This window comes from Undibacterium sp. CY21W (genome assembly GCF_014284265.1).
GTDB lineage: Bacteria > Pseudomonadota > Gammaproteobacteria > Burkholderiales > Burkholderiaceae_D > Undibacterium > Undibacterium aquatile.
In genome coordinates this window covers 1-57,671 of sequence record NZ_JACOGE010000009.1, presented here as the reverse complement: position 1 = coordinate 57,671, position 57,671 = coordinate 1, and the positions used below count along the sequence as shown (strand labels likewise).

The 57,671-nt window shown below is 50.9% G+C and carries 46 protein-coding genes (1 of these 46 running past the window's edge); 21 read left to right on the top strand and 25 right to left on the bottom strand.

Annotation, left to right across the window (positions count from 1 at the left end):
- Both H8K29_RS17135 and H8K29_RS17130 read left to right on the top strand, forming a co-directional pair.
- Window positions 1–650 carry the 3' portion of a GSU2403 family nucleotidyltransferase fold protein gene (locus H8K29_RS17135; RefSeq protein ID WP_186898560.1) on the top strand. It extends 298 nt beyond the left edge of the window, so 650 of the gene's 948 nt are visible here — the last part of the coding sequence; its start codon lies off the left edge, out of view; it ends in the stop codon at window positions 648–650.
- A 729-nt stretch (window positions 651–1,379) separates the two neighbouring features.
- On the top strand, window positions 1,380–1,880 hold the full coding sequence (locus H8K29_RS17130) for a hypothetical protein (protein WP_186898559.1): 501 nt from the start codon (window positions 1,380–1,382) through the stop codon (window positions 1,878–1,880).
- A gap of 426 nt (window positions 1,881–2,306) precedes the next feature.
- Here the strand turns inward: H8K29_RS17130 and H8K29_RS17125 are convergent, their stop codons facing one another.
- Window positions 2,307–5,717, bottom strand: a complete 3,411-nt coding sequence (locus H8K29_RS17125; RefSeq protein WP_186898558.1) for a S41 family peptidase — start codon at window positions 5,715–5,717, stop codon at window positions 2,307–2,309.
- Window positions 5,718–5,976: 259 nt separating this feature from the next.
- Here H8K29_RS17125 and H8K29_RS17120 point away from each other — a divergent pair, with 259 nt between their 5' ends.
- Window positions 5,977–7,755: a glycoside hydrolase family 44 protein gene (locus tag H8K29_RS17120; RefSeq protein WP_186898557.1), complete on the top strand. Its 1,779-nt coding sequence runs from the start codon at window positions 5,977–5,979 to the stop codon at window positions 7,753–7,755.
- Window positions 7,756–7,994: 239 nt separating this feature from the next.
- On the opposite strand, the gene H8K29_RS17115 is transcribed toward H8K29_RS17120, so the two are convergent.
- Both H8K29_RS17115 and H8K29_RS17110 read right to left on the bottom strand, forming a co-directional pair.
- Entirely contained in the window at window positions 7,995–9,185 is a 1,191-nt protein-coding gene (locus H8K29_RS17115) for an acetylornithine transaminase (protein ID WP_186898556.1), read from the bottom strand.
- Between the two features lie 387 nt (window positions 9,186–9,572).
- Entirely contained in the window at window positions 9,573–10,598 is a 1,026-nt protein-coding gene (locus tag H8K29_RS17110) for a CDP-6-deoxy-delta-3,4-glucoseen reductase (protein WP_186898555.1), read from the bottom strand.
- 12 nt (window positions 10,599–10,610) lie between these two features.
- On the opposite strand from H8K29_RS17110, the gene H8K29_RS17105 reads away from it, so the two are divergent.
- On the top strand, window positions 10,611–11,498 hold the full coding sequence (locus tag H8K29_RS17105) for an SDR family oxidoreductase (RefSeq protein ID WP_186898554.1): 888 nt from the start codon (window positions 10,611–10,613) through the stop codon (window positions 11,496–11,498).
- Window positions 11,499–11,509: 11 nt separating this feature from the next.
- Here the strand turns inward: H8K29_RS17105 and H8K29_RS17100 are convergent, their stop codons facing one another.
- From H8K29_RS17100 to H8K29_RS17090, 3 genes are all read right to left on the bottom strand, one after another.
- A complete protein-coding gene (locus tag H8K29_RS17100; protein WP_186898553.1) occupies window positions 11,510–13,291 on the bottom strand; it encodes a GspE/PulE family protein in 1,782 nt (593 codons plus the stop codon).
- 128 nt (window positions 13,292–13,419) lie between these two features.
- Window positions 13,420–14,238 (bottom strand): methyltransferase domain-containing protein, encoded by an 819-nt coding sequence (locus tag H8K29_RS17095; RefSeq protein WP_186898552.1) that lies wholly within the window; start codon window positions 14,236–14,238, stop codon window positions 13,420–13,422.
- Window positions 14,239–14,339: 101 nt separating this feature from the next.
- Window positions 14,340–14,813 (bottom strand): DNA-deoxyinosine glycosylase, encoded by a 474-nt coding sequence (locus H8K29_RS17090; RefSeq protein ID WP_186898614.1) that lies wholly within the window; start codon window positions 14,811–14,813, stop codon window positions 14,340–14,342.
- Window positions 14,814–15,073: 260 nt separating this feature from the next.
- Here H8K29_RS17090 and H8K29_RS17085 point away from each other — a divergent pair, with 260 nt between their 5' ends.
- Complete coding sequence (locus tag H8K29_RS17085) at window positions 15,074–15,523, top strand: glycine zipper 2TM domain-containing protein (RefSeq protein WP_186885934.1); 450 nt, start codon at window positions 15,074–15,076, stop codon at window positions 15,521–15,523.
- Between the two features lie 254 nt (window positions 15,524–15,777).
- Window positions 15,778–16,284, top strand: coding sequence for a DUF3016 domain-containing protein (locus H8K29_RS17080; RefSeq protein WP_186898551.1), 507 nt, complete (start codon window positions 15,778–15,780; stop codon window positions 16,282–16,284).
- A 151-nt stretch (window positions 16,285–16,435) separates the two neighbouring features.
- On the opposite strand, the gene H8K29_RS17075 is transcribed toward H8K29_RS17080, so the two are convergent.
- The 6 genes from H8K29_RS17075 to htpG form a co-directional block, all read right to left on the bottom strand.
- Window positions 16,436–16,753: a DUF2149 domain-containing protein gene (locus H8K29_RS17075; protein WP_200182040.1), complete on the bottom strand. Its 318-nt coding sequence runs from the start codon at window positions 16,751–16,753 to the stop codon at window positions 16,436–16,438.
- Window positions 16,754–16,755: 2 nt separating this feature from the next.
- A complete protein-coding gene (locus H8K29_RS17070; RefSeq protein WP_223827085.1) occupies window positions 16,756–17,247 on the bottom strand; it encodes a MotA/TolQ/ExbB proton channel family protein in 492 nt (163 codons plus the stop codon).
- Window positions 17,247–18,248 carry a ChaN family lipoprotein gene (locus tag H8K29_RS17065; protein WP_186898549.1) on the bottom strand — a complete coding sequence of 334 codons (1,002 nt, stop codon included), beginning with the start codon at window positions 18,246–18,248 and terminating at the stop codon, window positions 17,247–17,249. The genes H8K29_RS17070 and H8K29_RS17065 overlap by 1 nt, the downstream gene beginning before the upstream one ends.
- A complete protein-coding gene (gene cobN / locus H8K29_RS17060) occupies window positions 18,215–22,297 on the bottom strand; it encodes a cobaltochelatase subunit CobN (protein WP_186898548.1) in 4,083 nt (1,360 codons plus the stop codon). Before cobN ends, H8K29_RS17065 begins: the two co-directional genes overlap by 34 nt.
- Before the next feature lie 30 nt (window positions 22,298–22,327).
- Entirely contained in the window at window positions 22,328–24,559 is a 2,232-nt protein-coding gene (locus H8K29_RS17055) for a TonB-dependent hemoglobin/transferrin/lactoferrin family receptor (RefSeq protein ID WP_186898547.1), read from the bottom strand.
- Window positions 24,560–24,868: 309 nt separating this feature from the next.
- A complete protein-coding gene (gene htpG / locus H8K29_RS17050; protein WP_186898546.1) occupies window positions 24,869–26,776 on the bottom strand; it encodes a molecular chaperone HtpG in 1,908 nt (635 codons plus the stop codon).
- Between the two features lie 222 nt (window positions 26,777–26,998).
- On the opposite strand from htpG, the gene H8K29_RS17045 reads away from it, so the two are divergent.
- From H8K29_RS17045 to H8K29_RS17035, 3 genes are all read left to right on the top strand, one after another.
- Window positions 26,999–27,760 (top strand): ABC transporter substrate-binding protein, encoded by a 762-nt coding sequence (locus tag H8K29_RS17045; protein ID WP_186898545.1) that lies wholly within the window; start codon window positions 26,999–27,001, stop codon window positions 27,758–27,760.
- A gap of 400 nt (window positions 27,761–28,160) precedes the next feature.
- The gene (locus tag H8K29_RS17040) at window positions 28,161–30,377 is read left to right on the top strand and encodes a TonB-dependent siderophore receptor (RefSeq protein ID WP_255423431.1); all 2,217 of its coding nucleotides are present in this window, start codon (window positions 28,161–28,163) and stop codon (window positions 30,375–30,377) included.
- Between the two features lie 294 nt (window positions 30,378–30,671).
- On the top strand, window positions 30,672–31,877 hold the full coding sequence (locus H8K29_RS17035) for a S9 family peptidase (RefSeq protein ID WP_186898544.1): 1,206 nt from the start codon (window positions 30,672–30,674) through the stop codon (window positions 31,875–31,877).
- A 160-nt stretch (window positions 31,878–32,037) separates the two neighbouring features.
- Here H8K29_RS17035 and cysS read toward each other — a convergent pair whose 3' ends face one another.
- Window positions 32,038–33,411 carry a cysteine--tRNA ligase gene (cysS, locus tag H8K29_RS17030; RefSeq protein ID WP_186898543.1) on the bottom strand — a complete coding sequence of 458 codons (1,374 nt, stop codon included), beginning with the start codon at window positions 33,409–33,411 and terminating at the stop codon, window positions 32,038–32,040.
- A gap of 319 nt (window positions 33,412–33,730) precedes the next feature.
- On the bottom strand, window positions 33,731–35,152 hold the full coding sequence (locus tag H8K29_RS17025; protein ID WP_186898542.1) for a PLP-dependent aminotransferase family protein: 1,422 nt from the start codon (window positions 35,150–35,152) through the stop codon (window positions 33,731–33,733).
- 178 nt (window positions 35,153–35,330) lie between these two features.
- Here H8K29_RS17025 and H8K29_RS17020 point away from each other — a divergent pair, with 178 nt between their 5' ends.
- From H8K29_RS17020 to H8K29_RS17005, 4 genes are all read left to right on the top strand, one after another.
- Entirely contained in the window at window positions 35,331–35,654 is a 324-nt protein-coding gene (locus tag H8K29_RS17020; RefSeq protein ID WP_186898541.1) for a DUF2917 domain-containing protein, read from the top strand.
- 230 nt (window positions 35,655–35,884) lie between these two features.
- Entirely contained in the window at window positions 35,885–36,481 is a 597-nt protein-coding gene (locus H8K29_RS17015; RefSeq protein ID WP_186898540.1) for a LysE family translocator, read from the top strand.
- Window positions 36,482–36,713: 232 nt separating this feature from the next.
- On the top strand, window positions 36,714–37,181 hold the full coding sequence (locus H8K29_RS17010) for a RidA family protein (RefSeq protein WP_186898539.1): 468 nt from the start codon (window positions 36,714–36,716) through the stop codon (window positions 37,179–37,181).
- Between the two features lie 172 nt (window positions 37,182–37,353).
- Window positions 37,354–38,547, top strand: coding sequence for a PLP-dependent aminotransferase family protein (locus H8K29_RS17005; protein WP_186898538.1), 1,194 nt, complete (start codon window positions 37,354–37,356; stop codon window positions 38,545–38,547).
- An 83-nt stretch (window positions 38,548–38,630) separates the two neighbouring features.
- On the opposite strand, the gene H8K29_RS17000 is transcribed toward H8K29_RS17005, so the two are convergent.
- The gene (locus tag H8K29_RS17000; protein WP_186898537.1) at window positions 38,631–39,167 is read right to left on the bottom strand and encodes a hypothetical protein; all 537 of its coding nucleotides are present in this window, start codon (window positions 39,165–39,167) and stop codon (window positions 38,631–38,633) included.
- Window positions 39,168–39,647: 480 nt separating this feature from the next.
- On the opposite strand from H8K29_RS17000, the gene H8K29_RS16995 reads away from it, so the two are divergent.
- The 6 genes from H8K29_RS16995 to H8K29_RS16970 all read left to right on the top strand — a co-directional run bounded on the left by H8K29_RS16995 (window position 39,648) and on the right by H8K29_RS16970 (window position 45,516).
- Entirely contained in the window at window positions 39,648–40,271 is a 624-nt protein-coding gene (locus tag H8K29_RS16995) for a glycine zipper 2TM domain-containing protein (RefSeq protein ID WP_186885917.1), read from the top strand.
- A 168-nt stretch (window positions 40,272–40,439) separates the two neighbouring features.
- Window positions 40,440–41,261, top strand: a complete 822-nt coding sequence (locus H8K29_RS16990) for an ABC transporter substrate-binding protein (RefSeq protein WP_186898536.1) — start codon at window positions 40,440–40,442, stop codon at window positions 41,259–41,261.
- 24 nt (window positions 41,262–41,285) lie between these two features.
- Window positions 41,286–43,262 carry an ATP-binding protein gene (locus H8K29_RS16985; RefSeq protein WP_186898535.1) on the top strand — a complete coding sequence of 659 codons (1,977 nt, stop codon included), beginning with the start codon at window positions 41,286–41,288 and terminating at the stop codon, window positions 43,260–43,262.
- A 64-nt stretch (window positions 43,263–43,326) separates the two neighbouring features.
- Window positions 43,327–44,049: a pseudouridine synthase gene (locus H8K29_RS16980; RefSeq protein WP_186898534.1), complete on the top strand. Its 723-nt coding sequence runs from the start codon at window positions 43,327–43,329 to the stop codon at window positions 44,047–44,049.
- A gap of 128 nt (window positions 44,050–44,177) precedes the next feature.
- Window positions 44,178–44,798 carry a ParA family protein gene (locus tag H8K29_RS16975; RefSeq protein WP_186898533.1) on the top strand — a complete coding sequence of 207 codons (621 nt, stop codon included), beginning with the start codon at window positions 44,178–44,180 and terminating at the stop codon, window positions 44,796–44,798.
- 118 nt (window positions 44,799–44,916) lie between these two features.
- Window positions 44,917–45,516 carry a lysophospholipid acyltransferase family protein gene (locus H8K29_RS16970; protein ID WP_186898532.1) on the top strand — a complete coding sequence of 200 codons (600 nt, stop codon included), beginning with the start codon at window positions 44,917–44,919 and terminating at the stop codon, window positions 45,514–45,516.
- A 64-nt stretch (window positions 45,517–45,580) separates the two neighbouring features.
- Here the strand turns inward: H8K29_RS16970 and H8K29_RS16965 are convergent, their stop codons facing one another.
- A complete protein-coding gene (locus tag H8K29_RS16965) occupies window positions 45,581–46,666 on the bottom strand; it encodes an acyltransferase family protein (RefSeq protein WP_186898531.1) in 1,086 nt (361 codons plus the stop codon).
- A gap of 199 nt (window positions 46,667–46,865) precedes the next feature.
- Between H8K29_RS16965 and fliL the strand changes: the two genes are divergently transcribed.
- On the top strand, window positions 46,866–47,486 hold the full coding sequence (fliL, locus tag H8K29_RS16960) for a flagellar basal body-associated protein FliL (RefSeq protein ID WP_186898530.1): 621 nt from the start codon (window positions 46,866–46,868) through the stop codon (window positions 47,484–47,486).
- 76 nt (window positions 47,487–47,562) lie between these two features.
- Here the strand turns inward: fliL and H8K29_RS16955 are convergent, their stop codons facing one another.
- The 9 genes from H8K29_RS16955 to H8K29_RS16915 form a co-directional block, all read right to left on the bottom strand.
- A complete protein-coding gene (locus H8K29_RS16955) occupies window positions 47,563–48,291 on the bottom strand; it encodes an EF-hand domain-containing protein (protein ID WP_186898529.1) in 729 nt (242 codons plus the stop codon).
- 185 nt (window positions 48,292–48,476) lie between these two features.
- Window positions 48,477–49,574, bottom strand: a complete 1,098-nt coding sequence (locus H8K29_RS16950) for an ATP-binding protein (RefSeq protein WP_186898528.1) — start codon at window positions 49,572–49,574, stop codon at window positions 48,477–48,479.
- Between the two features lie 29 nt (window positions 49,575–49,603).
- Window positions 49,604–50,323 carry a response regulator gene (locus tag H8K29_RS16945; RefSeq protein WP_186885907.1) on the bottom strand — a complete coding sequence of 240 codons (720 nt, stop codon included), beginning with the start codon at window positions 50,321–50,323 and terminating at the stop codon, window positions 49,604–49,606.
- A gap of 1 nt (window position 50,324) precedes the next feature.
- Window positions 50,325–50,810, bottom strand: coding sequence for a CinA family protein (locus H8K29_RS16940; RefSeq protein WP_186898527.1), 486 nt, complete (start codon window positions 50,808–50,810; stop codon window positions 50,325–50,327).
- Window positions 50,811–50,964: 154 nt separating this feature from the next.
- On the bottom strand, window positions 50,965–51,489 hold the full coding sequence (locus tag H8K29_RS16935) for a phosphatidylglycerophosphatase A (protein WP_255423430.1): 525 nt from the start codon (window positions 51,487–51,489) through the stop codon (window positions 50,965–50,967).
- Window positions 51,486–52,454: a thiamine-phosphate kinase gene (gene thiL, locus H8K29_RS16930; protein ID WP_186898526.1), complete on the bottom strand. Its 969-nt coding sequence runs from the start codon at window positions 52,452–52,454 to the stop codon at window positions 51,486–51,488. Before thiL ends, H8K29_RS16935 begins: the two co-directional genes overlap by 4 nt.
- A gap of 374 nt (window positions 52,455–52,828) precedes the next feature.
- On the bottom strand, window positions 52,829–54,031 hold the full coding sequence (locus H8K29_RS16925) for an FAD-dependent oxidoreductase (RefSeq protein WP_186898525.1): 1,203 nt from the start codon (window positions 54,029–54,031) through the stop codon (window positions 52,829–52,831).
- A 1-nt stretch (window position 54,032) separates the two neighbouring features.
- Window positions 54,033–54,197: a rubredoxin gene (locus H8K29_RS16920; protein ID WP_186898524.1), complete on the bottom strand. Its 165-nt coding sequence runs from the start codon at window positions 54,195–54,197 to the stop codon at window positions 54,033–54,035.
- Window positions 54,198–54,289: 92 nt separating this feature from the next.
- Window positions 54,290–54,772, bottom strand: a complete 483-nt coding sequence (locus tag H8K29_RS16915) for a rubrerythrin family protein (protein ID WP_186898523.1) — start codon at window positions 54,770–54,772, stop codon at window positions 54,290–54,292.
- Window positions 54,773–55,046: 274 nt separating this feature from the next.
- Here H8K29_RS16915 and H8K29_RS16910 point away from each other — a divergent pair, with 274 nt between their 5' ends.
- On the top strand, window positions 55,047–57,359 hold the full coding sequence (locus tag H8K29_RS16910) for an NADP-dependent malic enzyme (RefSeq protein WP_186885901.1): 2,313 nt from the start codon (window positions 55,047–55,049) through the stop codon (window positions 57,357–57,359).
- Window positions 57,360–57,671: the final 312 nt, after the last annotated feature.

Here is a 57,671-nt window from a genome sequence, read left to right as displayed (position 1 = left end):
ATAAGGCTTTGCGAGTCGGAAGGGTTCCAAACATCGTTGTTGAATTGCTGCAAGAACTCGACAATGCCGGTCTATCGGAACACTTTACCGTCGTCGGAACACATGCACTCTATGCCTACGAGACTGCGGCCGGTGTACGGATACTCCCAGCAGCGTTGGCAACGCAAGACGTCGATTTGCTATGGGATGCAAGAAAGAGAGTGCGATTCTTGGCGGAGATGGAGAAACTCCAGGTCTCGATACTTGACATTCTACGTAAGGTCGACCGCACCTTCGAGCGCAAAGAGGGCGCACTTGAAACAGCAGTGAATGATAAAGGCTTTGAGGTCGACTTCTTACGTCGACCTAATCAAGAAGGGGATGCGCATCCATTTCAGCTTTCAAACGACGAAAACGACCTTTGGGTCATACAAGCGCTCCGTGCTGATGTGTTGACCCAATCTCCAAAATTTGAACGAGTGGTTTTCGCTGCAAACGGAGCGATGGCGACAATGAAAACGATCGACCCTCAAGTTTTTGTGGAATTCAAGAATTGGTTGGCGACCGAAGCGCCAAACCGGGATACCTTGAAGCGGAGGCGCGATGCGCAACAGGCACGTATTGTTCAAGACCTCATTGAAGAGGGGTTATTGGTACCTGCAAAGCGTTGACCTGAGCGTCTCCTGAAATTTAATTCCCCAAAGGCAGAGCCGCAACAGGTTCCGTTTTTTTATGCCTGTAATGCCAGTAATGCCAGTAATGCGCAAAAATGGCTGCTGGAGCACAAAATATACTCCCGGGAGTATATTTTAAAGCCCTTTATTTCTAATGAGATAAAGGCATTTTTGCCACATACTCCCCTTAAAATGCCAATTTAAGAGAAAAATACAGTCAGTCTAGGATGCGTCATACGCACCATATCAGGTAATGTTGATGTTCGTTGGCTGGCAGTAAGCACTCTCCGCATAAGATGCGTCATCATCATGTGCGTCGTCGCCAGATTTCAGGCTGAGAGGCGACTGAACAGGTGAGTGCATTTGATTGATGTGACTGGTGCGTATGACGCACCCTACGGAGTACGCACGCTACGCTTGCTGTATTCCAGCGAGCCCAATGCGTTTGGATAAACCAGAAAAGACACCATTGATATCCAAGCTCCAGTCGAACCTGCAACCATTATCAAACTTTAACCAACCAAAACTGATCGTTCTACCATCTACTACAATCTTGTAGACAGAGGTAAAGTTGGACCAAGTTTTACTTGATCCTTTATCATAGCGGAGCGATCGTATAAAAAATACTTGAAAGTTAGATACAAATGATTAGATTTGCTCTTCTGCTCTTCTGCTCTTCTGCTCTTTGCTGCCACAATGCAACCAGTTTTCGCACAGACCAGCTTCATGGGTATCCCACTGGACTCGCCATTTCCAGGGGAGATAACGGAATGCCCGAAGATGGTCGGTTTCCATATGGTGGATAGAAATCGCCTCAAAGAAGTTGGAACATGCTATTTCATGGAGAACGTGGATAAACCGAACAACTTCACCATTTCGAATGGTCCAGACCTCGGCATTGGTCACGTGATGACGATTGAGACTTATGAAGAAATGCCCATCTTTTTCAAATTTAGCTTTAACAAGGCAAAGTATGATCAAGCAGTAGATATCTTCGTCACGCGCTACGGCAAGCCACAGAAAGTCTATCGCGAGACAGTTCGGACCCTTGCTGGCGCAGCTTTTGACTCAAGGACGAATATTTGGGATGGTGCAAAGCTGAGCATCCAACTGGATGAAATAGGTAAAAATGTTCAATGGGCTGATGCAACAATCATCAACGTCCCTGTGTTCAATGGCATGAAGAAGAAAAAGGAAGAGGCAAAAGCGGCAGCTGAAAAACTATAAGATGGCAGAAATTAATGTGCGTCAAAACAGTCTATTGGGCTATCGATGAAGAAGGGGTTTGGTAGATGGGAGTTGTTCATGATTTTAGAGTCGCTTGGACTCGTCGACGTCCAAATTTTCTATACGCATACTAGCTGCAATTGTGTGGAGGGTATTTCAGCAAGCGTAGGATGCGTCATACGCACCAATCAGGTAACGTTGATGTTCGTCGGCTGGCAGTAAGCCGCCCCGCATAAGATGCGTCATCATCATGTGCGACGTCGCCAGATTTCAGACTGAGTGGCGAATGAACAGGTGAGTGCATTTGATTGATGAAGGGGGGGCGTATGACGCACCCTACTGGGTACGCACGCTACGCTTGCTGCAACCTCAAAAAAAGCCCGGTCATTAACCTGACCGGGCTTGATGCTTTGAATGACAGCGGGTTTACTTCAGCGGTGGAATCGCTTGCGGCACCAGTTTTTTGACGGGTTGTTCGCGCAGTTTATCGGTCAGCATTTGCAAGGCTTTTTCGAGTTGCTGATCTTGTCCGTTGAAGGTTGCATGCGGCATGTTGTCGACTTCCACATCCGGCGTGACGCCGACGCCTTCAACCAGCCATTGCCCATCCATGCCGAACTGTGCATTTTCTGCGGCGCGTATCATGCCGTTATCCGCCAGGCTGTTGCCATCGGACAGCCAGACACCGGCACCAGCCGTGCGTTTGCCAACCAGTGGCCCGAGTTTCAGCGCTTTCACACCTGCTGCGAAAGTCTCGCCGTCAGAGTAGGTCAGCTCATCCACCAGCACCACCAGATGACCACGGAAAGTCTGTTGCATATTGGTGTAAGGCTGGTTGTTGCCGCGCGACCAGAACGCCCAGGTTTTACGCAATAATTTTTCTATGATCCAGCTGTCGATATTGCCACCGCGATTACGGCGCACGTCGATGATCAAGCCGTCACGATTGAAATTGCTGTAGAACTCGCGTGCAAACGCATTGATGTCTTGCGCACCCATGGCCCGCAGATGCAGGTAACCTATCTTACCTTTCGACGCTTCATAAACGCGTGCGCTGCGGCTTTGTTCCCAATCGCTGTAACGCAGATTCGCATGTTTCGTCATGCTGACAGGCGTGACGATAACATTGTGCGCCGCCTGATTTGCACGTTTTACCTGCAGCAAGACTTGCTTGTCGGCCTGATTCAGCAGCAGATCGGCAATATCACGCGCTTCCATGACCGGCTTGCCGTTGACGCTCAGAATGACATCGCCTTCTTTGACATCGACATCGGGTTGCGCCAGAGGGCTGCGCTCTGTTGGTAACTCTGGTTCGCTGCGATAAATATGCTCGATCTTGTAACCGTCTTTGCTGCGCGCTAACACTGCGCCCAGCGTTGCCGGTGCACCTTCGGCAGCAGCTTTGCGTATATCACCGGGACGGAATTGCGAATGCAGCGCACCGACTTCGCTGACCATTTGCGCCAGCACATCATTCAATTCATTGCGGTCAGTGACACGCTCGACCAAAGGCGCATATTTGTCGCGCATTTTTTTCCAGTCCACGCCACGCATGTTGTCATCGTACAGAAAATCTCTGTGCATACGCCAGGCATCACCGAACATCTGGCGCCATTCCTGACGCGGGTCGGAAGTGAAGCTCCAGTCATTGATGCTGACTTTCGCCTTGCTGATATCGTTGGGTGCTTTCGCACCCGCTTCGACGATCACAAAATCACTGGCACCGTTACTGGTAGCGGTTTTGTAATACACATGTTTTTTGTCGGCGGATAAATCAAACTGACGGATTCCGCTGACGAATACTTCTGGTTGCACCGGGTTTTTGCTGATGGCGAGTGTCTTCAGAGTGCCGCGTCCTTCGTGGCCTTCTGATTCAACGAAATACAGACGCTTATCGTCAATCGCTAAGCCGCCGTAATTACCGGCAGCCAGCGGCACCTGATACAAGCGTTCGCTGAGCCCCGCATATTCTATGGCGGGTAAAGCTGCTTTGCTGGCTTTGGTGTCGGCTGATTTGGCATCCGTATCCGGTGATTTCTCTGCCGTTTTTTCGTTTGCTTTTTCAGCGTTTTTTTCTGCTGGTTTTGCGTCGGCTTTGTTGTTGGGCTTGCTTAACTCATCGTCCGCTTTAAACGGGAAGCGATTTTTTGCCTGCAAGGCGAGGGCGTAAATGCCGGTGCGCTTGTCAAAGCTGGGGCCAAGATTGCGGTCACCCCAGGGTGAACGATTGCCGACCTCGAAGTGGCGTTCAGATAAGAAATACAGCCACTTGCCGTCGGTGGAAAATACCGGCGTATGCGATTCATAGCGGTCGCCTGTGACGAAGTGCAGTTGTTTGCTGGCGAATGAATACAAACCGATTTGTTCGCGACCGCTGCTGCTATCCGGGCGGACTATCGCCAGCGTTTTACTGTCCGGTGCCCAGACGATATCGCCGTAGCGATCAAAGGCTGCTTTGCTGCCATCATCAATGATGGTGTTGGCTTTCGTTGCCAGATCCAGCAGCCAGACACGGCCACGTTTATCGGTATGCGCGAGTGATTTTCCATCCGGTGACGGATAGATATTGAGCCTGTGTACATCGCCATTGTGGGTCAGCATTTCTGCCTTACCTATGCCGTTGGCAGGATATTTCCAGATTTCATTTTCACCGGAGCTGTCGACAATCACATACACGCTTTGGTCATCGTGCGAGAACACGGCAGCGCGGGCGCGGGCATTCTCGGGAATCGCTAAATCGACACGACGTTGGCGGTCAGTGCCAGCAATGCTGACATGGCCGCGTGCAGTGAAAATCAGACGCTCGCTTTTGCTGGCGATTTCGGTATCGCTCAGATATTCCAGCGGTGTGCGGATCAGGCGTTTTCTTTGCTGATCAAAATCCGATGTCAGATCGATCGCCAGTGTGCTGTCGGCTTTGCTGGCAAGGTTCAACACATGCAGATCGGCGCCGAGCTGATAGACGATGTTGCCGTCACCGATGGCGGCGTTTCTGACATCCCATTCTTTATGCGTCGTCAGTTGTTGTGGATTACTGCCGTCGGCGTTGGCTGTCCAGATATTGAATGCGCCGTCGCGGTCACTGATGAAATACAGGCGACCCTGATACCACATCGGCCGCTTGTTATTGCTGCTGTCGCTGGCAAACAGATTGACGGCTTCGGCTTTGCTTTGCAAGTCATAGCGCCACAATTGTGCGGTCGCGCCGCCACGGTAATGTTTGGCATTGTCATTGGTCATTTGCAGACCGAAACGCGTGAAGTACAGATAACGGCCACTGTCATCGAGTGCCGCTTCATTCGCATCAGCAACCGGGAACACGCGGCGCAATTGTGTTTTCGGATCAATCGCTGCAATGACTCTGTGCGCGTTTGGCCCGGTGCTGTTGAGTGTGCTGACTAATACCTCGCCCTGTGCCGTCCAGCCGAGCACATTCACGACATCATTTTCAAATGTCAGACGCTGTGGCAAACCACCGTTGACCGGCATGACATAGGCTTCAGTTGCCCCTTCGTAGGCGGCGGAAAACGCCAGCCATAGCCCATCACGTGAAATCGCCGGCAGGGTTTCTGCGGCCGGATGCGTGGTCAGCCGTTGCGCCTGTCCGCCGCGCAGGCCGACTTTCCATAAGTCGCCTTCTGCAGTAAAGACGACGGTATCTGCGCGTATGCCGGGAAAACGGTAATACGCCGGTGCAGCCGTCGCCGCCGGCAGAATACTGACTAGCGTCAGTCCAAGCGCGAGACTGAGAGCGAGGTTGAGAGGCTGCCGTTTGCTCAATTTGCGCGGCAGAACAGACGAAGGTAAGTAGCGGGTGACACCAGCGGGTAGTTTCATGTGAAAGATCTTTAACTTAATTGATTGAAATTATTTATTGAAATTACTTATTGCAAAGAAAGCTGGTAAGAAAAACAAATCTCCTCTTTTTTCCTACAAAAAATCATAAAAAGTGTTACCGAAGTGTAAGTTTTGTTGATGTCGGGCAACTATCCATTTATAACATCGGCAGAGCAACATTTGTTTCCTTACACGTTGGCCGATCTGCCTTACGTGACCATCAACGCGCAATTAGTTTAGTTATCCGGCGGAGAGAGCCATGAGACCAGTCAACTTCATCAAAGTTCTTGCAATCCTCAGTATTTCGACAGAAATGTCATTAGCGATGGCGCAGAACGTCACTTTCAGCATTAACACTCAGGCCGAACGCAAAACCATCAGCTCGCTGATTTACGGCTTCAATGCCTACGCCGACGGTTCTGGCCGTACTGGCTGGGATGCGCATGGCGGCAAAGCGAATCTGGATAGTCTGAATCTGACTTCGCGTCGCCTCGGTGGCAATAATATGACCAGCTATAACTGGGAAAACGGTGTCAGCAATTCCGGCGCCGACTGGTGCCATTCGTCAAATGCCGGTGTGACATACGCGACTGGTGCGGGTGAGCCTTCCACCACCAACGGTCTGGCGTATTACGCACCGGGGGCCGGGATTAAAGCATTCCACGATCAGTCGCTGGCGCTGGGCACGTTCTCTTTGCTGCAATTGCCTGCTGCGGGCAAGCTGCCGAAAGACATCGTCAATCTGTACCCGCCATCGACCTGCAAAGGTTATGACTTATGGCAAAGCACCGCCGGGCCATCGAATGTCGATGTCAGCCGCTGGCTTGATATTGTGAATGACAAACCTGCGGCAGCAGGCAGCCTGAGTCTGGCACCATCGCTGAGCGACAATGTGGTGTATATCGACGAAGAGCTAAATTTCCTCGTCAAAAAATATGGCAAGGCATCTTCCACCAAAGGTGTCAAAGGCTATGAGCTGGATAATGAGCCCGATCTGTGGCATGTGTGGCCATCCAGCCAGGGCGCTGGCACGCACGAAAATCTGTATCCGAAGCTGACCACGATCAGCGATGTCATGCAAAAGAATCTGGCACTGGCCAAAACGGTGAAGCGCATGGATAGTTCCGCGCAAACCTTTGGCCCGGCACTGAGCGGTTATCTCGGTTTATTCAGTTTGTGGGCAGTCTGGGATGGTTCGCAATCGCATCAGCCAGCGGACTGGAATCAGTATTATGCGGAGCCGTATCTCAGCAAAAATACCGGTGACCGCTATCGCTACAACGGCATGACGTTTGCCAACGTGTATCTGGATACGATGCGCAAAGCGTCGGCATCGGCGGGCAAGCGTTTGCTGGATGCTTTCTCGTTTCATTACTATTCACAGGCGTCGTATGATCCGGCCAATCGCGTGCAGGCAGCGCGCAGTCTGTGGGATAGCAGCTACGTCGAACCAAGCTGGATCACGCAAGGCGGCAACGGCTTTACCGATGGTCGCGGCCTGGAAATTCTGCCCAAGCTCAAGCAGTCGATTGCCGATTTTTATCCCGGCACCAAACTCGCCGTGACCGAATATGATTTTGGTGGCAGAGATGATGTGAGTGGTGCGATTGCGCAGGCCGATGCGCTCGGCGCTTTTGGTCAGCAGGGCGTGCATCTGGCAACGTATTTCGGTGATGTCGAAGCCTATATCGCCGCCGGATTTAAAATTTTCCGCAATTACGATGGCAATAAATCGGTGTTTCCCGAAGTCTCAGTCAAAGCGGTCTCGACGAATAACGGCAACGGCACCGTGTATGCGGCAGTCAGTGCCGCCGCGCCGGATACCGTGCATCTGATTGCGATCAACCGCCTCAGCACACCGCTGAATGCCAGTTTGCAAATCGCCCATCCGGTGGCGCTGAACTCTGTGCAGGCGTGGGGTGTGGATGCGAGCAGTCAGGCCGTGACCATGCGTGCGGGTCTGAGTGCGATCAAGCAAAATCAGTTCAGTTACACCTTGCCAGCGTGGTCGGTCATGCACTTTGTGGTGAAGCCATAATCTGACAAATTATCGCTGGCACTGAAAAATTGCCGGAAAGTGCAGGAAAATGCGCAAATAATACTCCCCGGGAGTATGTTGTAAGCCCCTTTGTTTATGCTGAGATAAAGGCGAAAACAATAAAAACAGGGGGGAGTATGCTGAAATTCGTCAAAATACAGGCAAACAATAAGGAAACAGACGTTAAAAAAAGCAGCCGTGGCTGCTTTTTTTATAGGCAGAACTTTGACGTTCAGCGCTTATTTTTTGATTTGCTTCAGCACTTCGCGCAACATCGCCAGCATCTGATCGAGTTCTTCTTTCGTCACGTTCAGCGCAGGCATGAAACGCAGCAGATCAGGGCGCGGTGAATTCAGCAACAAACCGACTGGTTCCATATTCCGCGCCGTTTCAACGATTTGTGCGCCGATGTTGTCGCCGAGTTTCAGCGCGCGCAGCAAGCCTTCACCGCGTTCGCCTTGCAGGCCGAATTCATCCGACAGTTTCACTAATTCTGCGCTCAGATATGCGGCTTTTTCTTTGACCTCATCGAGGAAGCCCGGCTTGGTCAATTCCTTCAGCACGGCGATACCAACGGCCGTCATCAATGGCGCGCCGTTGTAGGTACCGCCCTGATCGCCCGGCACGAAGCAGGCTACCGCTTCGCGGCACAGCAAGGCGCCGAGCGGCACGCCGCCACCGATGCCTTTCGCCAGCGTCATGATGTCAGGCTCGATACCGGACAATTGATAGCCGAACAATTCACCAGTACGCCCCATGCCGGTCTGTACTTCGTCAACGATCAGCAGGATGCCGTGTTTTTGCGTCAGTGCGCGCAGTTGCTGCATAAATTCGCGCGTGGCCGGCAACACGCCGCCTTCGCCTTGTACCGGTTCCAGCATCACTGCAACGGTTTTGTCGCTGATCAGTTTTTCAACCGAAGCGATATCGTTCAGATCTGCTTTCGGGAACCCGGTGACTTGCGGTGCAAATATTTTGTCCCAGCCCGGTTTGCCGGAGGCTGACATGGTTGCCAGCGTGCGGCCGTGGAAACTGTGATCAAAGGTGATGATTTCAAATGCGCCGTTCTTATTCAACTGTCCCCATTTGCGCGCCAGTTTGATTGCGCCTTCATTCGCTTCGGCACCGCTGTTCGTAAAGAACACGCGGTCAAAACAGGATTGCTCGGTCAGACGCGAAGCCAGTTCTATCATCGGCGCGTTGTAGAAAGCAGGAGATGGATTCAGCAGCTTTTTCGACTGCGCGACCAGCGCATCGTGGATTACAGCCGGGCTGTGGCCGAGGCAATTGACCGCCCAGCCTTGCAGGTAATCGAGATAGCGTTTGCCATTGTTATCCGTCAGCCACATGCCGCTGCCTTCCGTAAAGACGATTTCCGGGCGCGGTGTGATGTACATCAGAGCGTTAACGTTGTACTGGCTGAATTCCATTTCAAGACTCCTAAAGTCGACAAAGCAGGGGTAAAAAAAGAGTAGTAGAGACTAATATCGGGTGCTGAATAACAAAAAAGCCACAGGAGTTGCCTGTGGCTTGATACTTGTGGTGCCGCTCATCTACCGCGCACGCTCACTCGTACATAGTCCCAGGCCCGAAGAACGAGCTGCGACGTCGTGCGATATTTGGTGAGGACATGTCGGTAAAAATTTTCATAAAGCGGATAGTAGGACTTTTTGCGCACTGCGTCAAAATAAATTTATGCAGTGCGCTGAAAAAAAACGGGATGCTCAACTCACGCGCGCGCAGACGATGAGCAATTGATTAACAGCGCACAAGCACTTCGTTTTTCGCATGCATGAACATGCTCTGTCCTTTCCATGTTAATTCACCAGATCGGCTTCGGATGTGAACGAATCGGCGTAGAACTCATCCGCCGGTAACTGGCATTGCGCGACAAAATCGCGTTTGGCGGAATCCACCATCACCGGTGCACCGCAGGCATACACCTGATAGCCGGATAAATCAGTATGATCGGCCATCACCGCCTGATGAACGAAGCCAGTGCGACCCTGCCACTGATCTTCGGCCTGTGCATCGGAAATCACCGGGACATAACGGAAGCCGGGTAATTGCGTTGCCCATTCCTGGCATAACTTATCCATGTAGAGATCTGCCGGACGACGGCCACCCCAGTACAGCGCGACAGGGCGCGTGGATTTGGTGTGGATCAATTGTTCGACCAGTGCTTTGATCGGCGCAAAGCCGGTACCGGAGGCGAGCAGAATAATCGGTTTGTCGCTGTCTTCACGCAGATAAAACGTACCTTGCGGACCTTCAAAACGCAGAATGTCACGCTCTTTCAAGGTCGAGAAAACCTGATCGGTAAATAAGCCGCCCGGCATGTGGCGGATATGCAGGGTAATGTGTTCCGCATCGTGCGGCGCATTGGCCATACTGTAGCTGCGGCGTTTGCCATCGCGCAGTAAAAATTCTATGTACTGACCAGCGCGGTAATTCAGTTTTTCATTGGCTGGCAATTGCAAGGCAAGCAGCATCACGTCATCGGATAATTTTTCCAGTTTCGCGATGCGGGTCGGCATTTTTTTGACCGGATATTCATCGTTGGCGACCAGTTCACGCGCTTCTATGGTCAGATCGCTTTGTGGTTTTGCGCAGCAGAACAGCGACATGCCTTGTGCTGCTTCGTCCGCAGTCAGCGCGCGTTGCTGATGATTGCCATGCACGACAGTGCCGTCAGTGACTTTGCCTTTGCAGGAACCGCAGGCTCCATTTTTACAACCGTAAGGCAGAATGACGCCCGCGCGCAAAGCGGCGGATAATACGGTTTCATCTGCATCGCAGCTAAATTGACGACCGCTGGGGGTCACGGTTACTTGAAAAGTCATACAATCCTGAGCATGAAAAAACAGTTAAAAAAAATAGCTAAGCCGCGCTTACTGATTATTGGTTGTGGCGATGTCGGTATGCGTCTGCTGCCATTATTGCGCGCGCATTTCCGTATTTTCGCTGTCACCAGTCAGCCTGCGCGTTGCGCAGAGCTGCGTGCAGCGGGGGCGGTACCGGTGGTCGCTGATCTGGATCAGCCGCATACTCTGGCGCGCTTGTCCGGGCTGGCGCAGCGTATCGTGCATCTGGCTCCACCGCGATCTGACGGCATTACAGATATCCGCAGCCAGAATTTGAGCGCCATTTTACCCGACAAGAGCCGTCTTGTTTATGTCAGCACGACCGGCGTGTATGGCGATTGCGCTGGCGCAAAGTTTGATGAAACACGCACGGTCAACCCTCAAAATGCGCGTGCCATGCGACGCGTGGCGGCAGAACAGTGCCTGCGACGCTGGGCGAAACGCAGCCAGTCCACCTTAACCATTCTGCGGGTGCCGGGGATTTATGCGGCGGATCGCTTGCCGGTGGAACGTCTGCAAAAAGGCACGCCAGCATTGATCGCCAGCGATGATGTTTACACGAATCATATTCATGCTGACGATCTGGCGCGGCTGATCCGGCTGGCCTTATTCCGTGGTTTGCCGCAGCGCGTGTATCACGCGGTGGACGACAGCGATATCCGGATGGGGGATTATTTTGATCTGGTGGCTGACGCGTTTCAGTTGCCGCGCCCGCCACGTCTGCCTCGTGCTGAATTACAGAAACAAGTATCGCCCATGCTGCTGTCATTCATGTCGGAATCCCGCCGCCTCGAGAATCAGCGTATTAAACATGAGCTGGGCGCACGCTTGCTGTATCCGCGGGTGCGCGATGGCATTTTTGCCGCAGTCAACAGTTGACGAGAATAGTTTTATATCAGCGATGAGGTGACTTTCAGAATTTCATCGGCGGTCGTCAGACCTTCGACAATTTTGTAAGCACCGGCAATGCGCAAGGGCTTCATCTCATCCTTGATACTCTGCGCACGTAAGGCATGAATATCGGCGTTTTCCGTGATCAGCTTACTGAATGGCAAAGTCACGGTCAGCAACTCATATAGGCCGGTACGCCCCAGAAAACCGGTCTGGCGGCATTCCGGGCAGCCGACAGGGCGATAGACTGTCTGTGGTTTTGGGATGCCCCAGTCTTCGACCAGCGTTTCCCAGATGGCATCCTGAATTTCGCCATCAGCGACTTTGCAATGGACGCACAAGGTACGCACCAGACGTTGCGCCAGAATGCCGATTATCGTTGCCTCCAGCAGATAATACGGAACACCGAGTTCCAGCAGCCGCATGATCGCGGATGGCGCATCATTGGTGTGCAGCGTCGACAGCACCAGATGGCCGGTCAGTGCAGCCTGCACCGCCATTTCTGCGGTTTCCAAGTCGCGTATCTCACCGACCATAATGATGTCAGGATCTTGCCGCATCAGTGCGCGTATGCCATCGGCGAAGTTCAGATCTATCGATGATTGCACCTGCATCTGATTAAACGAAGCTTCCACCATTTCTATCGGATCTTCGACAGTACAGACATTCACATCTGACGTTGCCAGCGCTTTCAGTGTGGTGTACAGCGTCGTGGTTTTTCCTGAACCGGTCGGCCCGGTGACGAGAATGATGCCGTGTGGCTTTTTGGTCAGATTGTCCCAGCGTTTCGCGTCGTTCAATGGGAAACCTAATTCCGGCAGCGTCTTGACCACGACATCCGGGTCAAAAATACGCATCACCATTTTTTCACCGAACACGGTCGGTAGCGTTGATAAACGCAACTCGACTTCCTGCCCATCGGCGGTACGGGTTTTAATACGACCATCTTGCGGGCGCCGCTTTTCAATCACGTCGATACGACCAAGCAATTTGATCCGCGCGATCATCGCGATCATCACTGTGGCCGGCACCTGATACACCTGATGCAGCACGCCATCAATACGGAAGCGGATCACCGCCATATCACGCTTCGGTTCGAGATGTATATCCGAGGCACGCTGATCAAACGCAAATTGCCATAACCAGTCTACAATATTGATGATGTGCTGATCATTCGCATCGACTTGTTTATTCGACTTACCAAGTTCAACCAGTTGCTCGAAGTTTTGTCGCAAACCCAGGTCGTTACTGCTGGATTTACGCGCATCTTTAATCGATTTCGCCAGCGAAAAAAACTGCACGATGTATTGTGAAATTTCCAGTGGATTCGCGAGTACCAGACGTATTTCTTTACGCGAAATGCGCGCGATTTCATCTTGCCATTCCGAGTTATACGGATCAGTCGTGGCAACAACGACCGTGTTGGCATTCGATTCGACAGGCAAAATATTAAAGCGTGTCGCATACGTCGATGACATCACATCTGAGACGGTGGTGAAATCAATTTTTAAAGGATCTATCCGGTAAAACGGCAGGTGCACTTTTGCCGCTGCCCATTCGGTCAGCCAGTCCAGCGTCAGCAGTGCATGCGGTGTCTTTGCTGAAAGCAGTTTACATTGCGCGGTTGCCGTCAACGGGTGCATGGTGGATGGCCCGTTTTTCAGGATACCTTGCGCCTCATTGTATTTTGCTTTGGCCTCGTCTTTGAGGATCAGGCCATCAGCCATCAACCAGGTGAAAATTTGTTGCAGATCTAAGCGGCGCGGGGCTTTTTGGTTCATTTTCTCTGGCTGACGTTGTAGTTGTAGTGGGCGAATAGCGGATGAACGTTAACTGTTTTTTTTAGCTGCTTTGTTATCTGCTTTTATCTTAAAAATCTTGCCTGAAATGACTCGTCTGTAATGTGAAATTATTCCGGATCACTCGCTGCTTTGAGACCGTTAACCCAGGATTTCGTCGGCAACTTGGTCGCCGCCTTGATCTCATTGGCCCGTTCATATAATGCAGCAAAATCAAATTGTTGTTTGTGTTTGAAAGCGATCGCAACGACGTTGCCATCATGCACTTCCGGCAGGCATAAGACTTCGGCAAAAGCAAAGCGCAGGGCTTTCAGATTGCGCGCATAACTTGGGTGGTCGCCGAATAAATTGACGGTCAGTATGCCGTTGTCTTTGAGGCAGGCAGCGCATGACTGATAAAACTCTGCCGTATCCAGTACAGGTCCTTTGGCGGTCGCATCGTACAGATCCACCTGCAGCGCGTCGACGGTATCGAGATTGTTTTCATCGTTAACAAAATCGAGCGCATCCATTTCTATGACATTCAATCTGTCGTCATTGGCAGGCAATTTGAACATGCTCTCGCAAATCGCGATGACAGAAGGGTTCAGCTCAACGGCGGTAACACGTGCGCTCTCGAACTGACGATAACTGAATTTAGTCAGCGCACCAGTTCCCAGACCAAGCTGAACGATGTGTTGCGGTTCAGGTATGAACAACATCCAGATCATCATTTGTTGCGCGTATTCGAGCTCGATCGCATCCGGTTTGCGCAAGCGCATTGCGCCTTGTACCCATTCGGTACCGAAATGTAAAAAACGCACACCGTCGAGTTCTGACAAAGTCACAGGCGCGAATTTAGGTTTGCGTGGAGATTTTTTAACGGCCGCAGCCTTGGGGCCGGAGCGATGATTGGCTTCGGCTTCGATGGATTTACGTTTGATTAGCATAGCGCTATTTTACCTTTTGCTTTTGTATCTAAAACAGAATTCATGTAAAAGTTTGTCGCTCAATGTGACAGCAACGATAAATAAAATCGGGCGACATCGATTCAGTTGAGAATCTGTTGCCATTCGTGTGATTTTTCTGCAAACGAGCGCATCGCATTGGCCGGCGAAGAAGAGGGTAGCACCAGCGTCTGATAGCCTTGCGCCTGAAACCAGCTTTGTATTTTTGCTGCCGTTTTGCCATTAAAACAAACCCGTCTGAGCTGCGGATAGTCGCGCCGCAATGTGGCAAAATCATTTAACTGCCCTTCGCGTATTGCTGCATCCAGGCTGCCCTGACGCACGCAATGACGGAAAATATCCCACAATCCTATCCCATGTGCTAACAGCAGTTCCAGTTTTTGCGGGTACTCACAAACGACCAGATCTTGTTGCAACACTACCGATAACAATCGCCAGAACTGATTGTGGCGAAACGCATAATATTGTTGGGCATCTAGCGAGGCTTGCCCCGGAAAACTCCCCAGAATCAGGGTGTGGGTTGCCTCATCGATAACTGGGGGAAATCCCGATAAAATTATTTGACTCATTTGTTGTTTTGTTCGTTCTTGCAGTAACAAGCGCTGAAATTCGTGCTTTTGCTGCTTATTTTTAGTGATCTTCGCTCTGTTTGTGCTTCGGTCAGCAAACATTATGATGCATGGCTATACTATTGTGTATGCCACTCGGTACCACAGACACAAACGCCGCCAGAGAAACTTTTCATCTGTCGTGCAGTCTGAACATTACCGAGTGTGATCATAGTTGTATTGATGTTTCGATGAATAAGGAGATCGCAATGAAAAAAGTCTTGATACTGACTGCTGTGGCGCTGCTGAGCGCTTGTGCGCAACCGAATAACTCCGGCAGCGTCTATCGCGCCAGCCAGACGCAGAATGAGCAAAGTGTACGCATGGGTTATGTGGAATCGGTACGCGAAGTGACCATCGATAAAGGGCAGACCGGTGTCGGCACGGCAGCGGGCGCGGCGCTTGGCGGCATTGCTGCCGGTTCCAGTATCGGCGGCGGTAACGGCTCGATAGCGGCTGGTATAGTCGGCGCGGTAGCGGGCGGTCTGATCGGTCAGAAAATCGAGCAGAGCAATAGCCAGAAGCGCGGCCTCGAAATTACGGTCAGGCTTGACAGCGGCGAGTTCAGAGCTATTACGCAAGACGCCGACGAGCTGTTCCGCGTCGGCGAAAGAGTGCGCCTGCTGTCGAATGGACGCACGACGCGTGTGACGCATTGATCCGTGTAGAGAATGTCTAGCTGAAACGTCGAAAACAGCTGAGAAATCAGCTCGCACAGCAGCTCGCAAAACAGCCAGATTCGCTGGCTGTTTTGCATTAGCAGTGCACAAAGAACACATGCATCCTTTGACTTCCGCTGTTGCAGAGGAATGGGAAAAGTGTATATTTTGTACATGGCGACGCATTTCACCGGCGAACGCTGAATAAAGCGAAGATGACGATCTGCTGCTTGATTTGATTCAGGAGAAAAGTGATGAAAAAGATTAGTCTGGCTCTGCTTATAGCGAGCGCATTGACATCCCCTGTGTATGCGGGCGAAGTCAGTATCACCTGGCAAACGCCGGAAAAATATACGGATATACGCCCATCCAGCGAAACCCGCGAGGCATTTCAGGAACGCGTGGCGAAAGAGCTGGGTGAGGTTTTTGTCGATCTGGCGAAAAAATTACCGGATGACGTGAAGTGGGCTATTACGGTCACCGATGTCGATCTCGCTGGTGATGTCCACCCGATGATGCGTGGTACTGCGAATGATATTCGTATCATCAAAGAAATTTATTGGCCGCGCATGTCGCTCAGTTATCGCATGACCGATGGTAAGGGCGCGACAATAGCGGAAGGGCAGGAAGACATCAAAGACATGAATTTTATGATGGGAATGCATATTCCATCCGGCCACACCAGCTTTGAATATGAAGAAAAAATGCTGCAGGACTGGTTCAGAAAACAGCAGCGGGATAAGAAATTTCCGACGAAGTGATCATTGATTTTTTTCTGCAAAAAGGGAAGTGTTTCACTGAAAACACTTCCCTTTTTTTATACATGAATTACTTTTTCAATGCCAAAGTGCAATAGACCATTTGTTATTGAAATAGTGTGATTTTGGTTTCGCTGCCGGATATCTATTGGTTTTATTGTTTGTCTTCCGGAATATAAACGATAGAGCCGTCTTTCATGCGGTAGGCGGTGCCTGCTTTGGCTCCTTCGCCCTGGCCGATAGCGCCGCTGGATTTATAGTGTTCTATTGTTTTGCCTTTTTTAATCATCATTTCCATGTTTGGCTTTCCTGGATCCGTGATGATAGTGACATCCTGTTTGCTGAATGCGTTTAACAGCGGATTCTGCGCGACTGTAATAAGTAGTGCAGCAATAATGACCAGAAATATATCGATAATATTGACCACGGAGAGAATAGGATCATCGCTCTCAGGTTCATGTAATAGCTTCAGGCTCATGCTGTTTTCTCTTTTTGAATTTCCACGATTTCTTCTGCCAGCCAACGACGTTGAACGTTAGCAATCCAGTAGGTGATGCTGGCGGCGATCAGTGCGATGATCACGACGGAAAAAGCCACCGTGAGATTGCCCGATACTTTCGCCAGATTGCCGTCAGTTAATGATTTTAGTGCCGGTCCCATAGGAATCATCGTGCCAATGAGTCCCAGCATAGGCGCGATGCGACTGGCGATGCGGGCAGGCTCCAGTAATTTGTGTGCAAGCAAATCAAGTTCGTCTGATGTGGTCTCCGCATTCTTGCGAACATGCTGCAGCAACGGAAACCCCGCCAGATGTTGCGAGCGGCGACGACGTTGCAGTGCTTGCAGTATGAATGAGCCTAATGCATAAAATGAATATGCAAACATCGCAGCGACCAGTACGAGTACAGGGAATAAGAACAACTGTCCGATCTGATACATCAGTAGTTCAAGAGTGGAGGTTGGCATTATTGTTTTTCCTTTTTTGGAGATGGTATGGATGAGGATGTCTCTGGCGTGCTTGTTACCGCAGCTCCGGAGACAACGCCGCCTATCGGCATGGCGCAGGGATCTTCGCGTTTTGTGCGTGGAGTAAACCAGACCAGATCAAAACCTGTTGTGTCGTAATCCTGCGGCGAATATTGGCCATCATTGATTTCGACATAGGCGATGGTAAGGGTACTGGCATTGTTTTTCATGTAGCGGGGAACGGCGAGATCACGCCGCACATGTCCGGAGCCTGTGATCAGTACGACAGGGCCTGCGCTTGCTTCAATCGCGGTTGCCATACGCGCGTCGCGTGCCCGTTGAGCGGTGACTATCGCGGCAAGTTGCGCTGGTGCCGGGCGTTGACCGCAATGTCCTTGTACGATTTCATTTTCTAATGCAGCGATCTGGGATGTATCTGCCTTCGGTAAGTCTGGCGTCATCGTGCCCATAGCAATGGAGCGTGCATCTTTGCGCGACAAATTTGCGGCGATAAACGACCAGTCATGTGTTGCTGCGAAGGTGATCAGACTTTTGTACATAGGCCATTGCCATCCTTGTCGATTGAGCATGCCAGCGTCAGCCAGCTGTTCTGCATCTTTTACGCCTGCTTTAACGGCTGCGCTCAGCGCTGACTGATATTCGGAATCGAATTGTTCCATCGCCAGCGTCAGAGGTACTTTCCCCTGATGGCGTTGCTGAAGTGCTTGCAGGGCTTGCAGTTGCAATTGATGATGAAAAGTGCTGTCGTGTTTTTCACCCAGAAGTACATAACGGCTGGATGCTGCTGCATTGTAAGCGGCGTCCTCGCTGAAAAAGCTATTTGAACGTGTATCCCAGATATGTCCCTCCAGCGGATGTGTTGTTTGAGCCATCGCGGCCAGGCTCATCGTACTCAACAGCGTAGCCGCGACGAATGAGGTCCAATGATATCGGTTTGTGTATTTTTTCATGACGATGTTGACTTTCTCCATTGGCGCCATGCGCCGATCAAAGGAAATAAAATGAGAAGAGCGATGGCCGCAATCATTAACTGCCCCAGCGTTTCAACAACCTTCTGCGAAACGGATTCCAGTTTCATTCCGCTGATTGTTTGTGTTGTTGCTGCAGGTTTTGTCTCTGTATCTGGCTTGGGTTTTGTGATGGTTTGGGTCGCACGCGGCGTTTTGGCTGCATTCGCTGCCGCTGTTTCCTGATGATTAGTTTTCGCTGATGCCGGTGCATCAAGCCCAAGGCCGCTGAGTCCGGCATAGGCTGCCAGTTTCGCATTGTCAGTTTTAACGTCGTAGGTCTGAGCTAGCTCGCGATAGCGTTGCTTTAACTCACTGACTGTGGCGGCATCTGCCTGCCAGTAACCGCCTCGTGCTGCTTCCAGCATGCGTGCTATGGTCTGCGCGAGTGCATGGGGGTTCTCACGTTCGAACCAGTCTTTTAAACCAAGCTGATGCTTGTCACGTACATAGACATCGACAAATTCCTGCCATTGATCATCCCGCACAATTTCCCGCGCGACAGAAGTCCAACCGGCAAAATTATTCATGCTATCAAGTACCTGCAAGGTGCCTGCATATCCTTCTGCCATGAGTCCTTTGATATATCCGGGATGGAAGTTACGCGTTGCCAGTTCTTTCGCCAGAAACTGCGCAGCGCCTTCAATTTTGCCGCTACCGGACTCGCGTAAGTTGGAAATGTACAGCTCAGGTGCACGTCCATCGAGATGACGCACAGCCAGCGCAATACCACCAAGATATTGAAATGGATCGTCTGTCGTTAACATGCCATACAGATTGGATGTTCTGGAGAGAATCGCGCCTTCTGTGCCTTTTAAGTGAGTGGCGTAGAGATTGCCGGGCTTTCCATTACTCAATTCTGTTGCGCTTTTTCCCCAATCAGCTTCATCGGGGCCATACGCATATTGCATACGGTTTAAGTAAAGTTGCGCCAGTTTTTTGTCGCCTTCCGCTTTGCTGTCCCAGGTATCGGTTGCCAGCGCTGCGTCGTCAAGACCTGTACCGTACTTGCCGGATTCAGAAGCAAAAATTCGGGTTTTGCTGGCCTTGTCTGCCGCGGCCGTTGCCCATCCTTGCTTGACTAATTGCTCGTTGATATTACGGGCGTTGATTGCCACCGGATTATCTGCCTCATTGGCTTCCGCAGCGAGTTTTGCGGCTTTGGCGAGAATTTTCATCGTGTTAGGAAAATGATCGCGATACAGCCCCGTCGCTGACAGCACAACATCGACCCTCGGACGTTTCAATTCCGCACGTGACACCAGTTTTACGTCAACAACGCGACCGCCCTGATCCCATACCGGCTCAACTCCAAGTCCCCACAATGCCTGTGCTTCTAGCATGCCCTGATGGCGCATTGTTTCTACCGACCATAATGAAAAAGTCAGCTTTTTCGGGGCGTGTCCCGATTGCCGGATATGGGTCGTAATTAAGTTCTCCATCGTTTCCTTACCGGCTTCCCACGCTGCTTTAGTTGGGATGCGAGATGGATCAAATGGATACAGATTACGTCCGGTTGGTAAGGATTCGGGATTTTTGATCGGGTCTCCACCATACGATGTCGGAATGTAGCGGCCATCAAGCGCCGCGAGTAATCCGGCGGTCTCACTGGTTGCCGCAAGATCGTTGTACCACTGCCGACCTTTTTCTATTGCTTCACGTAGTTTCGGTGACAGCTTGTCATCCGGTTTGCCGTCGATAATATGCTGCTTCAGTAACTGATAGGCAGATGAACTGCTGAGTTTCCGGTAGTCGTTGACCAATGTTTCGTCAATATCGTCGCCCGGAGCGGCGGCTGCTTCCCAAAAAGATTTCCCCAGCATCAGCATGACTGTGCCTAGCCGCCATTCCTCTGCAGCGCCTTTGCCAAATGTATGCAACCCCATTGGTTGAGCGGTACGCGCCAGTTCGTGCAAATGGTCATGTAACACATTGATGAAACCGGCGAAATTGTTGCTGATCTGCTGCACATCCCAATTCATATCTTTGTCGAGACGTTCTTTTTTTACCAGTGAAATCAGTTCAGCCTGTTGTTTCTGTTTGACCATTCCTTCATCTTGTGCGAGCCACGCATGCAGTAAATCATGAATATGTGTCAGCGTTTCGTGCAGACCTGCCGGCGCAAATGGTGGCGTCTGATGTGAGATGGTCACGGCTCTTCCGCGGCGCTTTGTTTGCAACGCTTCACCGATGTTATCAACGATGTAGGGATAAATCACCGGTACATCACCGATCGCTAACTGAGGGTAGTCATATACAGAGAGACCGCGTTCTTTCCCTGGCAGCCACTCTTGTGTGCCGTGAGTTCCGTAGTGAATTAAGGCATGCGCGCCAAATTGCTGACGCATCCAAAGATAACTCGCCAGATAAAATGGCGGTGGTGCGACAACATTAGAGTGATACAGCAGTTTCTCTTTATCACTGCCACGTTCGCTGCGTGGTGCTTGTGGCATCAGGATGACATTACCGATTTGCAGACGCGGAATGGCGAAATATTTCCGACCCTGACGTTCCACGACCATAGTCGATTTTTCGGGGGCTCCCCAGTCTTTCAAGATCCCGGCACTGACTTCTGCGGGCAGGCTATTGATCCACTCCCGATAATTTTCTAACGGCATCAGGTCGGCCAGACCGTCATCAATCAAGGCGTTCAGTTCACGATTATCCGCAGGCGGGCGATAGAACGGTGCCAGCAAACGTTGTAATTGTCGTGTCAGTTCTCTGTCGCTAGGAGTATCTGTTTTATAGCCCGCGAGTTTGAGTGCCGTCAGCGTTGCGTCGAGACTCTTAGGCAAATTCAGATAAGACGCCGACAGATTTTTTTCGCCAGGCGGGTAATTCCAAAAGAAGATCGCAATTTTTTTATCGGCGTGCCGCATGTTTTTCAGCTTGGCGAGATTAATCGCCTTAGCCACGACAGCGGACGTTTGTTCTGCGATAGGAACAATCTGATCATTTTTTTTATCGGTAGCGGCAGCGATCTGTATATCGCTGACGCCCGCATACTCTGCCTGCGCCATGTAGAAGGGAACATCCATCAGGGCGATACCATGCGGATCTTTTTTCCAGTCAGCGATATCTCCTTTTCGGTAAGGCATCGCTTGTATGACGGGAATTCCCAGGGTTTCGAATTCTTGTTTTCGCCCTTCCGGATTGAGCATGATTTGCGTATTGATCAGCACATCTGCAATCGGCTTACCGCCGGGAGCAATCATGCTGCCGATGGCATCGGCATCCATCACCGGGCTGTAAAACGCAATCGGTATCGCGCCTGCCGCCTCAATGCGGTAGATCATATCGTTGACGAAGGCGGTTTGTTCCGCAACGACATATTGCTGATGCATAGCAATCGCGATTACAGGACGATGCTGCGTGGGATCGACTTGCTTCCACTTCAGGTAGGCCGCAGCATTGGCAAATACTAGTCCGGGCGCACGAGGATGGTAGATGGCTGACTTTGGAAACAGAATTGGTTCTGCGATCTGTTTCCATGAACGCCCTGCAAGGTATGCAGAGAGTGTTTCAAAAAAATGTTGATAATTAGGCGTACTGCCGTTGACATAGTAAGTGTTGAGACGTTTAGCAAGAGGTTCAGGTAAATTTTTCCAGACTGGCTCGCTGGTGTGCAGCCAGAGCGACGGTTTTTTTAAGCCGGATAAGGCATGGTGCAGTTGTGCCTGAATAGCTTCGCGGATGTGATCACGCGGGGCGTCAAACATAACGATGTCGTAGCCGTTGAATATACTCGCATCCGTGCTGGCAGGAAGTTTCTCACTGTAGCGGGTATCGATCTTGACGCCATGCGCACTGGCTAACTCTGCGAGCATGCGGAATTTTCCCGGCGGAACCGGGCTGCTGGTGATGATCAGTACATTGGCTGCCTGCGCTGTTGTGCAGAGCAGGCAGGCTGAAGAAATCAATATAACAAGTAAGCCATACAATCGCTGTACCCACGATGTTTTGCGTTGATATAAATTGGGTTTAAAAAAACGTTGAAAAAAGCTGGGTGTGGCAGATGTCATGGCGAACTTGTCAGAATGCATTAGTGAAAATCAGAACTGGTATCGGTAGCTGACGCTGAAATTACGCCCAGCCTGACTATATGCATCCAGCGAAGCACTGTTAGCGCTGACGCCGCGAACATCCGCCCACAGGAAATATTTCTGGTTCAAGAGATTAAAAACACCCGCGTTGATACTTGAGTTTTTATCGATGTTGTACCAGACCATTAAATCCAGAACCTGATAACTGCCGGGGGAAAACGACGATGCGCCATACGGATTCCGTTTCTTGCGCTCGGCAGCACTCAGATTTGCCTGTGCACCGTAACGCTCTTCGTTGTAACGCAAGGACAGCACAAGTTTATCGGGGTCAATGGTTTCCAGCGGCGTGCTTTTACCGTTGGAATTCTGATCGCCGCGTGCATGTGCGTAGCTTGCACTCAGCATCCAGTTTGGCGAGAAGTTCCATTCGCCGCGGGCTTCGAAACCATTAATTTTTACGTCAGATAAATTCACAGACTGAAATACCGTCGGGCTCGCTAATGTACCTGCACCGCCGACTTGCACATTACTGGCGATGAAGTTTTTGTATTTGCCATGAAATATGCTGGCGCTGTAACTGAACTCTTGCGTACGCCCACGCAGACCAAACTCCAGCGAGTCGCTGATTTCTGGTTTCAGGTCGGCGTTACCGATGGCGGTGTATGGCGGATTTGCTGTGAGATTGGTGACGCCGCCATTGACCTGGCCAGGCGTTGGTGCACGAAACCCATGCGCATACTGCGCAAAGGCGTTCAGTACCGGTGAAAATTTCCAGATAACCCCCAGTTTCGGTGATAGCTCATTACCTGAAAGTGTGGCGGGGGCAATTGAATTGTTGACCGCATACAAAGCATCAGGCTTTGGCGTCAATTTAAAACTGTCATAACGCAGACCCGGTATGATCGCCAGATTGTCTATGCTGATTTCGTCCTGAATAAATGCACCCAGCAAACGATAGTCTGTATCCGGGAAACTTTTATTGACCTTGAACCCTGCCGTACCGGTGAGCGAAACACCGTCGCGCATGTTATTGCCTTCTTTCAGCGACTCGACTTTCGTCAGCGACGCATCAACCCCGTAAATCAGACGATGTGCGACAGCGTTGCCGAAGTTGCTTTCCAGTTGCAGATTACCGCCAGCGACTTTCTCTCCGTACTCGGTATCACGAGTCCTGCTGTTCCACCCGCTCGTACTGCTTCTCGCTTCATAACCCCATTGATGATTCTTGGAATGCTGACCATAAATGCTCGCGCTGGCGCTCTGGAACAAGCTGTTATCGGTATTGGTGTAGTCGTAATCGAGTTTAAGCAACTGGCGAGTGATATTTTCTCGGGTTTTCACATCATTCAATCCCGCCGCCGCAAAGGAGTCGCCGAAAAAACTCAATGGTGTGGTGGAGTTTTCTCTGTCCAGGTTTTCTGCTGTTAATTTAAAACGATTATTGCGATCTTTTTTGATCACCATTTTTGCCAACACATAATCAGAACTGGTGTCTGCTGGGTTCGCAGTTGTGCGGTTGATATTCGCACTATCGTTTGACCCACCTGTTTTTGTTTCATGCCCGCGCCGCAAGCTTGCCAATACCATTGCTTCGACAGTGTCGCCACGAATGGCAAAACTGGGAACCAGCGACCAACTGCGATCGACTGAGTTATAACCACTCTTCAATGCAAACTGCGTAGGCTTTCCGAGTGTCAGTAAATCTGCCGGGTCCTTCGTCAGAAAACTGACTGCACCAGCGAGACCATCACTACCAAACTGAGTGGAAGACGGGCCGCGCAGGATTTCAACACGCTTATATGCCTCCACGTCAATGTAGTCACCACGTCCGGCAGCGTAGGGTCCCGATGAGTAGGTGGATGGCAAGCGAACACCATCCACTTGCAGGCGCACCTGATCGCCCTCCAGACCACGGATATTGACACCTTCATTCCCGGCTCTGCCTGTGGCACTGAAGACGCCGGATGCGCGATTTGGCAATACCCGTACTGAGACGCCGTTTTCATACCGCATCATCTCTTGCAGATTGACTGGCATTTCGCGTTCCACTTGTTTTTGCGTAACGCTGCTGATGGTGGCAGCAACATCGTCGGCACTTTGCTCAATACGCGTCGCCGAAACAACGATTTCTTTTAACTGAGTTTCTGCTGTTTGCGCATGTAATGCAGGCGAGAAAAATAATGGGAAAGGAAGGGCAGCAATCGCGGCGCAGAGCGGGCGAAGGCGTGGTTTTTTATGCACGGTGTATCTCCTGGCAGTGATGATAAAAAATGTGCTGACCGGCTGCCTGAGATGAAAAGTGTGGGATACGCCGGAATATTTGCAAATGCAAATGCAGATGATAATGATTCGCATTTGAATAGTAAAGGATTATTTATGAATCTGATGTATTTGCTGCCAGAACTAAGTGTTACTTCCCTATTGCACAAACAGCCACCAGCAGATTGTTTTTGCTGTACTTGTCGTTGATATCGGCAAAAAAAAATCCCGCTCATTTGACTGAGCGGGATTTTTGTTTTTCAGCGACAGTCTGATGTCGCTGTATTTTTCTTACTTACTCAACAGCATTTCATTCAGACGTTTCACAAAGCTGCTAGGGTCGGCCAGGTTGCCGCCTTCTGCCAGCAAGGCCTGGTCGAACAAGATGTGTGACCAGTCTGCGAATTTGGCTTCTTCGTATTTCAGCTTTTGCACCAGCGGGTGATCCGGGTTCACTTCCAGAATCGGCTTCGATTCTGGCGCTGCCTGACCGGCTGCTTTCAGCATACGGGCGAGGTTGCCGGAGAGGTCATGCTCATCGGCAACCAGACAAGCTGGTGAATCTGTCAGGCGGAAAGTGACGCGCACATCTTTGGCTTTATCCGTCAGTGCCGCTTTCATTTTTTCGACCAGATCTTTGAACTCGGTTTCGGTTTCTTCGTGTTGCTTTTTCTCTGCTTCATCTTCGAGTGTGCCGAGATCAAGTCCGCCTTTGGCAACGGATGCCAGTTCCTTGCCTTCAAATTCAGTCAGGAACGACAACATCCATTCATCGACGCGATCGGTCAGCAGTAATACTTCCACGCCTTTTTTGCGGAAGATTTCCAGATGCGGGCTGTTTTTCGCAGTCGCATAGCTTTCTGCGGTCACATAGTAAATCTTGTCCTGACCTTCTTTGGCACGCGACAGGTAATCAGCCAGTGAAACGTTTTGTGCATCGCTGTCGTTATGTGTGGACGCGAAGCGCAGCAGTTTGGCGATGCGGTCTTTGTTGGTCGCATCTTCGCCTATACCTTCTTTCAATACCTGGCCAAATTCTTTCCAGAATGTGGCGTACTTGTCTTTCTTCTCTTGTGCGTCATCACCGTCAGCATTGGCGAGGTCTTCCAGCATGCCGAGCACGCGCTTGGTCGAACCATCGCGGATCGCTTTGATATCGCGGCTTTCCTGCAAAATTTCACGCGATACATTCAGTGGCAAATCGTTGGAGTCGATCACCCCTTTGACGAAGCGCAGATAGACTGGCATCAGTTGCTCGGCATCGTCCATGATGAAGACGCGTTTCACATACAGCTTGATGCCGCCGCGCTTGTTGCGATCCCACAGATCGAACGGCGCACGCGCCGGAATATACAGCAATTGCGTGTAGTCGCTACGACCTTCGACGCGGTTATGTGTATGCGTCAGCGGTGAACCGAAATCATGCGAAATATGTTTGTAGAATTCGTCGTATTGTTCCGGCGTGATGTCGGATTTGCTGCGCGCCCACAATGCGCTGGCCTGATTCACTGTTTCCAGTTCGTCGGTCAGTACCTGTTCTTTTTTCTCTTCATCCCATTCTTCTTTCTGCATTTTGATCGGCAGAGAGATATGGTCTGAGTAAGTGCGGATAACGGATTTCAGTTTCCATGCCGACAGGAACTCATCTTCGCCTTCGCGTAAGTGCAGAATGATGTCGGTACCACGGTTGGCTTTGGCGATGTCTTCGACACTGAAATCACCTTCACCGGCAGATTCCCAGCGCACGCCTTCGCTGGCTGGCAAGCCTGCACGGCGCGATTCAACGGTGATGCGGTCGGCGATGATGAAGCCGGAATAAAAGCCAACGCCGAACTGGCCGATCATGGCAGCGTCTTTTTGCTGATCGCCAGAGAGTTTGCCGAAAAATTCTTTGGTGCCGGATTTGGCAATCGTGCCCAGATGCGCAATCGCATCTTCTTTGCTCATACCGATACCGTTATCGGAAATCGTGATTGTGCGGGCCGCTTTGTCGAAACTGACTTTGATACTCAGTTCAGGATCATTTTCAAATAAGGCGGCGTTATTGATCGCTTCAAAACGTAATTTGTCGGATGCATCAGACGCATTCGAAATCAGTTCGCGCAAGAAAATTTCCTTGTTGGAATACAAGGAGTGAATCATCAATTGCAATAACTGTTTGACTTCGGCCTGAAAGCCAAGAGTTTGTTTTTCTGACATATTTTTCCTCAAAGATTTCAATATTGTGATGATCTGGTCACGCTGATTCCCGTGCAGACGTGGGCGGATAATTCGCTCCCCTCGAAATGAGGCTGATTCCGGCGATTTCAAGATCTGCCTCTGTGTGCAGTGCAAACAATCAAAAAATTGCATTTTTATAAATCTTCGCTACACTCACAGGCATGTCGCTCGTTTTTGAGTTCTTCCTGTAAGGAATAAAAAATGCGCCAATTGCTTTTCCGGTTCACGATTTTTGCCTTATTTTTATTGATGGCATCGTCTGCGAACGCTGTCCGTCTGTATCTGACCGAGGTTGCGCCGTTTGCATTCGTGGTGGAAGGCACTAGCCGTTACGACGGCATCAATATCCGCATTGCGAATGAGTTGCAAAAGCGCACTGGGATACAGCTGGATGTCATGGTTGTTCCTACTCCGCGGCATGTGGTGCTGTTTCCTGCCGATACGGAGGCGTACAGCATTTCTCACCGTGAAAATTTCACCGACGACGATGGCCTGATCCTGGCGGAGGTAACGCAGTATCCGGTCGTGGTGGTCGCTAAAAGCGGCACTGCGATGGCGAGTTTTGACGACGTGATTGCGCAATCGCAGGACAAGGGAATAGGCATGTTACGCCGTATGACCTACGGCACGTTTGGTCAGGATGAACGCGTCAAGAAAGTTGATATCAGTACGCTGGAAAATGGTTTGCGCATGCTGGACGTCGGACGTATTTCAGGCGTGGTCGGCAGTTTGCCCGCGATTCTGGCGGCAGCGGAAAAAATTGGTGGCAAACATTTAGTCGTCTCGCGGCTGGTGATTACGCACGGTACACATGTACTGCGCGTACGCCCCGATTTCGCCCTGAGCCGCAATTCCAGAATGTTGACCGCGGCATTGGCGACGATGCGCAACGACGGTACGATCGCCCGCATCATGAGCGATTTTCTGAACGATCCGAAAGCCGGTATTCCACGCAACAAATGACAGCAAACGCGGCATCTGCACTCTTGCCGTTCCCGGCTATTTTTCTTCACTGCACGCCTGCACAGTCACTACAGAGCATTAAATATACTCCCGGGAGTATATTTTAATCGCCTTTGTTTATAAGGAGATGAAGCGTAAATCGAAGGATACTCCCCCAAAAGCCTCATTTTTGGGAGCGAAGATGGGCTTGCGTGCGTGCTTTTTTCTGCTCTTTCTTAGCGTTGTTTTTAGCTGTGCTGATGTTTCTTTTTGCCAGCGTTGATAAGCGACGATGTATCCCGGCAAACCTGGCAGAAAAATTTTTCTGAATTACATTTTTCTTTCCCTGAAGGCAACGTAAAATGCGGCACTGAGCCAATACCAATCCGGTGTTGCAAACGTCCATTTTGACTTTTCATTTATGCCTTTTCGCTTTTATCCGGAATTTCTCGCCGACCACTTTTCGCCCCGGCTTCTGCCTTTGCTGCTGACCTTGTCAGTGATGTTGCCGGATCTCGCGAGCGCAGCGGACGAAGAAAAACGGGATCAACAAAAAGCTGAAAAGCCTGCCGACAAAGTACAAAGTGTTGAAGTGTCCGGCCCCGGCGCTGCCAGCCAGCGGCGCAATGACACGGCGGCAAAAATTGTTGTCGGGCGTGACGAACTGCTGCAATTCGGTGATACCGCCATCGCAGATGTGATGAAACGTCTGCCTGGCGTTTCCGTGGTCGGCAGCGACATCCGTATGCGCGGTCTGGGGGCGGGGTATACGCAAATCATGGTGAATGGCGAGCCGGTACCGGGTGGATTTTCTATCGACAGTTTGTCACCGGATCTGATCGAGCGCATAGAAATCCTGCGCACGACGACGGCCGAATTCAGCGCGCAGGCGATTGCCGGCAGCATCAATATCGTGTTGCGTAAAGGCGTTTCCCGTGCATCCAGACAGCTCAAACTGAGTGCCAGCTATGTCGATGGAGCGACAGCGCCGGGTGCCACCCTCGAATTCGCAGATAAGAACGCAGGCTTGTCATATTCGCTGAATGCAAACCTGAATCAGAGTCGTAACCGCTCAGAACCTGTGACCACGGAAACGATACGCGATGCCGCCGGGAATCTAACGGACTTGCGCCAGTTTCATGAACACATAGAATTCAAGACCAATAAAATCAGCCTGGCGCCACGTCTGAACTGGACGATGGCAGAAGGCGATCAGCTGACCTCACAAAGCCTGCTGGAATTCAGCCAGAGCACGATGGCCGGACGCAATGCCGAAACGACCTTATCCGGTTCTTCGTCAACGTATCCGCGCAACGATTACCGTTCCAGCGCAGACATTAGCGGCATCCGCAGCGACCTGAGCTGGAATCATCGTTTCAGTCCGGATGCGCGGCTCGACAGTAAGCTGGGCCTGAACTACAACAAGCGCGTCAGTGATTATTATTTTGACGGCTACTCAACGACCGTGAATTCACCTTTCATCCGTAACGTGGTGTCGGATGCGATTGATCAGAGTCTGACCGCCAGCGGTAAATATCTGTGGCGTTTTAATGATGAACACAGCCTCGCCTTTGGCTGGGATGGCGGTCTTATACGCCGCAGCGAACAGCGTCTGCAATACGATCACAACGCGCCGGGCAGTGCGCCCGGCAGCATCAATTTTCTGGATGAAAATTACCGCGCCGATGTGCGTCGTCTGGCCTTATTCGCGCAGGATGAATGGGATATTTCGCGCCAGTGGCAAGCATATCTGGGGCTGCGCTGGGAAGGATTGCGCACCGCGATACAAGGCCGCACGATGGTGGATACCAACACCAGCTCCAGCGTCTGGAGCCCGGTCATACAAACCTTGTGGAAATTGCCGGGTACAGAAAAAGATCAGCTGCGGTTTGCCTTGTCGCGCACGTATAAAGCACCGGTGATACGCAATCTGGTACCACGCCGTTACACCGTGAATAACGCCAATGGCCCGACCAATTCCGACTTTCAGGGCAATCCCAATTTGCTGCCGGAACTGGCGTGGGGCATGGATGTGGCGTATGAACATTACTTCGACAAAAGCAGCATGTTGAGTATTTCCAGCTTTGCCCGTCGCATACAGAATGTCACCACGTTTCAGCTATTCCGTCAGAACGGCGAGTGGGTGACATCGCCGGATAATCAGGGCAGGGCGCAAGTGGTTGGCATAGAAATGGATGCAAAATTTCCGCTGACGCTGTGGTTCGCGCAGGCACCCGCTATCTATATTCGCCTCAATGCGGCACGTAACTGGTCGCGTCTCGACAGCGTGCCGGGGCCGGATAATCGCCTGAGCAGTCAGGTGCCGCTGACCGCGAATCTGGGCATTGATTATCGACGCAACGATACACACAGCATGGGCATGAATTTCAATTTTCAGGGCGGCGGCCGGGTGCAGAATTCTGCCATGCTCAGCAGCTATACCAGCGTCACACGCATGCTTGATCTTTACAGTCTGTGGAAACTGGCATCCGGAACGCAACTACGCGTGTCGCTCACCAACGCACTGCACCAGACAGCAGTGGCGGACGATGCTTACGTGAATCAGAGTAGTCAGACGAGATCGGTTGCCACACCCCGGCAAACCGGTATCAGGTTATTGCTGGAGAAGGCGTTGTGACGCATGGAACTGAGAAAAATTTTACGATGCATTCATTAATAAAAAAACGCCGGACACTGATGTCATGGCGCTTTTTTTAAAACTGACAACATCAACAAATTTTCCCTGGTGCAATTGTAGTAATTTTATTAATTGTTATAATCCATCTGACTGTTGCAGTTTAGGGGGGCGAATAATGGCGTTCGTATTTTTGTATTGTCGCCAGCGCTATCACCTGCAAGTCGTCGGAAGCTGTTCCTGATCTGGTTCGTAAATTGGATGCATGTCTGTGTAAGCATCCTCATTGGAGTGAATATGATGTCGCAATTTTTACACCCGTTTTTACGTTGCACATTACTACCGATCACGATGGCGATGTCCGCTCTCGTCGCCGGTTGTGGTGGTGGTTCTTCAAGCCCGACCGTGACGCCGGTCATCACCCCAGAAGTGCCGAATCCAATTGGCGCGGGCCATTTTGAGGCCGCAACGTTTATACAAACGATTAATGTCACAGATGTGGCTGCGGCACTGAACAAAGATGTCGCTGTCGCAATCAGACCGCTGTATTCCGTCGACACCTATAAAATCACCTATACCACTTCCGACGCAGCAGGGCGCAGTGTGATTGCGTCTGGTCTTGCGGCTATTCCCCGCAAAGCTGGCAGTCTGGCCAGCCCGGTATTGAGCTATCAGCACGCAACCATTAAAACGGACGCGGAAGCACCAAGTAACCATGCTACGGCGGATGAGCCCGCGGTGTTGTTCGCTTCGCTGGGTTACCTCGTCAGTGCTGCCGATTATGTCGGTTATGGGGCTACCAAAGGATTGCCACATCCGTATTTGCTGGCAACACCGACGGCTGTTTCCGTCGTCGATTTTATGACGGCGACTTCGCGCTGGCGTCAGATGAAATCCATCGCTGACAACGGTCAGGTGTTTTTAACGGGCTATTCAGAGGGGGCTTATGCATCCATGGCAACGTTGCGTTTCATGACGCAAAACAGGGCAGCAAACGCCACTTTGCCGCTCAGTACTTATATCGGCGCTGGTCCCTACGACGTTGTACTGACGTTGAATACGATGCTCGATAGCGTTCGTAAAGAAAATCCGATTCTTGGCGCGCTGATCAGTCCGGGGTTTCTAAAGCTGCTTGGCGCTAATGACAGAGCGAATGTGCGTAAGCTGCTGTTGTCGTCAGTCTTGGGCAGTCAGAGTGACATCAGCTTTGATCCGACATTTCTGGATAATTTCCTCAACGATGACGATGCCAGCATTCGAATACAAAGTAATGTCAACGACTGGACGCCGCAATCACCTATTCAGTTTTTTCACGGGCGGGACGATACGACGGTGCCTTATGCCAATACGGAGTCCGCATTTCAGGCCATGACAAAACGGGGCGCAACATCTTTGTTAGAGCGCACGGATTGTTCAGCGAAACCTTCTGAGCATATCGCTTGTGTTCCCTCGTTTTTGATCAATGACATTACCCGGCTTGGCGCTTTGGCGCGTGGCTTGTAATGGATGTATTTTTTACTGATATCGATTGTGTATTGAACAGAGTTGGTGGACGACGCATCTACTGAACATCGATCAGCACAATAAAAAAACGCCGCAAATTAATTTGCGGCGTTTTTTTATTTCACATCAGTGAATTTAAATCATGCGTTTTTGAGTGGCATTACAAACGCTTGATATTCATGCTGCCTGCCTTGTCTTCGACCTCGAATCCGAGTGCATGCAGTTCTGCGCGCAGGCGGTCGGCTTCTGCCCAGTTTTTCGCAGCACGGGCAGCCAGACGTTGCTCGGCGAGGCTTTGTACTTCGGCAGGAATTTCCAATGTGCGCGGTTCCCAACTGGCGAGCCCGAGTCCAAAGACGCGATCAAATTCAGCAACGGTGGCTTTTTTATCGGCATCGCTGAGATCTGCTTTCAGCATTTCCCAGACCAATGCCAGCGCACGCGGTACGTTCAGATCTTCATTCACAAACGTGGTGAATTTTTCTTTGAATCCGGCATTCACGCTGCCGCCGGCTGGCCACGCATAAAACGTGTCGCGCAGACGCTGCAAGGCCGTTTGCGCCGATAGCAGAGCCTCAAAGCTGAATTGCATCTGGCTGCGGTAATGTGCAGTCAGGCACAGATAGCGATAGGCCAGCGGATCGATATGCTGATCGAGCAGGGTTTGCAGACGCAGGAAATCGCCGCTCGATTTCGACATCTTGCCGGAATCGATTTGCAAGAAATAGCCATGCATCCAGAAATTCGCCAGACGGGTACCGTGGCAAGCCTGATTCTGCGCGATCTCATTGCTGTGATGAATTGCGATGTGGTCTTCGCCACCGCAATGGATATCAAACCACGGTGTCAGATATTTGGCCGACATCGCCGAGCATTCGATATGCCAGCCGGGGAAACCGCGTCCCCACGGGCTATCCCATTCCATCTGGCGCTGTTCGCCTTCAGGGCTGAATTTCCACAGCGCGAAATCGGTCGCATGACGTTTTTCGCCAAGTTCCACGCGGCTGCCAGCCTTGATCGCATCGCGTTTGATGCGCGCCAGATAGCCGTAATCATCCTGCTTGCTGGTGTCGAAATAAATGCCGTCGCTGGTGCGGTAGGTATAGCCGTTTTTTTCTATGCAAGAGATAAAATCGATCTGCTCGGCGATATGATCGGTCGCCTTGCACCAGATGGCTGGTTCCAATACGTTCAGGCTGTTCAGATCGTTCTTGAAGGCGATGGTGAAACGGTCTGCGATCTGCCATGCCGATTCACCGGCCTTGCGGCTACCTTTTTCCATTTTGTCTTCGCCATCGTCACCATCCGACACCAGATGGCCGACGTCGGTGATGTTGATCACATGGCGCACGTTGTAGCCGTTCCATTCCAGCGTGCGGCGCAGAATGTCTTCAAACAGATAGGTGCGCAGGTTGCCGATGTGTGCGTAGTCATACACGGTCGGGCCGCAGCAATACAGCCCCACCCAGTCATTGCGCAAAGGTGTGAAAGGGCGCAGGCGGCGTTCCCAGTTATCGTAAAGAAGTATGTCCATCGTTGTGTGCAAATGAATAGAGAGAAGAATGAAACGGTGTCATGAAACCTGGTCGCTCAATGTTTGTATTGCAAACACTGGCGGGAAATCGGGCAGATTCAACAACAGCAACAATAGCCAGTCGCAGACGTGCTGAATACAGAACAAGCATCTGTCAATTTTTCAGCAAAGCGTTGCGTCACAGGCATAATTTGGGTGTGGAATAGTTAAAAAGCAGGGTGAGAATGTAGCATAGATATGCTCTTACAGCCTAATCTGAGGGACGGAATAACGCGGTGACTGTACGTTGAGGCCGCCACCGTCTTAATGCCATGCCGTCTTACTTCAATTCCTTTTTCAGAAAATCCCACACGCCCGGGTCGCTCATCGCGGCGATGTTGAAGCGCATTTTGGTCGATGGCATCTGGTGCGGCGAAAACAGGCTGCCGGGTGTCAGCAGATAGCCTTGCTCAAAGGCTTTCTCTGTCAGTTTATTGGTATCGACGCCGGTTTCTGTCCACAGAAACATGCCTGCCGGTGTGCGGTAATCGACTTTGATACCGATGTTGTCGAGTCGTTTGGTGATGTCGTCACGCACGCCGTCGAGTTTGACGCGGATGCGGTCAACGTGTTTGCGGTAATGGCCTTCCGACAGAATTTTATACACCACACGTTCACCGATTTCCGTCGTTGTCAGGGTCGAGAGCATCTTGCGATCTGATAGCCGCAGCGCGATTTCCGGCGAGGTCGCGATAAAGCCGACCCGTAAATTTGCGGCCAGTGTTTTGGAAAATCCCCCCAGATAAATCACCCGGTTGAGCTGATCAAGCGCCGATATCCGCGTTGCCGGCTGGACGGCTGCACCGGGGTGCATGTCGCAGTAAATATCGTCTTCGACGATCATGAAATCATGTTGCTCGGCGGTTTTCAATACCTGAAACGCTTTCGCCGCCGACAGCGAGGTCGAGGTCGGGTTGTGCATCACCGAATTGATAATGTACAGCTTGGGTTTGTGGATGGCGGCCAGTTCAGCGAGTTTCGCCACGTCCGGCCCGTCTTGCAACCGCGGTATGCCAACCACTTTAGCACCCAGTATGGCGAACGAGCCAAACATCAGGAACCAGGCCGGATCATCGACAAAAATCGTGTCACCGGGGCGGGTGAATTCGCGCGCCACCAGATCGAGTGCCTGTGTGACGCCGCTCGTCATGACAATTTGTTCGGGTGAGGCGGCAATTTCCAGCTCGGCGAGTTTCAGTTGCAACTGCTGCCGTAGCGGCAGGAAGCCTTGCGGCGTTCCATAGTGCAGCAACAAATTCTGGTTCAGCCGGCTGATCGCACGCAAGCCATTGGCGACCAGTTCACCGTCAAGCCAATCATGTGGCAGAACGCCGGAACCGGGCATTTTTTGCGGTGGCAACTGGCGGAACATATTGCGTACCAACCACACCACGTCAAGTTGTTGTGCCGGTGCCGCAATCTGTGGATTTGTCGTTGCATTGCTCAGCATCGACGCGCGTTCGCGCACAAAAAAACCAGCACCACGGCGTGATTCCAGATAGCCCTTTGCCACCAGCCGATCATAGGCTTCGACCACAGTAAAGCGCGAGACATTCTGCTCATCTGCAAACTGGCGTATCGACGGCATACGCGCGCCGGTGCGCAGCAACTTGTCGTCGATACGATTCGCCACTGCAGTGACAATCTGCTCAACCAGAGAGCTGCCCGCATCACGGGAAATATAAAACATCGGCGTTTGCATGAAGCGTCTCCTGCGGGCAATCAAAAGATGTGTATTGGATAAACGACCGGAACAGTATGTAAATTATCGGTTTTAGTGTACTGGTACTGTATTGGTTTTTGCGTTTAGGATAACACAAACACTGATTAAAAAGCGGGCAGAAATCTTTCCCGTTGCTATTGGCTGACAAGGAGACATCATGCCATCTACCGATTTTCCAGCAATACAACAATTAGCGCCCGGAACGTTGATTTCTGTTGTCCCGGAACACATGCTGACCCTGCATATCCATCGTGGTCTGGTATGGGTGACGGTGGAAGGCGACGAGACGGATTACTGGTTGCGTGCCGGCGATCTGTTGCAACTACCACCAGTGCGTCACGCGGTGATCGAGGCCGATGGCAAAGAAGTGTCCGAGCTGAGCATGCTGACGGCCGATCTGCATCACGCCGCCACGTTGCCGGTGACTGCGCAGACAGCGCTGAATCAGCTGACAAAAGCAGTGGCGACGGCTGCCGGGTAATGTGTTCCGTTTCTGTTCTGTGATCTCGCAGAATCAAAAAAAGGGGGAGTATCTGCCAAAAGCAGCTTAATCCCTGCAGAAAATAAGGGGCTCTACAGATACTCCCCCCAGTATATTTAAGCAAATTTAAGTAATAAAACGCTGCTTTGCGTTGCATTCGTTGTCATGCAGATACATGCATTCTGGCAATTACCGACGATGCAGGACAGATTAATTTTTAGGATGGCTGTATGCCTTTAACTGAATTTATTGCCTTTTCGATTTTTGCCTGGATAGGCTCATTCACGCCCGGCCCAAATGTCGCGATTGCGGCGACCACGGGTGTCAATCACGGCTTACGTGCCGCGTTGCCGCAAGTGATGGGCGTGCCTCTCGGCTTTGTGCTGATGATGTGGACGGTCGGCATGGGCGGCGCGGCAGTTTTACAGGGAGCACCGGTGCTGGTGGTATTGATGAAAGTGGCGGGGAATGGCTATTTGTTGTGGCTGGCCTGGCGTTTGTGTTTTTCTGCGAGTCTGTCTGACAGCAAAAGCATGCAACCGCTGAGTGTGCAGGAAGCAGCCTTGTTTCAGATCGTGAATCCGAAAGCCTGGATGATGCTGGTGGCCGCCACTTCGACGTATGCGATTGGTCAGCACGATTTTTTGCAAAGAATGGGCTGGATGAGCATCGGTTTCGCCTTGCCCAGTGCGCTGAGTTTGCTGACGTGGGCATGGATGGGCGATCGTTTGCGTCACTGGCTGTCACAAGGCCAGCGCCTGCGCAGCTTTAATCTGCTGATGGGAATTTCGCTGGCGCTGACCGCAGTCTGGATGTTCAGCCTGTAAGCGCGACACAGGCTGCTATCAACGGCTGGCATTGAGATTGCCTTTCAGCCGCAAGCATCTTCCCCTCTGCGTTTGAAGCGGCGTTACAATAGCAGGCTTGGTTATCGCAGCAGTGTGTCGTTAGCATCCAGAATGTTGATTGCCGCCGGTCAGATTGCTGCAGAAAAAACCGTATAAATTATTTAATACAAGTCAGCTGGTCAATGATTGGCTTACTTTTTCAGGAATCACTATGTCGAAATCGTCAATTTACGAAAAACTCAAAGCACTGAATATAGAATTGCCAGCCGTGGCAACGCCAGCCGCTGCGTATGTGATGTATGCACAAACCGGGAAAACGATTTTTATTTCCGGCCATATCGCAAAAAAAGACGGCAAAGTCTGGGCGGGTCAGCTCGGTAAAAATATCACCACAGAAGAAGGCAAACAGGCAGCGCGCGCCGTGGCGATTGATCTGATTGCAACACTTAATGCTGCTTGCGGCGGTGACCTGACCCGCGTGACACGCATCGTCAAACTGATGAGCCTGGTGAATTCCACACCTGACTTTACCGAACAGCATCTGGTTACGAATGGCGCTTCTGAATTGCTGGTGGAAGTGTTCGGCGATCAGGGCAAACATGCGCGCTCCGCATTCGGTGTGGCGCAGATTCCTATGGGTGCCTGCGTAGAAATTGAACTGATCGTTGAAGTGGCTTAACTGCCTGCTTATCAGCGCTGCATTGTTTAATTATCGCTCTGTTTTGCACCCGCAGTCCGTATCCGGTTTATGTATGTCAAGGTGTTTCCGCTGCAGCTATTTGCGATGCAGCGGCACCTGACAGATAACAATATTTTTTACCTGAAAAGGTATGACTTCTAGTGAGACCAGCATGAAACTTAAAAATCCTACCCCTATCAATTGGAAGTTTTCCGAACGCGCTGAGCAACTGCAAAGCTCTGTGATACGCGAGATTTTGAAAGTGACGTCGCGCCCTGAAGTCATTTCTTTTGCCGGTGGCCTGCCTTCACCTGAAACCTTTCCGGTGGAACGCATGCAGGCTGCATTTGATAAAGTACTGGCGACACAAGGTAAGTCTGCTCTGCAATACGGCACCAGCGATGGTTATGCGCCATTGCGCGAGTTTCTGGCAAATTCTTTGTCGACCGCCGATTGCAAGATCACACCCGATCAGATACTGATGGTGTCCGGCTCGCAACAAGGACTGGATTTGCTGGGCAAAGTGCTGATTGATGAAGGCAGCAAGATACTGGTTGAAACACCAAGCTATCTCGGTGCGCTGCAGGCATTTTCTGTGTATCAGCCAGAGTTTGTTTCTGTCGATACCGACGAGCATGGATTGATCCCTTCTTCCGTCTCCGCCAAAGGTGAAGGTGCACGCCTGATGTATGCCTTGCCGAACTTCCAGAACCCGACTGGGCGTACGATGTCGCTGGAACGTCGTATCGAACTCGTCGAGATCTGCGCGCGCATGGGTATTCCGTTGATTGAAGATAATCCGTATGGCGATTTGTGCTATTCCGGCGAGCCTTTGCCTAAGATGCTGAACATGAATCCGGATGGCGTGATTTACATGGGCTCATTCTCCAAAGTGCTGACGCCGGGTATTCGCCTTGGTTACGTGGTTGGCCCGACAAAGCTGATTCGTAAGCTGGAACAGGCCAAACAGGCGGCTGATCTGCACACGTCACAACTGACGCAAATGGCGGTGTATGAAGTGATCAAAGATGGCTTTCTTGGTGAGCACATTCCTACCATCCGCACGTTTTACGCCCGCCAGTGTCAGGTGATGCTGGATGCATTGACGAAGTTTTTCCCGGCAGGTGTTGAGTGGACGAAGCCAGAGGGCGGTATGTTTATCTGGATCACTTTGCCGGCACACATCGATAGTAACGAGTTGCTGGATGAGGCGATCAAGCAGAATGTGGCTTTTGTTCCGGGCGGTCCGTTCTATGCGAATAATCCGGCAAAAAATACCATGCGCTTATCGTTCGTCACCGTCTCGCCTGAACGTATCAATGAAGGCGTGGAAAAATTAGGTAAGCTGATTCAGGCCAGATTATAAAAATCGATACTGTCGTTCTCAAAAAAAGGCAGCTTGCGCTGCCTTTTTTTTGTAGGACGTACAGATATGAATCGCTGAAGCAATCAATCCACGTCAAGAATATCAACTGAACAAATCATCGATGAGCAGGTAACAGAGAAGTCTGTTGTGGCTTGTTCTAGCTTGTGTGGAGATAGTGCTATGTCATTGACGTTGAACTGAACCGAAGTTCCTTCGATATTGGCTTGTACATGAATGAGTTCCGACTCTGGCAGTACATAATCTGTTGGCTTCATTTCAGGCTCTGCAGTGTTAAATTGCTTGACTACTTCCTGAATGAAAAGAGCAGGTTTGCCGAAGTGTCTGGTAAGGCGTACACAAGTGTAGACAATATTATTTTTATCGTGCAAGCAGTACATCATTGTTGGCCCCCAACGTTCCGAGGGCTGCATTTTTTTCATTTTAAAATCAGCCTTAAGTATTTTTTGATCTCCTATCTCAGATTGATATCTTTGTATGTATCCCGGTCTGGCATTGATAGTAATTGTTGCGTCGATTTTTCCGGCCACAGGATCTACGGGAGGAGTGGTGCATCCAGCGATCGTAATGCAGGCCAATAAGCAGGCGATGAGTTTGATCATATGTTCAGGAACGTTATTAGTAATAATTAATTCAGAATTGAGTCATTTGATTTTTAAAGTGATAAGGCAATTCATGCGAAAAACAAGCGCACGCGTCTGCGGCTATCTTTTAAGAAATGCAATTTTACTATTATTGGAAAATAATTAATAACGAAAAACATGAGCAGGCAGAAGATGCCTTGAGCCATGGAACAGCATTTTCGGCAGCTACCACCGAGGTTGTGTTGGTGCTATCGGCAATTAAACGGCTGGGATTTAACTGAGTTCGTGTAACGGCGGTAAGGCTTATGCCAGACTGGTGTCCGGTCAGACCCGTCTGCGGCGGGTTTGTTTATTTGCGTTCACATTGAAAAATGTGAGTAAATGTAAGAAGTGTCAGCAAAATCTGAAGTATGCCGTTACATTGCATAATCACTATTCAGTGATTGTCTTCGCATCAAATGCAATAACACAGATGCTTTTACTTAACAGGAGCGGATCATGAAAAAAAGTTTAATTGCGACTGCTGTATTGCTGGCTGCCGTCAGCGGTGCTTATGCGCAGAATTCTTCCAGCGGAAAACAACAGTATGCGGAGGCGTCCCGTCAGGCGGCAGCACGTTATGCGGACGATAAGAAGTTGTGTGCGGAAGAAACCAGTTCAAGTGCACGCATGCAGTGTTTGCGCGATGCGAAAGCGGTTTACAACGGAGCGCTGGACAGCGCAAAAAAAGCCAGCTCGTACAATAACACTTACAGTAACGGGCAGAACAATAATAGAAATCAGCAAGTATGTGCTGACTGCGGTCGCGTCACTGCGGTGAACGTGAGTGAAAGAGAAGGCGAAGGCGGTGCCCTGGGCGTGATTGCGGGCGGTGTTGCCGGTGCTTTGCTGGGAAATCAGGTCGGCGGTGGAACCGGGCGTGATCTGGCAACAATTGCTGGTGCTGCAGGTGGCGCGATGGCTGGCCACAAAATTGAACAAAAGGTAAAAAGCAGCAAAATCTGGACCGTCACTGTGCAATATGACAACGGTAGCAAGCAGAATTATCAATTTGAGAATGATCCTGGCTACCAATATGGCGATCAGGTTCGCGCTTCCGGTAATAGTATTGTCCGTCGTTAATTTTTAATTAATCTGTGTGCGTGTAGCCGGATTCTGGCGTAAGCGAGAATGACGGCTTTTCGCCACAGAGTTTGAATGTTGCAATGCTGAAACTGATTTCTTGCTTAGCGTCTGTACTGACGATAGACTGCAAATTCGATTAATCAACGACGTGGAGATTCTTGCTCTATGAGATGCCTTTTCAGAACGGCAACCTTGTTGCGCATGGCGGGCATACTCATCACTTTAGGCACAGCATTCGGCTCGGCGGCGGCTGCGACTGACGAAGTGTGCAAAAAACTGATCGCCACAGGTAATCCTGAATATCCCCCGTTTTTATGGCGCGATCCCGATGATGAAAGCCATTTGATAGGCGCGAATGCCGATCTCATGCAATCCTTGTCGAAAGAGATTGGTATCCCGGTGGAAGTGAAATATATCGGCCCCTGGGGACGGGTGCAGGAGGAAGCAAAACTCGGGCGCGTTGATTTGCTGGCGGGTGCATTTTTAACGTTGCCGCGGTTTGATTACATGGATTATTTTTATCCTGCGTTTCGTGAAACTCGCACTGTCATCTGGGTCAGGAAAGACAGTGCGCTGACATATAAAAAATGGAAAGATCTGGTTGGTAAGCGTGGTATCACCGTCATTAACAATAGTTTTGGTGAGGACTTTGATCGCTATGCCAGTGAGTCGCTGAAGGTTGCCACTGTCCCAAGCCTGGAACAGGCGCTCACCTTATTGACATTGTCGCGTGCGGATTATCTGATTTACGAGGAAGACCCGGGGCTCGCGTATATCGCGAAGATGAACATCCAGAATCTCAAGCCCTTATTACCACCAGTCACCAACGAAAATTTATACCTGACCATTTCTCACAAATCACCTTGCAACACGCCGGAAATGCGTGGGCGGATCGCAAAAGCCTTGTACAAGCTGGAGAAACAAAATCTGATGAACAAGCTGGTTTCATCGAATATTCAATTGTGGCGTAAGCAACAAGCTAAATAGAGACCGTTCAGATTGAGATCCATTTTGCGTCATCTGTCACTCAGACAAATATCCATCATCGGTGTGGCTGCGGGCATTTTGGTGCCCGCGGTTTTATTTGGGTATTTCACGGTCAAGACACGTTACGAGCGGGAGTTACAGTTACGTGTTTATAGTCCGATGTCCCAGTATGCGGACATGTTATCCAAGGCCATGGAAGTTCCGTTATGGAACGTTGACAGGGAAGTTGCCGGGCAGTTTGTACAGGCAGTGATGCGTAACCGTGAGGTCAACAGCGTTACGATCACCGATGAATCTGGCACTGTCTTTGTACATCTCGAAAAAGAGCGCAAACCCCAAAACAATGTCGTCAGTCTGGCACGCGATATCAGGCTGGATCAGAAGGTGATCGGGAAAGTATCGCTGGAACTGACCTCTGCTTACGTTGATCGCGATTTCTTTGATGACATTCTGAAATTGCTGCTTGCGTTGCTGGCGCAGGTGATATTTTCTTTCGTCCTGATCTGGTTTGTCTTTGATCGCAGGATAGTCCGTCCTATACAAAAACTGCAAAGAGCGACGTTATTTTTGTCTGCAGGTGAGCTCAATAAGTCACTGGAATGGAAGCGTCAGGATGAGATCGGTAATCTTGCGCATGGGCTTGATCAGATGCGTTTGAATCTGGGCAGCCTGATTGCCGAGCGAGATTTGCAAAATCAGGTTCTGCAACAAGAATTGCTGGAGCGTTCCAGAGTTGAGCAGGTGTTGCGCGATACCGAAAATAAATTCATCGCTATTTTCCAGTCATCTCCCGTCGCGATGACTGTTTTGCGGAAAGCTGAACGTTACGCGATTATGGATGTTAATGATGCGTGGTTGCGTCAGTTTAAGTGGGAGCGCGAGACAACGCTGGGTAATCCCGCCATGCAAGCACAGTTGTGGAGAAATCCGGACGACTTTGATCGCATCGTTCATATTCTGGAACGTGAGGGAGAGATACATTCTTACGAAGCGTGGTGTCGCTGTGGCGTCGGCGAACAAAACCTGCTGTGTCAGGTATCCGGCCGTATCATCCGCGTCGGCAATGAGCCTTTGTTAGTACTGGTGCAGGAAGATATTACGGAAAAGCGTCAGAATGAGCTGGATATCCGGAATATGAATCAGACGCTGGAAAAACGTGTATTCGAACGTACTCATGAGCTCGAAGAGGCGAATTCTGAACTCACCGTCGTACTGGAAAATTTGCAGCGCGCGCAACAGGAATTGCTCAGAACAGAAAAAATGGCCGCTCTGGGTTCTTTGGTTGCCGGAGTTGCACATGAACTGAATACACCTATCGGTACTTGCGTCACGGTCGCCAGTACCTTGCAGCAACAAACCGATGATTTTCTGAAGCAATATGAGCACGGTATACGTAAATCAGTGTTGGACGACTACTTAAAAAATGCCAGACTCGGCAGCGATCTGCTGTTGCGTAATCTGAGCAAAGCATCCGAACTGGTCACGAGTTTCAAACAGGTGGCGGTTGACCGCACCAGTGCCAACCGGCGAATTTTTGCGCTCGACGGCATGATGGATGAGTTGATTACGACGCTGGGGCCGATGATACGGAAAACAAAATATACCGTTGTTGCAGAACTCCCGCCAAAATTCATGATGGATAGCTATCCCGGCGCTTTAGGTCAGGTCATGACCAATCTCATCAATAATGCGTTCATCCATGCTTTTGACCCAGACAAACGTGGCCGCGTGACGATCTCTGCAAAACTGATTGACTCGGAACACGTCGAAATGCTGGTCGCCGATGATGGCAAAGGGATTCCTCCAGCTAACCTTGGGCGTATATTTGATCCGTTTTTTACGACCCGTCTGGGGCAGGGCGGCAGTGGTTTAGGCCTGAATATCGTGTACAACCTCATCAAAGATGTATTAGGCGGCAATATCACTGTCGACAGCCAGCTTGGCAAGGGAACCTGCTTCAAAATTACCCTTCCGCGCGTCGCCAGAGTGGTGAATGGGTAGCGAACATGCAAGGGTTTAGTCTTGCCTCTAGCTTTGATCCGCTTTGTTCTGCTACAGTCGCGCCATGAGTAAATTATCTTTAGACCGCATCCTGCAATCGCAGGGCTTTGGGACACGCAAATACTGCCGTGAATTGATTGAAGACGGTGAGATCAGTATCAACGGTGAAGTTGTTGACCACTATAAACAAACGCTGGAGACCGACGGCCTGGTTTTCCGGATTTTTGACGAAGACTGGCAATATCGCGAACACGTTTATATTGCGCTCAATAAACCCGCTAATTTTGAATGTTCACGTAAGCCTAGCCATCACCCCGGTGTGCTGACGCTGCTGCCGGAGCAATTCAGCTGGCGCGATGTGCAGCCTGTCGGCCGTCTGGATCACGATACGACCGGGATGTTATTGATGTCCGATGACGGGCCGTTTATTCACGCACAGTCTTCGCCGAAACGTCATATTCCGAAAGTGTATCTGGCAACAACGGCTGAGCCAGTCACCGATGATCTGGTGAACACTTTATTAAATGGCGTTCAGCTGCATGACGAGCCTGCCCCGCTGGCAGCACAGATATGCCGTCAGTTGGACACACATAAAATAGAAATTGTGCTCGAACAAGGTAAATACCATCAGGTGAAGCGTATGTTAGCTGCGGCTGGTAATCACTGCGCGGCTTTGCAGCGTACTGCGATTGGTCAGTTGACGCTGAACTCTCTGGCGCTGGCTGAAGGTGAGTGGTGTTACCTGAGTCCGGAACAAATGGCATTATTAATTCCTTCAAACGGCTGATTCTGCGGTATCTGTTACTGGTTCGGGTAGTCTGCCTGGCTGGACAGATGCAATAAACGCAAGTAAGAGACTTTCATCATCGTTTGAACTGAAATGGTCTGTCGTCTTGCTATGAACGGGGAGTCCGTATGCGCGTTATTGCGATTGCCAATCCTAAAGGTGGTGTAGGGAAGAGCACGTTTGCCACAAACCTGGCGGGTTATTTTGCAGCACAAGGGAATCGGGTCATGCTGGGGGATACTGATGTCCAGCAGTCGTCCCGCGTCTGGTTGGGTTTGCGTCCTGCGAATTTGCCCGCAATTACAGCGTGGGAGGTGGCCGACAATGCTGTTGCCAGACCGCCCAAAGGCACCAGTCATGTTGTGCTTGATACTCCCGCCGGTTTAAAAGGCAGTAAGCTCGATGTCATTCTGAAACTTGCCGATACCATCATTGTGCCTGTGCAGCCGTCTATTTTCGATATTCTGGCGACCGAGGAATTTTTGAAAAAACTGGCCAGACGTGAGCATGCTTGCCGGGTCGGTATTCTCGGTATGCGGGTGAATGCCCGCAGCCGCTCTGCGGATCAGCTACGTCATTACGCGGGGCAGTTGGGTCTGCCGGTTCTGGGCTATCTGCGCGATACCCAAAATTACATACAATTAGCGGCTCATGGCGCGACCTTATGGGATGTTGCCCCCTCCAAAGTAGAAAAAGATCTGGAGCAATGGCGTGATATTTTGCACTGGATTAACCATTCAAATGTGTGAAATTTGTGATTGATCAGCCCGCAAGAAGAAATAGTTTCTGCTTTTCGCAGATATCAATATAATGCCGGGTCGCCCGGCTTTCGGGCAAATTTATCATTTGATATCAAAGACTTGCGGCATGCACTTAACTATTTTTGAAACACCTGTAATTAACACATTGATGCGTTGGATTTCCATCGCGGGATTACGTCTGACCGGATGGCGTGTTGAAGGGCAAACGCCCACCGAAAAGAAATATGTGCTGATTGCCGCACCTCACACCAGTAACTGGGATTTCCCCGTGACTTTGATGGTGTGTTTCGCTTTACGATTGCGTGTCTACTGGATGGGAAAGTCCAGTCTGTTTCCGCCAGTGATTCGTGTGGTGATGCGCTGGTTAGGTGGCATTGCTGTGAACCGCAGCGCGGCCGGCAATCTGGTGCAGGGTACTGTTGATGCTTTCCATGCCAATGAGCGCCTGACTGTGATCGTGCCGCCCGAAGGTACCCGAGGCAAAGTCACGCACTGGAAAACGGGTTTTTATTACATCGCGCTGGGTGCCGGTGTACCGATTGCACTGGGATATCTGGACTTTGGCAGAAAGGCCGGCGGAATCGGACGCATGTTCATGCCGACGGGTGATATTGCTGCCGATATGGAGGAGATCAAAGCGTTTTACAGCGGAATTCAGGGGAAGAATCCTCAGCAGTTCAGTGCCGACCATATCCAGACCAAGTAATTACCTTCGCTTTCAGCGCATGTCCGCGTCCGAATATGGCGGACATGCGGCTAGCCTTGCCGGTTTATTTTTGTGTGAGCGGCACGTCTTTAACCTGCTGTGCAGTGATTTCCGGCGTTGGATTCGGAGCGCGTATCTGGCGTACCAATAGCCAGTTCAAGGAGCTCAGGATACATTTCTGCGTGAATTTCTCACAATAGCGATGGGAGCCCAGATACACAATTACGGCGCTTGAGGCGAGTGAGATCAACAAGCGCGCGGTATCGCCCATTTGAAAAATACGATTCAGTATGCCCAGTTGATGAAGAGCGATCAGAGCCATTCCGTGCCACAAAAATACGTACATTGATCGTTGCCCTACGCGTGCCAATCCCCAGTCTCTGAGACTCAGCAAGTACAGGATGCTTAATCCTAAAAGCGTCGATACGCCATATTGCAGCAGTTGGTACAAAGAGCCGCTCAGATCAGCCATTTCCAGTCTGTGTAAAGAAAAACTGCCGTAGAGCCAGCGGTAATCGAATTGGGCTGGTAGCCGGAAACACATAATACTGCCAGCAATGACAATCACTGATGCCATACAAATTAAGCGCCAGTCACGCCCTTTCGATACGAAAGCATTTGCGCCGAGTTTCCAGCCTAAAATAAAAAACGGGAAAAAGAACAGCGTACGGGCGCCGCTCAGCAGATAACCCAGGTGTTCAGAGTAGCTGGTGACGAGCGCTAATCCCAGAGACAGAATAAGTGGAAATTGTAAGCGCGCAAATAACGGCAGTAACAAGCGCCAGCACAACAGACTCATCAGATACCAAAGCATCCAGTAAGGTGCGATCAGCCCCGCATAAACGCTGAAGGAACCGCGTATCAGATATTCGGTGGCCTCGTAAATCAGTTCGAAGCCCAGGAGCGGCGCTACAATATTCCGTATCAGTTGTACTGATTGTTTTTCGTCGAGATTCGCTTTGGAGAATATCCCGGATACCAACGCAAACATAGGCATGTGAAATGCATAGGCGAAGATCCAGATGGGGCGCAGAAATGCATCCTGAGCAATATGTAATTCGACGAAATGACCAAAGACAACTAAAAATATCAATATAGCTTTGATATTGTCGAAAGAGATATTTCTGCCGGAAGTAAGTGAGGAGGACATTGCTGCGGAGGAATACATAAAAAAACACGTCATCTTAAACGAAAGCGGGTCTACTATAGACGCTTAGTTTGTAACGAAAGTAGAATCGGGTTCCGTTGAGGTCGCGAAGATTCTCGCATAGATGAAAATGTTTCCACTTGGAAATTATGCCCTGCATTACAATATCGGCTCAGAAAAATTCATTTACGGGTTAATAACAATGGCGACCAATCCATCTAAAGCCAGCTTATTAAGTGCACAACTAGACTTTGAAGACGTCGACGGTAAGGCCTTGAAAGCGGTGGATGCTGAATTGGCGGATTTGAAATTTGACTTGCCATCTGACCCCGCACCGAAAGCGCCTGCTAATGTGCGCTCTGCGCCAAAAACACAGGCCCGTGCGACACCGGCCAAACCAGTGCTCACGCATCGCAAAACGCAAAAGAAAGATAATTTTGCTTTGTATGCGGCGATTATCGCTTTGTGTAGTTTTGTCGTTATTTTTTCCGCTATTTTTTACATCAAAGTGATCGCCAAAGATGAAACCACCCCAAGTTATCTGGCGCTGCCAAAAACAGTCGTCAACGTTGATGGGCAAGTGATCCGCCTTCAGGTCACAATACAAGTGCAGAATAAAAACCGCGACTGGCTGGCGACGAACAAAAAAGCGCTGTCCGATATTTTTCCGATTGTGGTCGCAAAAATAAATCCTGAAGACCTGCATTCCGAAGAGGGTTTTGAACGCGTCCGGGAAATGTTGCGCTCAGAACTGAATCAGAGCCTGGCGACAGATAAAATCGATTCAGTACTGATCAATGAGTTGCTGATGCAAAATCATTAGGCGCAGATAAGTATGTTGTTCAGGGAATAAAAAAAGTGACTTCATTGAAGCCACTTTTTTTATGTGCACGAGATTTTCAGACGCTGACAGAAATGCTCTGAGAATTCGATGGAGACGGTGAGCTATATGCCTGTAACAGTTGTATCGCTTTTTTGAACAGTGTTGCTTCACTATTGTTGTCTGCAGCACCTGCTTGTTGAGTGCCTTTGTCGCCACTGGCAGTTGCTTTCGCCTCGAGCAGTTTCAGCAAATACGCTTCCTCTTCTTTTTGTGTGACCTTGCCATCCTGATTGGTATCGGCAGCTTCATATGTTTTGCTTGCGGACGACGTGTCACTAGCCGAACTTGTAGCGGTACTGCTGGTCGTGGCGCTGCCCGAGCTGACGGCGTCAGTCCCACCTCCTGATGCCTCTGATGCGCCGGATGGCGGAGGCGGCGTACCTCTGTCCTGTCCCACGCCGGAAGTGCGGCTTTGGTTGAACTGGCTTTCCAGGTCATCCGCCAGTTTTTTTAAGCCACTGGAAAACTCGTCTTTGGTTACTTTGCCGTCACTATCAGCATCCAGTTTTTTAAATAAATCGTTGGCAGTTGATGTCGCATCGCTGCCGGACGTGCTGCCGGACGCGCTGGCGATGTTGCTGAAGGCGGATTCCAGATCGCTGACTTCGAGATAGCCCTGACCTTTGGTATCGAGCTTGGAAAACGCCTGTTCAGCCATCTGCGCCGGATCCGGGCGTTGCCGTTTGACACTACTGACACTGCCTGAATAGGCGGATGTGGACGAAATACCGGAAATGCTGCTCATCGTGGTCTCCTGTACGAAGAAAAAATCAGTAAGAGAAATGAATGAGATTGCGTGGACAGACAAGCTCAGACAAAACGTGTGACTGTGTTTATTGTCCCTTGTTGATTTTGCTCGTTTATGTCAACTTTGTATCAGGTATGACATACAAACATCAGGGGGGGCAAACACTTTGCTTTCTTCTGAATTTATTTCGCTACGTTGATGGCCGTGCGGGGCAGGCGGATTTCAGCGGTAAGCCCGATCCCGTTGGGATTGTTCGTGAGATTCAGTACGCCATGATGCTGACGGATAATTTCCTGCGCAATACTTAAGCCCAGGCCCACGCCACCGCTGTTTTTGTTGCGTGCTCCGGCGATGCGGTAAAACGGATCGAATACTTTTGTTAGTTCTGATTCAGGAATACCAGGCCCTTCGTCACTGATACGGATCAGCGCGAAATCCGCCGCATCCTGTAGCTGAATCTGCGTGCTGCCGCCATAGAATATCGCGTTTTCCAGCAGGTTAATGATGCTGCGTTGTAATTCATTTGGCATTGCATAGACCGGTTGCAAATGACCTTCGATACGCACGCTCTTTCCTTCGTCGCGCATATTATCGACGATGGCTTCCAGCATGGACTGGATATCCAGATATTGCATGGATTCACTGCTGCCGCGTAAATAATCCAGTGTCGCATTGAGCATGTGGCGCATCTCATCAATGTCCTGCAATAACTTGCCGTTGGTGACCGTGGCTTCCGTCTGATCTATACGTAATTTCATGCGCGTTAACGGCGTGCGCAGGTCATGCGATACCGCTGCCAGAAAGCGTGCCCGCTCTTCCATTTGCTGATGTATCCGATATTGCATCTGATTAAAAATGACAGCAGCCTGCCTGACTTCCAGCGGCCCGGTTTCAGACACAGGAACAACTTGCTGATCGCCTAATGTGCTTGCCGCTGCGGCCAGATTCTGTATCGGTCTGGCGAGTGTACGCGAACTGATCCATGCGCCTATCGCCAGCAGCAGCAATTGCAGACTCATGCTGATCAGTAAGCCGGATAAGGGGCCGTCAATACCGGATCTGCGATGAGGTGACGGCGGTCGCGCACCGTATTGTGGCGGATGATTGCTTGAATAGCCCGATTCTGCTCCCGGTGGGCGCAGTTCCGGCGGTGGTGGATGCGATGCATCTCTGAGGAACACGAAAAGTAAAACGAATGTAGCGGCATGACTCACGAAGACCGCGGCAAATGCGAGACCGAACAAGCGATTAAAAATCGTGTCGGCAAAAACTCGCCGCATTTTTTGCCGTAAATTTTGCATCGTCGTGATTACAGGCTGGCGCTGAAGACATAGCCTTCACCGCGCACAGTTTCTAATAACGAAGGCTGGCGCGGATCATCATTCAGTTTTTGGCGCAGACGTGACACCATCAGATCGATGCTGCGATCGACTGAATTGCTGGATTTGCCGATCGCCAGTTCGAGTAACTGATCGCGCGTCAGTATCTGTTTTGGATGGGCAAGGAATGCCCGCAATAATTTATATTCTGAATTGGATAAAGGAACGACCAGCTTTTGCGGGCTGAGTAATTGCCGGCTTGGGCAATGCAATTTCCATCCTTGAAAGTGAATTTCATTTTCCGAGGCGAGTTGCTGATTTTTTGCTTCCGTCTGCGCGCGCCGGATCACACTTTGCATGCGGGCGACCAGCTCGCGGGTATCGAATGGTTTGACGACATAGTCATCTGCACCTAATTCCAGACCAAGAATTTTATCGGACGATTCTCCGCGTGCCGTCAGCATGATGACCGGGATGTTACTCTTGTTACGCACGTGACGGAGCAGAGTCAGACCGTCTTCACCGGGTAACATCAGATCTAATAAGACCACATCAAAAGTGTGATGCGACAAGGCTTCACGCATGGCGCTGCCATCGCCGACGGCGGTGCAGTGAATATCAAATTTTTCCAGATACTTGCACAGCAGGATGCCGATTTCAGCATCGTCGTCGACGAGTAAGGCGCGGATTCTGGCGCTGGTGAAAGACAACTTATAACTCCTGTAAGTAACGCAGCAGCTTCGCCAGTGCGTGTGCGACTGTTTGTTCGCGTACCGCGTGGCGGTCGCCGGTAAATATCAGTCGTTCGGTATGTGTGACGCCGCCGACGATCCATCCAAAGCAGACTGTGCCGATAGGTTTGCCGGGAACGGCCCCGGTCGGGCCGGCAATGCCGGTTGTTGATAAGGACACATTGCCCTCTGAATTGGCGATGGCACCTTCGGCCATTGCGGCGGCGATTTCTTCGCTGACCGCACCGTGCCGGGCAATCAGCGCCGCCGGGATATTTAACAGCTCAGATTTGGATGAATTGGAATAGGTAACGAAGCCGCAGTCAAACCAGTCCGATGAGCCGGCGATTTCGGTGATCGCCTGCGCCACGCCGCCGCCGGTACAGGATTCGGCGACCGTCAGTAACAGCCGTTTTTCTTTCAGTTCGGTGCCGATTTGTGCTGCAAGTTCAAGTGCGTTTTGCATGGTGGGTCTCCCGTCTGGTTTTTGTTGGCGACTGTAAAGTCAGACTTACTTTACCACCATGTATGGCAGAAAGTGAAGACGCCGGTGTGATCTATGACATGCGTCAGACATCAATGCCGTTCAGATCCGGCAAGGTGTCCGGCAAAGGCCGGCGTCACCATGCGCGCCAGAGTGCAAACACCAGCAGCGTAAAAAAGGCGGCGACAATATCGTCCCACATGACGCCGAATCCGCCCTTCAAGTGGCGATCGAAATAGCGGATAGGCGGCGGTTTAACCATGTCAAAAAAGCGAAAAATCAGAAATGCCCAGGTTTGCGTGCGCGCGTCTGCCGGCAGCACAAACAACAGCACCGCCCAGATCGCGATGATTTCATCCCACACCATGCTGCCATGATCGGCCACGCCAAGATTTTTTCCTGTGACTTTGCAAGCCCAGATGCCGATCAGAAAGCCGATGACGATAATCCACGCCCAGCCTGCGGTCGTAAAGATTTCCGGCCAGCGCTGACTCAGTACATTAAAACTGAGCCAGCCGAACAGCGTGCCCATGGTACCCGGCACGGCTGGCGATAAGCCGCTGCCGAAACCCTGCGCCAGAATATGTGCCGGATGACTCAGCATGAAACGCCAGTCGGGGCGGATGATGATCGTTGGTTGTTGCAGGTCTGACGTGTTCATGGTGTGCTGAAATGATCAAAGGAATGGAGTGTCATGCGAATGGGTTGCTGCTGATCATCCGTCAGGCGCAAACCAGCGGCTGCTTCAATCTGACCGATGCGGGTGACTGGCGTATTGCTTGCGTGTCCAGCGGCGATGATGTCAGCGCGATGTGAGGCAGGTGCAGTGAAGCACAACTCGTAATCATCACCGCCTGTCAGCGTGAACTGGCGGCGTAATTCCAGAGGTTGTTGCTGCAAGACGGGCCCAGCGGGCAACTGATCGACAAACAGGGTGGCACCGAGACCTGAGCGTTCGAGTATATGACCGAGATCGCCTGCGAGCCCGTCGGAAATATCGAGTGCCGCATGGGCGATGCCACGCAAGGCAATGCCGAGGGCGATGCGGGGCGTAGGCTGATGCATGCGCTGCGCTGCGCGTTCATGATCTGATTCACTGAGCGTCACTTCTTTCCAGTACGCAGCCAATGCCAGACGCGCGTCTCCCAGCGTGCCTGAGACCCAGATATCGTCACCGATTTGTGCCGCATCGCGGCGCAGCGCGCTGTCTTTCGGCAGTTCGCCAAAAATGGTGATGCAGATATTCAGCGGCCCTTTGGTGGTGTCGCCACCGATCAGGCGGCATTGATGGGCATCCGCGAGACTCAGCAAGCCACGCGCAAATTGTTCCAGCCAGGCCGGATTCGCTTCCGGCAGAGAAAAGGCCAGCGTGAATCCCAGCGGCTTTGCGCCCATTGCCGCCAGATCCGAGAGATTCACCGCGAGGCATTTGTGCCCCAGCAGAAATGGATCAGCATCCGGAAAGAAATGTCGGCCTGATACCAGCATGTCGCTGGAAATCGCGATTTGCATACCGGGCGTGGGATTGAGCAAGGCGCAGTCGTCGCCGACACCCAGTGCGAGCACGGCGTCAGGCGCGGAATGGTGCGCGAAATAGCGCTTGATTAAGTCGAATTCTGAGAGCATGCGCGCATTGTACCCAAGGATGATGGCGGCGCGACATTCCTGATGACACCCTGACGCATGATTTTTCGCGCATCGAATGGAGATTCCGTTCGCATAGAATTTTCCTTGAATACGCCTGCACCATGCCTTCAACACGCATGAGCGATTGCACCTCATTGAATGCCGATGGCGCAAGCTTTCTGTACTGTATTGGCATTTCCACGCCTTCCTCTTTTTCCCGTCAATTTTAAGAAAAAAGGGGAGTATGTAAGAAAAACACGCTCATGTCCTTGTAAATAAAGGGTGTTAAAACATACTGGGGGGAGTATATTTAACGCCAAAAATGCCTTTGGAGATGCTTTTCACTCACGTAGCACGTACTGGGTTTGGCGGTTTCAGGCTATCGCTGAGGTTTTCACTGTTCCAAGTTCGCTCAATAAAGCATTCCTGATTTTCGCTTCCTGTGGTGCCACCGCGAAGCCGCGTATGACGCCATCATTGTCGATGAAGCGACAGATGCTGGCGGACACTTCCGGATGACTTTCGGTCTGCTCGTTTTCCCATTGCCCACGCTTCGCCACTGCCAGCGGCGGTGCTACCAGTGCGATCGGATAGCTTGGCGTTTTCACCAGGACTGGCGCTGGTTTAAAGTCGATTGCGGTCGGCGTTCCGGCCAGACTTTGTGCAATTGCGCGCGCCGCCGCCATGATCGGTGCGACATACGGCAAGGTGATGCTGTTGCCATCGGCTTGTGCATATTGTGCGCAATCGCCCAATGCATAAATACCTTTGACGCTGGTTTGCCCAAACTTATCCACGAGGATGCCGCGCTCGGCTTGCAAATGTGCTTCCTGTGCGAGCCGGATATCGGCACGCAGCCCTACTGCCGACAAGATCACATCGACGTCGATGTGTTCGCCGTTGACCAGCGTGATCCGCAAGCCGGTGTCGGTGCGGTCGATACTGCTGCTGGTTGTGCCCAGCCGGAACTGCACGTGTCGCGCTTGCAGTGCGGCTTGTAATCCTGCAGAAATCGCTGGTGGCGCGAGTGCCGCCAGCGGCGCAGGATGCGGGTCGATCAGGGTGACCTGATGGCCTCCGCTACGCAGATCGTCGGCAAATTCACAGCCGATCAGACCTGCGCCGATGATGGCAACGCGGGCGGATGTACCGGCAGCGCTGAGTCTGTCGCGCAGAACCGCATAGTCATCCAGCGTATTCACCGACAACACCTGATCGGCGGCGTTGCCAGCGAACGGCAAACGTATCGCTTGCGCGCCCACCGCCAGCACCAGTTGACTGAATTCAAATTCACCGGCGCTGGTGTGGACAGTTTGCTTTGTCGTATCGATTCCACGGACTTGTGTTCTGGTCAGGATCGTGGCATTGATTTGCGCCGCCATCTGATCTGCTGTCTGGCTGCGCAGGTGACTCGCGGTTTTGCCTTGCGCAAAGGCGTTCGACAACATGGGCTTGGAGTAAAAGCCGCCATCATCGCCGGTGATGATCAGCACAGGTGTGGTTTTGTCCAGCTTGCGGAATTCACGGGCCACGGTGTAGCCCGCCAGGCCGGAACCGATGATGGCGACGGGTTTCATATCAGATTTCCACCATATCAAAATCGGCTTTGGCGACGCCGCAGTCCGGGCATTCCCAGTCTGCTGGAATGTCGTCCCAGCGTGTGCCTGCAGGAATGCCTTCTTCTGGCAAACCGAGTGCTTCGTCATAGATAAAACCGCATACGATACATTGATAAGTTTTCATATTGTCCTCAGAATTGTTGCTTGTTTTTTTTGATGTTGTCAGCGACGCCGCATTGATTCGGGGCATCGCTGGAATGTCCGGTGTGTCGTTGCTTAGGATGCTTTGCTGGCTTCGAGCACAGCGCGATAGTGGTTCGCATGACGCTCTTCAACTTTCGCCAGCGCGGCAAAACGTTTGGCAGCCATGGCTAAAGTCCGCTTAAAGTTTTCAGCATGTTCCTTAGATTCTGCGATTTGCTCATCGTACTCGGCGACAGCAGCGTGATTGCCTTCTTCCACGGCGAGGTGGCGGAATTTTGGATACATTTCTGTGTATTCATACGTTTCTCCTTCAATCGCGATTTCTAAAGCCCGTTGTGGGGTCAGTTGCGCTTTTGGATACAGCAGATCGAGATGACCGAATGCGTGCATGACTTCCTGATCTGCGGTCGCTTCAAATGCTTGTGCTACATCTTCAGCACCGGCTTCGCGTGCCAGCTTGGCAAAATAGCGGTATTTAATGTGTGCCATCGATTCGCCTGCAAACGCAGATTCGAGGTTTTGAATAGTGACGGATGGATTTGCCTGGGTGCTCATATGATTCTCCTTGGTGATCGTTATTTAAAACGTTTTCTATCAAACATGGTGCAATGATAGATATTAATAATTGATTTGTGAATTCAATTGTTTTTATTTGTTGAATAGTTTTTGGCTATTTAAGAGCGAGTGATTTGATCGATTTTTATCTGATTCGTCCTCTGAAAAAGATAAAAGTCGTGTAAATACGTATGAAGTTAGAGGGTTCCCTCTGCTAGAATCACAGGCTAATCGTAAGTTTTGAGTAAGTAAAAATAGAAAGAGGCAGCCCCACATGGATTCGTCATCAGATCAAAAAGAGCAAATACGTCAGCAGTTGCGCCAGGCCGCACTGGAATATCATGAGTTCCCGACGCCGGGTAAAATCAGTGTGACGCCGACCAAGCAATTGACAAATCAACGCGATCTGGCGTTAGCGTATTCCCCTGGTGTGGCGTCTCCGTGCGAGGAAATCGTTGCTGATCCTACCGCTGCATTTAAGTACACCGCGCGCGGCAATCTGGTCGGTGTGATTACCAACGGTACCGCAGTGCTCGGTCTCGGCAATATCGGCCCGCTGGCATCTAAGCCAGTGATGGAAGGCAAGGGCGTTCTGTTCAAGAAGTTTGCTGGCATTGATGTGTTCGATATTGAAATCAACGAACCTGACCCAGACAAACTGGTCGATATCATTGCTTCTCTGGAGCCAACATTCGGCGGCATTAATCTGGAAGATATTAAAGCGCCAGAGTGTTTTTACATTGAGCGAAAATTACGTGAACGCATGAAGATTCCGGTCTTCCATGACGATCAGCACGGTACGGCGATTATTGTCGGTGCCGCGATCATGAACGGATTAAAAGTCGTCGGTAAAGATATTAAAAATGCGAAACTGGTGGTTTCTGGTGCTGGTGCTGCAGCGCTGGCCTGTCTGGATCTGATCGTTGACCTCGGCTTCCCGATTGAAAACATCTATGTGACCGATCTGGCTGGCGTGGTTTATAAAGGCCGTGCAGAGTTGATGGATCCGGACAAGGAGCGCTTTGCGCAGGAAACATCGGCACGTAGCCTGAAAGAAGTGATTGAAGGTGCCGATATTTTCCTCGGTCTGTCCGCCGGTGGCGTACTGAAACAGGATATGGTCAGAATGATGGCTGAAAAGCCACTGATCCTGGCGCTGGCAAATCCGACCCCGGAAATTCTGCCGGAAGAAGTCAAGGCGGTGCGTGATGATGCGGTGATGGCAACCGGTCGTTCTGACTTCCCGAATCAGGTTAACAATGTTTTGTGTTTCCCTTATATTTTCCGTGGTGCGCTCGATTGCGGTGCCACGACGATTACACGCGAAATGGAAATCGCGGTGGTGCATGCGATTGCAGAGTTGGCACAAGCCGAGCAGTCTGACGTCGTTGCTTCAGCCTATGGCATCAGCAACTTGTCTTTTGGCCCGGAATACCTGATTCCTAAGCCATTTGATCCGCGCCTGATGATCAAGATTGCGCCAGCAGTTGCAAAAGCAGCGGAAGAGTGCGGTGTGGCGGCGCGTCCGATCAAGGACATGCAGGCATACGTTGAGAAGTTGCAGCAATTCGTCTATCACAGCGGCACCTTCATGAAGCCTCTGTTTCAGTTGGCGAAAAAAGCGCCTGCAGATCGCAAACGTATTGTTTACCCAGAAGGTGAAGAAGAGCGCGTTCTGCGTGCTGTTCAGGTCGTTGTTGATGAGAAGCTGGCAACGCCGATTCTGGTGGGGCGCCCACATATTCTGGCGCAACGCGTCGAGAAGTTTGGTCTGCGTATTCGCCCTGGTGTCGATTTTGAAGTGATCAACCCTGAGTTTGATCCACGCTATCGCGAGTATTCCAAGACATATCATGAGATGACATGCCGCAAAGGCGTGACAGAGCAGTACGCGAAACTGGAAATGCGCCGTCGCCACACATTGATAGGATCAATGATGATCCATAAAGGTGATGCTGACGGTATGATCTGCGGCACGTTCGGTAGCACTGGCCTGCACCTGAATTACATCAACCAGGTTCTCGGTAAGCGCAGTAATGTGAAGGTGAATGCGGCGATGAATGTGTTGGTCTTGCCGGATCGTCAGCTTGTTCTGGTTGACACGCATGTGAATGAGAATCCAACAGCCGAACAAATTGCGGAAATCACGATACTTGCCGCAGAAGAAATGCGCCGTTTCGGTTTGTTGCCAAAAGCAGCCTTGTTATCGCATTCTAATTTCGGCTCCAGCAATAGCGAATCTGCACAAAAAATGCGTGCAGCGCTGGAAATCATTCAGCGTCAGGCGCCAGATCTGGAAATTGACGGCGAAATGCATGGCGACACGGCTTTGGACTCAGCATATCGTAAAAAAATGATGCCGAATTCGACTTTGAAGGGCGATGCAAATTTACTGGTTATGCCGAATATCGATGCAGCTAACATCGCCTATAACCTGATGAAAATCACCGCTGGTAATAACGTTGCGATTGGCCCTATCTTATTGGGTTGTGCAAAACCTGTTCATATCCTGACACCATCGGCGACAGTCCGCCGTATCGTTAATATGACGGCTTTGTGTGTGGTTGATGCACTTGCTCAGCGCTGATTAATATCACGCGGACCTGAAAACAGCCTTGCGTTCGAAAGGACGCAAGGCTGTTTTTTTATCTGTGATCGTTGATTTGCGCCGAATGTCTTTACCGCCGTCATTCGCATATTCATTAAAATAATTTACCTGTTAGATTGCGAATTGAGGAAGGTTTTGCTATAGTTCGGCTCCCGCTGAAAGGCGGGGAAGAAAGTGAAGAGCTGCAAGTAAAAAAGCAGCCCGCACAGTCAACAGACCGAAGTCAGGCCAAGCGATCCGATTGGTGCCCGCACAACAAAATGCGGACGCTGAGAAGAAAAAGCGAAGCGA

Bases quoted from the DNA above. Each gene is read 5' to 3' on its own strand.
- H8K29_RS17125 (WP_186898558.1), bottom strand. From the start codon at position 5,717: ATGAAACTACCCGCTGGTGTCACCCGCTACTTACCTTCGTCTGTTCTG.
- cobN (WP_186898548.1), bottom strand. From the start codon at position 22,297: ATGACATCTGCCACACCCAGCTTTTTTCAACGTTTTTTTAAACCCAAT.
- H8K29_RS17120 (WP_186898557.1), top strand. From the start codon at position 5,977: ATGAGACCAGTCAACTTCATCAAAGTTCTTGCAATCCTCAGTATTTCG.
- H8K29_RS16995 (WP_186885917.1), top strand. From the start codon at position 39,648: ATGAAAAAAAGTTTAATTGCGACTGCTGTATTGCTGGCTGCCGTCAGC.
- cysS (WP_186898543.1), bottom strand. From the start codon at position 33,411: ATGGACATACTTCTTTACGATAACTGGGAACGCCGCCTGCGCCCTTTC.
- H8K29_RS16935 (WP_255423430.1), bottom strand. From the start codon at position 51,489: ATGAACACGTCAGACCTGCAACAACCAACGATCATCATCCGCCCCGAC.
- fliL (WP_186898530.1), top strand. From the start codon at position 46,866: ATGGCGACCAATCCATCTAAAGCCAGCTTATTAAGTGCACAACTAGAC.
- H8K29_RS17005 (WP_186898538.1), top strand. From the start codon at position 37,354: ATGAAACTTAAAAATCCTACCCCTATCAATTGGAAGTTTTCCGAACGC.
- H8K29_RS17095 (WP_186898552.1), bottom strand. From the start codon at position 14,238: ATGCTAATCAAACGTAAATCCATCGAAGCCGAAGCCAATCATCGCTCC.
- H8K29_RS16915 (WP_186898523.1), bottom strand. From the start codon at position 54,772: ATGAGCACCCAGGCAAATCCATCCGTCACTATTCAAAACCTCGAATCT.
- H8K29_RS17000 (WP_186898537.1), bottom strand. From the start codon at position 39,167: ATGATCAAACTCATCGCCTGCTTATTGGCCTGCATTACGATCGCTGGA.
- H8K29_RS17025 (WP_186898542.1), bottom strand. From the start codon at position 35,152: ATGCAAACGCCGATGTTTTATATTTCCCGTGATGCGGGCAGCTCTCTG.
- thiL (WP_186898526.1), bottom strand. From the start codon at position 52,454: ATGCTCTCAGAATTCGACTTAATCAAGCGCTATTTCGCGCACCATTCC.
- H8K29_RS16980 (WP_186898534.1), top strand. From the start codon at position 43,327: ATGAGTAAATTATCTTTAGACCGCATCCTGCAATCGCAGGGCTTTGGG.
- H8K29_RS17110 (WP_186898555.1), bottom strand. From the start codon at position 10,598: ATGACTTTTCAAGTAACCGTGACCCCCAGCGGTCGTCAATTTAGCTGC.
- H8K29_RS16910 (WP_186885901.1), top strand. From the start codon at position 55,047: ATGGATTCGTCATCAGATCAAAAAGAGCAAATACGTCAGCAGTTGCGC.
- H8K29_RS17015 (WP_186898540.1), top strand. From the start codon at position 35,885: ATGCCTTTAACTGAATTTATTGCCTTTTCGATTTTTGCCTGGATAGGC.
- H8K29_RS16925 (WP_186898525.1), bottom strand. From the start codon at position 54,031: ATGAAACCCGTCGCCATCATCGGTTCCGGCCTGGCGGGCTACACCGTG.
- H8K29_RS17115 (WP_186898556.1), bottom strand. From the start codon at position 9,185: ATGGAATTCAGCCAGTACAACGTTAACGCTCTGATGTACATCACACCG.
- H8K29_RS17130 (WP_186898559.1), top strand. From the start codon at position 1,380: ATGGGTATCCCACTGGACTCGCCATTTCCAGGGGAGATAACGGAATGC.
- H8K29_RS16990 (WP_186898536.1), top strand. From the start codon at position 40,440: ATGAGATGCCTTTTCAGAACGGCAACCTTGTTGCGCATGGCGGGCATA.
- H8K29_RS16955 (WP_186898529.1), bottom strand. From the start codon at position 48,291: ATGAGCAGCATTTCCGGTATTTCGTCCACATCCGCCTATTCAGGCAGT.
- H8K29_RS17080 (WP_186898551.1), top strand. From the start codon at position 15,778: ATGAAAAAGATTAGTCTGGCTCTGCTTATAGCGAGCGCATTGACATCC.
- H8K29_RS17085 (WP_186885934.1), top strand. From the start codon at position 15,074: ATGAAAAAAGTCTTGATACTGACTGCTGTGGCGCTGCTGAGCGCTTGT.
- H8K29_RS16920 (WP_186898524.1), bottom strand. From the start codon at position 54,197: ATGAAAACTTATCAATGTATCGTATGCGGTTTTATCTATGACGAAGCA.
- H8K29_RS17105 (WP_186898554.1), top strand. From the start codon at position 10,611: ATGAAAAAACAGTTAAAAAAAATAGCTAAGCCGCGCTTACTGATTATT.
- H8K29_RS17040 (WP_255423431.1), top strand. From the start codon at position 28,161: ATGCCTTTTCGCTTTTATCCGGAATTTCTCGCCGACCACTTTTCGCCC.
- H8K29_RS17070 (WP_223827085.1), bottom strand. From the start codon at position 17,247: ATGCCAACCTCCACTCTTGAACTACTGATGTATCAGATCGGACAGTTG.
- H8K29_RS17020 (WP_186898541.1), top strand. From the start codon at position 35,331: ATGCCATCTACCGATTTTCCAGCAATACAACAATTAGCGCCCGGAACG.
- H8K29_RS16950 (WP_186898528.1), bottom strand. From the start codon at position 49,574: ATGCGGCGAGTTTTTGCCGACACGATTTTTAATCGCTTGTTCGGTCTC.
- H8K29_RS16975 (WP_186898533.1), top strand. From the start codon at position 44,178: ATGCGCGTTATTGCGATTGCCAATCCTAAAGGTGGTGTAGGGAAGAGC.
- H8K29_RS16970 (WP_186898532.1), top strand. From the start codon at position 44,917: ATGCACTTAACTATTTTTGAAACACCTGTAATTAACACATTGATGCGT.
- H8K29_RS16940 (WP_186898527.1), bottom strand. From the start codon at position 50,810: ATGCAAAACGCACTTGAACTTGCAGCACAAATCGGCACCGAACTGAAA.
- H8K29_RS17045 (WP_186898545.1), top strand. From the start codon at position 26,999: ATGCGCCAATTGCTTTTCCGGTTCACGATTTTTGCCTTATTTTTATTG.
- H8K29_RS17035 (WP_186898544.1), top strand. From the start codon at position 30,672: ATGATGTCGCAATTTTTACACCCGTTTTTACGTTGCACATTACTACCG.
- htpG (WP_186898546.1), bottom strand. From the start codon at position 26,776: ATGTCAGAAAAACAAACTCTTGGCTTTCAGGCCGAAGTCAAACAGTTA.
- H8K29_RS17010 (WP_186898539.1), top strand. From the start codon at position 36,714: ATGTCGAAATCGTCAATTTACGAAAAACTCAAAGCACTGAATATAGAA.
- H8K29_RS17065 (WP_186898549.1), bottom strand. From the start codon at position 18,248: ATGGCGCCAATGGAGAAAGTCAACATCGTCATGAAAAAATACACAAAC.
- H8K29_RS17100 (WP_186898553.1), bottom strand. From the start codon at position 13,291: ATGAACCAAAAAGCCCCGCGCCGCTTAGATCTGCAACAAATTTTCACC.
- H8K29_RS16965 (WP_186898531.1), bottom strand. From the start codon at position 46,666: ATGTCCTCCTCACTTACTTCCGGCAGAAATATCTCTTTCGACAATATC.